This window comes from Massilia sp. Soil_C_3 (genome assembly GCF_057657035.1).
Map to the genome: position 1 here is coordinate 1 of NZ_JBDGJG010000002.1, position 57,671 is coordinate 57,671.

43 protein-coding genes and 1 pseudogene (1 of these 44 running past the window's edge) are annotated in these 57,671 nt (G+C 65.8%); 32 read left to right on the forward strand and 12 right to left on the reverse strand.

Annotated features, from left to right (window positions below; translation table 11 throughout):
• Positions 1-294: 294 nt before the first annotated feature.
• Positions 295-978 (reverse strand): hypothetical protein, encoded by a 684-nt coding sequence (locus AC3A6F_RS02940; RefSeq protein ID WP_487678484.1) that lies wholly within the window; start codon positions 976-978, stop codon positions 295-297.
• A 256-nt stretch (positions 979-1,234) separates the two neighbouring features.
• Here AC3A6F_RS02940 and AC3A6F_RS02945 point away from each other — a divergent pair, with 256 nt between their 5' ends.
• Positions 1,235-2,665 carry a diguanylate cyclase domain-containing protein gene (locus AC3A6F_RS02945; protein ID WP_487678485.1) on the forward strand — a complete coding sequence of 477 codons (1,431 nt, stop codon included), beginning with the start codon at positions 1,235-1,237 and terminating at the stop codon, positions 2,663-2,665.
• On the opposite strand, the gene AC3A6F_RS02950 is transcribed toward AC3A6F_RS02945, so the two are convergent.
• On the reverse strand, positions 2,666-3,199 hold the full coding sequence (locus AC3A6F_RS02950; protein ID WP_487678486.1) for a DinB family protein: 534 nt from the start codon (positions 3,197-3,199) through the stop codon (positions 2,666-2,668).
• A 589-nt stretch (positions 3,200-3,788) separates the two neighbouring features.
• Between AC3A6F_RS02950 and AC3A6F_RS02955 the strand changes: the two genes are divergently transcribed.
• The gene (locus AC3A6F_RS02955; protein WP_487678487.1) at positions 3,789-4,544 is read left to right on the forward strand and encodes a PEP-CTERM sorting domain-containing protein; all 756 of its coding nucleotides are present in this window, start codon (positions 3,789-3,791) and stop codon (positions 4,542-4,544) included.
• A gap of 99 nt (positions 4,545-4,643) precedes the next feature.
• On the forward strand, positions 4,644-5,465 hold the full coding sequence (locus tag AC3A6F_RS02960; protein WP_487678488.1) for a sterol desaturase family protein: 822 nt from the start codon (positions 4,644-4,646) through the stop codon (positions 5,463-5,465).
• Between the two features lie 3 nt (positions 5,466-5,468).
• Here the strand turns inward: AC3A6F_RS02960 and AC3A6F_RS02965 are convergent, their stop codons facing one another.
• Entirely contained in the window at positions 5,469-6,815 is a 1,347-nt protein-coding gene (locus AC3A6F_RS02965; RefSeq protein WP_487678489.1) for an MFS transporter, read from the reverse strand.
• Positions 6,816-6,962: 147 nt separating this feature from the next.
• Between AC3A6F_RS02965 and AC3A6F_RS02970 the strand changes: the two genes are divergently transcribed.
• The 5 genes from AC3A6F_RS02970 to AC3A6F_RS02990 all read left to right on the forward strand — a co-directional run bounded on the left by AC3A6F_RS02970 (position 6,963) and on the right by AC3A6F_RS02990 (position 13,639).
• The gene (locus AC3A6F_RS02970) at positions 6,963-8,225 is read left to right on the forward strand and encodes a CaiB/BaiF CoA transferase family protein (RefSeq protein ID WP_487678490.1); all 1,263 of its coding nucleotides are present in this window, start codon (positions 6,963-6,965) and stop codon (positions 8,223-8,225) included.
• A gap of 46 nt (positions 8,226-8,271) precedes the next feature.
• Positions 8,272-9,624 carry an amidohydrolase family protein gene (locus tag AC3A6F_RS02975; RefSeq protein ID WP_487678491.1) on the forward strand — a complete coding sequence of 451 codons (1,353 nt, stop codon included), beginning with the start codon at positions 8,272-8,274 and terminating at the stop codon, positions 9,622-9,624.
• Positions 9,625-9,733: 109 nt separating this feature from the next.
• Positions 9,734-11,299, forward strand: a complete 1,566-nt coding sequence (locus AC3A6F_RS02980) for a TerC family protein (protein ID WP_487678492.1) — start codon at positions 9,734-9,736, stop codon at positions 11,297-11,299.
• A 66-nt stretch (positions 11,300-11,365) separates the two neighbouring features.
• Positions 11,366-12,697: a VWA domain-containing protein gene (locus AC3A6F_RS02985; protein WP_487678493.1), complete on the forward strand. Its 1,332-nt coding sequence runs from the start codon at positions 11,366-11,368 to the stop codon at positions 12,695-12,697.
• 135 nt (positions 12,698-12,832) lie between these two features.
• Positions 12,833-13,639: a fatty acid desaturase gene (locus AC3A6F_RS02990; RefSeq protein WP_487678494.1), complete on the forward strand. Its 807-nt coding sequence runs from the start codon at positions 12,833-12,835 to the stop codon at positions 13,637-13,639.
• Positions 13,640-13,652: 13 nt separating this feature from the next.
• On the opposite strand, the gene AC3A6F_RS02995 is transcribed toward AC3A6F_RS02990, so the two are convergent.
• From AC3A6F_RS02995 to AC3A6F_RS03005, 3 genes are all read right to left on the reverse strand, one after another.
• Complete coding sequence (locus AC3A6F_RS02995) at positions 13,653-15,239, reverse strand: PepSY domain-containing protein (RefSeq protein WP_487678496.1); 1,587 nt, start codon at positions 15,237-15,239, stop codon at positions 13,653-13,655.
• 12 nt (positions 15,240-15,251) lie between these two features.
• Positions 15,252-17,402, reverse strand: coding sequence for a TonB-dependent receptor (locus tag AC3A6F_RS03000; RefSeq protein WP_487678497.1), 2,151 nt, complete (start codon positions 17,400-17,402; stop codon positions 15,252-15,254).
• Positions 17,403-17,502: 100 nt separating this feature from the next.
• The gene (locus AC3A6F_RS03005) at positions 17,503-17,904 is read right to left on the reverse strand and encodes a DUF2946 domain-containing protein (protein ID WP_487678498.1); all 402 of its coding nucleotides are present in this window, start codon (positions 17,902-17,904) and stop codon (positions 17,503-17,505) included.
• Positions 17,905-18,091: 187 nt separating this feature from the next.
• Between AC3A6F_RS03005 and AC3A6F_RS03010 the strand changes: the two genes are divergently transcribed.
• The 3 genes from AC3A6F_RS03010 to rfaD are packed head-to-tail and all read left to right on the forward strand — an operon-like array spanning position 18,092 to position 21,818.
• Positions 18,092-19,705, forward strand: a complete 1,614-nt coding sequence (locus AC3A6F_RS03010) for an ABC-F family ATP-binding cassette domain-containing protein (RefSeq protein WP_487678499.1) — start codon at positions 18,092-18,094, stop codon at positions 19,703-19,705.
• Between the two features lie 51 nt (positions 19,706-19,756).
• Entirely contained in the window at positions 19,757-20,779 is a 1,023-nt protein-coding gene (gene waaF / locus AC3A6F_RS03015; protein ID WP_487678500.1) for a lipopolysaccharide heptosyltransferase II, read from the forward strand.
• 28 nt (positions 20,780-20,807) lie between these two features.
• Positions 20,808-21,818 (forward strand): ADP-glyceromanno-heptose 6-epimerase, encoded by a 1,011-nt coding sequence (gene rfaD, locus AC3A6F_RS03020; protein WP_487678979.1) that lies wholly within the window; start codon positions 20,808-20,810, stop codon positions 21,816-21,818.
• A 40-nt stretch (positions 21,819-21,858) separates the two neighbouring features.
• Here rfaD and AC3A6F_RS03025 read toward each other — a convergent pair whose 3' ends face one another.
• Positions 21,859-24,237 carry a DUF4214 domain-containing protein gene (locus tag AC3A6F_RS03025; protein ID WP_487678501.1) on the reverse strand — a complete coding sequence of 793 codons (2,379 nt, stop codon included), beginning with the start codon at positions 24,235-24,237 and terminating at the stop codon, positions 21,859-21,861.
• 213 nt (positions 24,238-24,450) lie between these two features.
• On the opposite strand from AC3A6F_RS03025, the gene AC3A6F_RS03030 reads away from it, so the two are divergent.
• The 9 genes from AC3A6F_RS03030 to AC3A6F_RS03070 all read left to right on the forward strand — a co-directional run bounded on the left by AC3A6F_RS03030 (position 24,451) and on the right by AC3A6F_RS03070 (position 34,074).
• Positions 24,451-25,215, forward strand: a complete 765-nt coding sequence (locus tag AC3A6F_RS03030; protein WP_487678502.1) for a TorF family putative porin — start codon at positions 24,451-24,453, stop codon at positions 25,213-25,215.
• Between the two features lie 208 nt (positions 25,216-25,423).
• Positions 25,424-25,513: a K(+)-transporting ATPase subunit F gene (gene kdpF / locus AC3A6F_RS03035; protein WP_320473514.1), complete on the forward strand. Its 90-nt coding sequence runs from the start codon at positions 25,424-25,426 to the stop codon at positions 25,511-25,513.
• Entirely contained in the window at positions 25,513-27,267 is a 1,755-nt protein-coding gene (gene kdpA / locus AC3A6F_RS03040; RefSeq protein WP_487678503.1) for a potassium-transporting ATPase subunit KdpA, read from the forward strand. Before kdpF ends, kdpA begins: the two co-directional genes overlap by 1 nt.
• 13 nt (positions 27,268-27,280) lie before the next feature.
• Entirely contained in the window at positions 27,281-29,392 is a 2,112-nt protein-coding gene (gene kdpB, locus AC3A6F_RS03045; protein ID WP_487678504.1) for a potassium-transporting ATPase subunit KdpB, read from the forward strand.
• Between the two features lie 9 nt (positions 29,393-29,401).
• On the forward strand, positions 29,402-29,986 hold the full coding sequence (gene kdpC, locus AC3A6F_RS03050) for a potassium-transporting ATPase subunit KdpC (protein WP_487678505.1): 585 nt from the start codon (positions 29,402-29,404) through the stop codon (positions 29,984-29,986).
• Between the two features lie 3 nt (positions 29,987-29,989).
• The gene (locus AC3A6F_RS03055; RefSeq protein ID WP_487678506.1) at positions 29,990-32,698 is read left to right on the forward strand and encodes a DUF4118 domain-containing protein; all 2,709 of its coding nucleotides are present in this window, start codon (positions 29,990-29,992) and stop codon (positions 32,696-32,698) included.
• The gene (kdpE, locus tag AC3A6F_RS03060) at positions 32,691-33,383 is read left to right on the forward strand and encodes a two-component system response regulator KdpE (protein WP_487678507.1); all 693 of its coding nucleotides are present in this window, start codon (positions 32,691-32,693) and stop codon (positions 33,381-33,383) included. The genes AC3A6F_RS03055 and kdpE overlap by 8 nt, the downstream gene beginning before the upstream one ends.
• 121 nt (positions 33,384-33,504) lie before the next feature.
• Positions 33,505-33,783, forward strand: a complete 279-nt coding sequence (locus AC3A6F_RS03065; RefSeq protein WP_184234910.1) for a type II toxin-antitoxin system RelE/ParE family toxin — start codon at positions 33,505-33,507, stop codon at positions 33,781-33,783.
• An 18-nt stretch (positions 33,784-33,801) separates the two neighbouring features.
• Positions 33,802-34,074: a HigA family addiction module antitoxin gene (locus AC3A6F_RS03070; protein ID WP_487678508.1), complete on the forward strand. Its 273-nt coding sequence runs from the start codon at positions 33,802-33,804 to the stop codon at positions 34,072-34,074.
• Between the two features lie 27 nt (positions 34,075-34,101).
• On the opposite strand, the gene AC3A6F_RS03075 is transcribed toward AC3A6F_RS03070, so the two are convergent.
• Positions 34,102-34,500 (reverse strand): putative quinol monooxygenase, encoded by a 399-nt coding sequence (locus AC3A6F_RS03075; protein WP_487678509.1) that lies wholly within the window; start codon positions 34,498-34,500, stop codon positions 34,102-34,104.
• Between the two features lie 95 nt (positions 34,501-34,595).
• On the opposite strand from AC3A6F_RS03075, the gene AC3A6F_RS03080 reads away from it, so the two are divergent.
• Entirely contained in the window at positions 34,596-36,230 is a 1,635-nt protein-coding gene (locus tag AC3A6F_RS03080) for a M28 family peptidase (RefSeq protein ID WP_487678510.1), read from the forward strand.
• 14 nt (positions 36,231-36,244) lie between these two features.
• Here AC3A6F_RS03080 and AC3A6F_RS03085 read toward each other — a convergent pair whose 3' ends face one another.
• Together AC3A6F_RS03085 and AC3A6F_RS03090 are read right to left on the reverse strand one after the other, a co-directional pair.
• Entirely contained in the window at positions 36,245-38,842 is a 2,598-nt protein-coding gene (locus AC3A6F_RS03085) for a hybrid sensor histidine kinase/response regulator (protein WP_487678511.1), read from the reverse strand.
• A gap of 125 nt (positions 38,843-38,967) precedes the next feature.
• Positions 38,968-39,498, reverse strand: a complete 531-nt coding sequence (locus AC3A6F_RS03090; protein WP_487678512.1) for an N-acetyltransferase family protein — start codon at positions 39,496-39,498, stop codon at positions 38,968-38,970.
• A 261-nt stretch (positions 39,499-39,759) separates the two neighbouring features.
• Here AC3A6F_RS03090 and AC3A6F_RS03095 point away from each other — a divergent pair, with 261 nt between their 5' ends.
• Together AC3A6F_RS03095 and AC3A6F_RS03100 are read left to right on the forward strand one after the other, a co-directional pair.
• Positions 39,760-40,230 (forward strand): chemotaxis protein CheW, encoded by a 471-nt coding sequence (locus AC3A6F_RS03095; protein ID WP_183407589.1) that lies wholly within the window; start codon positions 39,760-39,762, stop codon positions 40,228-40,230.
• A 13-nt stretch (positions 40,231-40,243) separates the two neighbouring features.
• Positions 40,244-41,953, forward strand: a complete 1,710-nt coding sequence (locus AC3A6F_RS03100) for a methyl-accepting chemotaxis protein (protein ID WP_487678514.1) — start codon at positions 40,244-40,246, stop codon at positions 41,951-41,953.
• Between the two features lie 577 nt (positions 41,954-42,530).
• Here AC3A6F_RS03100 and AC3A6F_RS03105 read toward each other — a convergent pair.
• Positions 42,531-43,498: pseudogene (locus tag AC3A6F_RS03105) on the reverse strand (IS1595 family transposase).
• Between the two features lie 249 nt (positions 43,499-43,747).
• On the opposite strand from AC3A6F_RS03105, the gene AC3A6F_RS03110 reads away from it, so the two are divergent.
• Complete coding sequence (locus tag AC3A6F_RS03110; protein ID WP_487678515.1) at positions 43,748-45,388, forward strand: methyl-accepting chemotaxis protein; 1,641 nt, start codon at positions 43,748-43,750, stop codon at positions 45,386-45,388.
• A gap of 100 nt (positions 45,389-45,488) precedes the next feature.
• On the opposite strand, the gene AC3A6F_RS03115 is transcribed toward AC3A6F_RS03110, so the two are convergent.
• Positions 45,489-46,523 (reverse strand): porin, encoded by a 1,035-nt coding sequence (locus tag AC3A6F_RS03115; RefSeq protein ID WP_487678516.1) that lies wholly within the window; start codon positions 46,521-46,523, stop codon positions 45,489-45,491.
• Positions 46,524-47,137: 614 nt separating this feature from the next.
• Between AC3A6F_RS03115 and AC3A6F_RS03120 the strand changes: the two genes are divergently transcribed.
• The 8 genes from AC3A6F_RS03120 to AC3A6F_RS03155 form a co-directional block, all read left to right on the forward strand.
• Entirely contained in the window at positions 47,138-49,831 is a 2,694-nt protein-coding gene (locus AC3A6F_RS03120; RefSeq protein ID WP_487678517.1) for a TonB-dependent receptor, read from the forward strand.
• Between the two features lie 12 nt (positions 49,832-49,843).
• The gene (locus tag AC3A6F_RS03125; RefSeq protein WP_487678518.1) at positions 49,844-51,196 is read left to right on the forward strand and encodes an MFS transporter; all 1,353 of its coding nucleotides are present in this window, start codon (positions 49,844-49,846) and stop codon (positions 51,194-51,196) included.
• 21 nt (positions 51,197-51,217) lie between these two features.
• Positions 51,218-52,168: a glycoside hydrolase family 43 protein gene (locus AC3A6F_RS03130; protein WP_487678519.1), complete on the forward strand. Its 951-nt coding sequence runs from the start codon at positions 51,218-51,220 to the stop codon at positions 52,166-52,168.
• A 25-nt stretch (positions 52,169-52,193) separates the two neighbouring features.
• Positions 52,194-53,249 (forward strand): aldose epimerase family protein, encoded by a 1,056-nt coding sequence (locus tag AC3A6F_RS03135; RefSeq protein ID WP_487678520.1) that lies wholly within the window; start codon positions 52,194-52,196, stop codon positions 53,247-53,249.
• Positions 53,246-54,127, forward strand: a complete 882-nt coding sequence (locus AC3A6F_RS03140) for an SMP-30/gluconolactonase/LRE family protein (RefSeq protein ID WP_487678521.1) — start codon at positions 53,246-53,248, stop codon at positions 54,125-54,127. The genes AC3A6F_RS03135 and AC3A6F_RS03140 overlap by 4 nt, the downstream gene beginning before the upstream one ends.
• Before the next feature lie 194 nt (positions 54,128-54,321).
• Positions 54,322-56,064 carry an IlvD/Edd family dehydratase gene (locus tag AC3A6F_RS03145; RefSeq protein WP_487678522.1) on the forward strand — a complete coding sequence of 581 codons (1,743 nt, stop codon included), beginning with the start codon at positions 54,322-54,324 and terminating at the stop codon, positions 56,062-56,064.
• A 46-nt stretch (positions 56,065-56,110) separates the two neighbouring features.
• Complete coding sequence (gene araD1, locus AC3A6F_RS03150) at positions 56,111-57,103, forward strand: AraD1 family protein (RefSeq protein WP_487678523.1); 993 nt, start codon at positions 56,111-56,113, stop codon at positions 57,101-57,103.
• Positions 57,104-57,158: 55 nt separating this feature from the next.
• Positions 57,159-57,671, forward strand: the 5' portion of a protein-coding gene (locus AC3A6F_RS03155) for an SDR family NAD(P)-dependent oxidoreductase (protein WP_487678524.1). 243 nt of this gene lie beyond the right edge of the window; the window shows 513 of its 756 coding nt (coding positions 1-513); it begins with the start codon at positions 57,159-57,161; its stop codon lies beyond the right edge, outside the window.

The following is a 57,671-nucleotide window of genomic DNA, read 5'->3' on the forward strand; positions in this document are numbered from 1 at the left end:
GTTGCCTGGTCATGTAAACTCCTTCGAAGGTGAATTATCCACCTATCGAGGCGTCCGGAGACATTAGACCACTACAGAATATGGGAAATTGTGCGCGAGTTGCACTCTATCAATATTTCCAGGGCAGATCCGACATCTAGACATGTACTCAGCCTTAAACTAGTTCTGGCTGCGCAAGTTGCAGGTCTGGATTGACATGCTCGCCGTATAACGGTCCGTGCATAGGCTCGCTAATGTCGTCGAGTTCGTGTCTGAATGTCAGCCCTCAATCATGTGACTCGAAGAATCGCAAAATTAGGCGTTTTTGCTGAGAAAAATAGTGGCCGTACACTCTTCTTCTCTCCAGTACTTCTCGTGATCGCCGTTCTGTACCGGTTTCTCCGATACGGAGGTGACGACACCACTGACCTGATAGCCGTTGAAATGAGCTCGAAGGATACGTTGCCGCATCTCAGTGGCGGCGCACTTCCAGCCCACGGTACCACTTTCGCCAACGAAGCGGACGTCATAGATTAGGTTCTCTACGTATGTTTCGAGCGGTTTAAGTGGCATCGACATCGTCTCGCCGACGCGAAATTGCCGACCTTCGCGCGAACGGAGCTGAACACTTAACTCACGCTTGGCTGGCGAGTACGGCCTTGTTAGTAGTTGGTGCGTCTCCTCGCGAAGAACTTTTTTATAGGCGGCGGCGCGCTCAGCAATTACTTCTGGATCGTCTGCGGTAAGTTGAAACCTTAGGATGGTTCCCTTTTTGATCAGTGTAAGGTCGACCGACCAGCCAATGTCCAGCATTTCGACCAACTTTGGATTATCGCGCTTGCTGATAGTGACAACTTTTCCTTGTCCATTAGCGGTTCCATTTCGATAAGCATAGATCAGGTCGGCTTCTGGCTTAGTCCAGAGGGTAAAGGAGTCGCCTTCCTCGCACTCTTTTAGCTGGTCATGGAAGACCTCATGGATTGTGAAGTGATCAATCATTCTTGCGCTCGGAGCTGCCTTATTTATACACAATAACATTTTGCACAATTCATGTCCCTACTGCAAGATGAGACTTGCCACAGCGCTACTAATTTTCCCAGAAGAAAATTGTTACCGACTGACTTTAAGAGTTGTCAATTTGTATTTGAACAGACCCGACCGTGTTAATGTAGAAAGCATAAGCCCACCTCCCTAAACATATTTCACCCTGGTGATGCTCCATTGAAACATGTGAGCCGCTAGTGCCCATAGAGACATGAATCTATTCCCGAGAAAATCGCGCCTCACGATCGGTGATAATTCATTTGCCGCCCCCCACTTGCCGATCGCCGCAGCGAACCAGTCGACTAAATTGCTGCTCGTCGACGACGAGCCACGCATGCTCGCGTCGCTGCGGGAATTGCTCAACCAGCGCCATTTCGACATCGACACGGCAAGCTCCGGCGCCGGCGCATTGGCATGCCTGTCCGACACCCGCTATGACCTGGTCCTGCTGGACCTGCACCTGGAAGACATGGACGGCCACCATGTCATGGACTTCATCAACCACCATTGCATCGAAACCGACGTCATCGTCATCAGCGGAAACGTCCAGATCGACGCCGCGATCGGCGCAATGCGGCGTGGCGCACACGACTTTCTGCGTAAACCATTCAGCCAGCAGGATCTGTTCAAGACCATCGATCACGTCCTGACCCAGCGCCGTCTCAGGCAGAGCAACCGCGACATCGCCTATCAGCTCGAGCTGTCCGAACGCACCTACCGCTACCTGGTCGACACCTCGCCGGATCTCATCTATATGGTCGAGCCCGAGGGACGATTCACCTTCGTCAACGACCGGGCCTGCCAAATACTGGGCTACGATCGCCGTGAACTGATCGGCCAGCATTATTCGGTGCTCGTGCACCAGGAAGACTTCGCACGGGCGCGCTATGCATTCAACGAGCGGCGTTCCGGCGATCGGGCATCGCGCGACGTCGAACTACGCATGACATGCCGGTCCAATCCGCCCCATTCGGAAAACCTCGACAATGGATCGATCACCGTGTCGCTCAACGCGGTCGGCATGCACATGGACCATGCGCAGCCGGGCGGATCGACATACATGGGCACCTATGGGATCGCCCGCGATATCACCGCGCGCAAGCAGGCGGAAGCCATCATCCTTCACCAGGCCTACCACGACGTCCTGACCAATCTCCCGAACCGCCTGTTATTCAAGGATCGCCTCGGACAGGCAATCATTCAATCCAGGCGCAACCAGACCGAGCTGGCTGCGATGTTCATCGATCTCGACCGATTCAAGCTCGTCAACGACACACTGGGTCACGACAAGGGGGATGAATTATTGCGGCAGGTGACGGCGCGCCTGAAAGGCTGCCTGCGCAAGGGCGACACGCTCGCGCGCCAGGGTGGCGACGAATTCACCGTGGTCCTTCCCGACCTGCACGCCCGTGACGATGCGCGCGTAGTCGCTGACAAGTTCCTGGAATGCCTGAATCTGCCATTCGACCTCGGTGGGAAAGAGGTGACGATCTCGGCCTCGATCGGCATCGCGGTGTTTCCCCACGACGGCGAAACGATCGATGAATTGATGCGCCGCGCGGACGTCGCCATGTACCACATCAAGGGGCAGGGAAAGAACGGCCAGGCGTTCTATATCGATACGATGGAGCAAGGCGCCTGATCAGCACTCATCCGGGACCCATGCAACCAGGTCGGTCACGCCGATGTCCACGTTCGACTGCGATAACAGCGTACTGACCTGGCCGCGGTGATGCGTCTGGTGATTGAAGAAATGCAGCAGCAGGCTCCCGAATTTTTTCCGGAATGCGCCACGCGAATTCTTGTACAAGACGGGCTGCGCCAGGTCGTCGTCCGATAATTCCGCCGCCAGCGCCTCGATGATCGCATCGAGCCGGGCGCGATGCGCTTGCAGCACCGCGAGATCGTTGCTGTAGACGTGCGTCAGTCCGCCGGGCGTCGCGATATTCCGCATCGGCTCCAGCGCGCGGAAAGTGGTCGCATGCCCCTGGTAGCGCTGCAGCCAGATGGTGTCTCCGGCCACGATGTGATTCAGGGTGCCGAGAATCGAGCCGAAGAAGGCGCCCCGGTCGGTGCTCAGCGCGTCCGGCGGCAAGGTCGCTGCGGCGGCATACACCGTGGTATTCATCGAAGCGTTGTACGACGCTAATAGAACAATGTCTTCCCGTGTGGGCATGCTTCTCGGTGTCCTTTATCGGCAGGGGGGAAGTGGCGAGCGATCTCGGCCAGGCGCCCTGGCAGGCGAAAGCTCGATGCCGCTCCAGCAACAGCATGTCCCACCCTGCGGGAATTGCGAAACAAAACCTCGATTCCCGTCGGGGGTAGCTGCAGGGTAGCGACGGACTGTTGTTTTTTTGCAGCCATGCTATTCGTCCTGTGAGCTGTGCAATTCGTCTTCCTTAACAGCCTGACATTTGCCCCTGCGGTGCAGATGTCACCTTTTGCAGTGTTGGACTTGCCCCCTGATCGTGCCCACAGCCTGTATCTCCAGGCTTCCCCACAGAAAACCGTGGCCTCATCAATTCTTGCATTATGGAAATTGTAAAAATATTACCTTAAGGCAAGCATACTTGTGAATTGAATATTGAATTTCAACAATCGCGAATCTGATAAAATATTTTCAGTGCAATAATTCTTGATCGTTATCAATATTATACGCACCCAGCATATCGGCGTGGCGGGCTAATTCGTCCTGTCAGCCACCGTCCGGCCCAGAAAACGCCGGCGCTTACTCACCGCCATTCATCACTTTCTGGAGTCCGCGCATGCGCATCAAACCATTCCTGCTGGCCCTGCTGGCCGTCTCGGCACTGAGCACCAATGCCGCCCATGCGAACTTCATCAAAAACGGCAACTTCGAAGAGACCACCAACGGCGGCAACAAGCAGCTTGCCGGAGGCACGTCCACGTCGCGCGCCGATCGTACTACGTTGACACATTGGGAAAGCGGCTATGGCAGGGACGGTCGCTACAACTTCGTTCTGAATGGCGATATCGCCAACACCGACAAGTCCGCGATCTGGTTGAAAGACAAGTACCGCACGACTGGCCTGAGCAATGGCTACACTGCCTCTCCGACCGGCGGCAATTTCTTCGCCTCGGACTGGATGTATTTCCCTGGCCCGCTCAAGCAACAGGTCAATGGCCTGACGATCGGTGACAGCTATACGCTGACCTTCGATTTCGCGCTGGCCCAGCAGGTCATCGAGCGGGGCCCGAACAACAACAATTATTGGGAGGTCGATTTCGGCGGCGCCAAGCAGAATTCCGACTTGCTGAGCATCGTGGACAGCGGTTTCAGCGGCTGGAAGACCGCCACCATGACCTTCACGGCAACCAGCGCCAGCCAATGGCTGAGCTTCCTGGTCCACGGCAGCGGCGCCGGCGCTCCGCCGTTCATGCTGCTGGATAACGTCGCCCTGAATGCCGAAGTGCCGGAGCCGGCAACCCTGGGCATGCTGCTGGGCGGCCTTGGCATGATCGGCTTCACGGCCCGCCGCCGCCGCAACCTCCAGGCCTGATGCTCTGTCTCACCGGCTGCAGTCCTCTGCAGCCGGATGCCGCCGGCCCGGCGGCAACCTCCGCATCGCGACACCGCTCCCACCATCGCCGCATCCGCCATGAACGTCACCTTCGCCGAATTTGCCATGACCGCACTGCGGCTGGGCATCTGGCTCATGCTGCTGACGGCGCTGTTCGTGCCGCTCGAACGCTGGTTCGGCGTGCGCCACGAGCAGCCCAATCCCGAGCTGCGCCACAATCTGGCCTATTACTTCATCAGCAGCCTGGTGCCGGTCGTGGTGCTGACGGTACCGATGGCACTGCTGGCCTCCGCCGCCCTTTACCTGGTGCCGGCCGCGCTCAAGACGGCCGTTGCCGACCTGCCGCAGGCGCTGCGCATCGGGCTGGCCTTCGTGATCGCCGAAACGGGCTTTTATTGGGGCCATCGCCTCAGCCACGAGATTCCCTGGCTGTGGCGCTTCCACGCGCTGCATCACAGCACCGAGCGCATGCACTTCCTGGCCAATACCCGCAGCCACCCGGTCGATATGGTGATCACCCGGCTGTTCGGCCTGGTGCCCCTGTACGCCATCGGCCTGGCCAGCCCCGGCATGGCCGGCAGCGGCACGCCGGCACTGCTGATCGCGCTCGGCATCGTGTGGGGTTTCTTCATTCATGCCAATCTGCGCTGGCGCTTCGGGCCACTGGAATGGCTGGTGACGACGCCGGCCTTCCACCACTGGCACCACAGCCGCCACGACCACATCAACCGCAACTACGCATCCACCTTACCGTTCCTGGACCGCCTGTTCGGCAGCTACTACCTGCCGAAGCACTGGCCGGCCGAGGTCGGGACCGACACGCCATGCCCGCCCACGCTGAGCGGTCAGCTGCTCGAGCCGATGCTACCGGCGCGCAAGGCGGCGCCGGTCGCCGACTGAGATCTACGCCAGCCGCCTGCCTGCGCGTTCCGCTGCCAGCTTGACCAGCAGCGCCAGGGTGGCCGCCACTCCGGCCACGGCCACGATCCCGAAGATGCCCTCGATCCCGAAGCGCAGCCGCGCCAGTTCCGCCACCAGGAAGGAGCCCGCGATCCCGCCCAGCCGCCCGATGCCCATCATCCAGGCCACGCCGGTGGCGCGGCCGCGGGTGGGGTAGAAGGCCGCCGCCAGCGCCGGCAGCGACGCCTGCGCGGTGTTCATCGCCAGCCCGGCTCCGAGCACCACCGCCATCAGCAGCGCCAGGTCGTGGGCGCTTTGGCCGATGGCGAAGATGCTGGCCGCCGTGAGCGCGAAGCAGGCCGCGATGATGGCGTTGGCGTCGTAGCGGTCCATCAGCCAGCCGGCCAGCACCGCGCCCACGCCGCCCAGCGGGAACAGGGCCGAGACCAGGGTCGCGTCCTGGGCCGACAGGCCGGCGTCGCGCAGCAGCAGCGGCATCCAATTGATCAGCGCGTAGAAGATCACCAGTCCCATGAAGTAGGTCAGCCACAGCATCAGGGTGCCCACCAGGTAGGGCCGTGACAGGATCACCTTCACGCCGACGCCGGCGTCGGTCGTGGGCGCGGCCTCGCGCGTCACGAAGGCACGGGCTGCGTCGGCGCTTGGCGAGATGTGGCGCAGGATGGCGCGGATGCGTTCGTGGCCGGCGCCGCGCGCGACCAGGAAGCGCACCGATTCCGGCAACAGCAGGATGATCAACAGACCCGCCAGCAGCGGCGCCAGGCCGCCCAGCAGCAGCACGCTGCGCCAGCCCCACAGCGGGATCATCCAGGCCGCGAGAAAGCCGCCCAGGGCGGCGCCGAGCGGGAAGCCGCAGAACATCGCATTGGTGAGCAGGGCGCGCTTGCGGTCGGGGCAGAATTCGCTCATCAGGGTCACCGCGTTCGGCATCGCCGCGCCCAGTCCCAGGCCGGTGACGAAGCGCAGGATGGCCAGCTCGGTCAGGCCGCTCGCGAACGACGACCAGGCGCAGGCGGCGCCGAACAGCAGCACCGACGACGCCAGCACCAGCTTGCGGCCGACCCGGTCCGACAGCGGCCCGGCCGCCATGGCGCCGGCGGCCAGGCCGAACAGCGCGGCGCTGAGCACCGGCCCCAGGGCGGGGCGCGTCACGCCCCAGTCGTGCACCAGCGAAGGGGCGATGAAGCCGATCGCAGCGGTGTCGAAGCCGTCCAGCAGCACGATCAAAAAGCACAGGCCGAAGATCAGCCATTGGTAAGAAGAGAAGCGGTGTTCGTTCAGGAAGTCCTGGACGTTGACGGCGCCGTCGGCGCGGTCGTGCTGCTGCATGGTGGGTCTCCGTTATTGTTATCCATGATTGCCTGCGTGCCGGCTGGCCGGACTCTACACCGAATCGGCCGCCATGGCGATGATTCCCCGCGGTGCGCTAGACTGTCCGCACTCCACCTGCAGCACTTGCCGTGAAAGGGCGCCGACATGGAACACCAGCCGGATAATCCGGACACGCAGCCAGGCCCGCTCGCGGGCGTCACGGTGCTCGATCTCACCACCATGCTGGCCGGTCCCTACGCGACCCTGCTGCTGGCGGGGTTGGGCGCGCGGGTCATCAAGATCGAAAACCCGAACAGTCCCGACCCGGCGCGCGGCAACTCGCTGTTCCTGGGCCGCGACGGCGTCAAGGCCGCGCCGGAACACGACGACGACCTGTCAATCGCCATCCTCGACCGCGGCCGCAACAAGGAAGCCGTCACCCTCAACCTGAAGCATCCCGATGCGCACGCCATCTTCATGGACCTGGTGCACCGCGCCGACGTGGTGGTGGAGAACTTCAGCCCTGGCGTGACCGGCCGCCTGGGCATCGATTACGCGCGCTGCCGCGAAGTGAACCCGAGGATCGTCTACACCTCGATCAGCGGCTTCGGCCCGGATGCCGATCCGACCCGGAACAAGGCAGTGGACATCGTGATCCAGGCCATGAGCGGCCTGATGATGGCGTCTGGGGCCGAAGGCGAAGCGCCGGTGCGGGTCGGCATTCCCATCGGCGACCAGGCCGCACCGTTGTTCGCCACCATCGGCACCCTGGCCGCCGTGCTGCGCGCACGCGAGACAGGGCAGGGCCAGCAGGTCGACGTCTCGCTGCTGGGGACCATGAGCGCGCTGGTGGCGGCCGAGCCTTTCGAGATGGAGCGCCGGCTGGGGCATGCCACGCGCTCCGGCAATGTGCTGGCGCGGCTGGCGCCATCCGGCGTGTTCCCGACAACCGACGGCCATATCGCGATCAGCGCGCCGAAGGATGCCTTCGCCGCCGGGCTGTTTCGCGCCATGGGCCGTCCCGAGCTGATCCACGACGCGCGTTTCAGCAGCCGCGCGGCGCGGGTGAGCAACCACGCCGTCCTGCACGAGATGGTGAGCGCGTGGACGGGCGCCATGGACGCCGGCACGGCGGCAGCCCTGCTGACCGGCTGCGGGGTGCCCAATGGCCCGGTGCGCGATCCGGCCAACGCGATGCGCGACCCCGGCCTGCTCGCACGCGGCGAGACCGCAAGGCTCGAACACCCGGTGTACGGGGCGGTGGAAGACGTCGTGGCCGGGGGCCTGCCGATCCGCATGTCCGATGCGTTCACGGGCTTCGACAAGCCGGCGGTCACGCTCGGCGCCAGCAATGCCGACATCTACCGCGGCCTGCTCGGCTACGGCCAGGATGAACTTGAGCGCCTGGCGCGCGAGGGCGTAATTTAGGATGGGCTAACATTACCGGGTTCACCATATCGATGAAAGGACCCCGATGCGACTCCCGACCCTGTTGACCGCGATGGCCAGCGCCCTGTCTTTACTTGCTGGCGCCAGCGCCATGGCGCAGCCGGCCTCCCAGGCCACCGTCCTGCAGGGCGCCCGCATCATCGACGGCCAGGGCGGGGCGCCGATCGAGAACGGCAGCATCGTGATCCGCGACGGCCGCATCGAGGCGGTGCAGCCGGGGGGAGTAAAGGCGCCGGCCGGCGCGAAAGTCGTCGACCTGCGCGGCAAGACCGTGATGCCGGCCCTGATCGCCGGTCACGCCCACCTGGGCATCACCAACGGCGCCAAGTCGGGCGCGGGCGAGATCAACGAAGCCAACGTCACGCGCCAGCTGCAGAAGTATGCGCGCTACGGCGTCGGCACGGTGGCGGTGTTCGGCACCGACCACGACTTCATCTACAAGATGCGCGCCGACCAGCGCGCCCGCAAGCTGGCGCTGCCCACCATCGTCACCGCCGGCCACGGCTTCGGCGTCCCGCACGGCGCGCCGCCGATCGCGATGGGCATGGACCAGGTCTACCGCCCGACCACGATCGAGGCGGTGCGCAAGGACTTCGAGAAGCTGGCCGCGCAGAAGCCCGACCTGGTCAAGATCTGGGTCGACGACTTCGGCGACAGCAAGACGAAAAAGATGGATCCGGCCCTGTACCGTGAGGTCATCCAGCAGGCGCACAAGCGCGGCCTGAAGGTGGTGGCCCACGTCTACTACCTGGAAGACGCCAAGCGCCTGGCGCGCGACGGCGTCGACCTGTTCGGCCACAGCGTGCGCGACAAGCCGGTCGACGCCGAACTGATCGCCCTGATGAAAGAGAAGAACATCGGCTACATCCCGACCCTGCAGCTCGACGAGGCGTTCTTCGTGTATGCCGACCGGCCGGACTGGATGCGCACGGCCTTCTTCAGGGATGCGCTCGACCCGGGCGTGGGCGAATGGCTGGCCAGCCCGGCCTACAAGGTCAAGCAGATCAGCAAGCAAGACCTGGCCAATGCGAAAGCGAATGCGCTGGCGCTGCACAAGGCCGGCATCAAGGTCGGCATGGGCACCGACTCGGGCGCCACGATCCCGCGCATCCAGGGCTTCGCCGAGCACCGCGAGCTCGAACTCCTGACCCAGGCCGGCCTCTCCCCGATGCAGGCGCTGCAGGCTGCGACTTCGGGCAATGCCGCCATCCTGGGCATCGCCAACGAGCGCGGCACGCTTGCCGCCGGCAAGCAGGCCGACGTCCTGGTGCTCGACGCCAATCCGCTGGACGACATCCGCAACACCCGCAAAATCCACGCGCTGTGGCTGCGCGGCGCGCCGGTGGCGGGCGCCGGCGAACAGGCGGCAGGGCGCTGAGCCGATGTTGTCGGAACGGCGTCGTTTTTCGGCGCCGTTCCATTGCCATTCTCGGTCGATGGCAGCACGATCGCGTACAATGCCCCTTCCTTAACTACAAAAATCCACAATGGAATGGCTCATGGACCCAAATATTTGGGTCGGCTTGCTCACCCTTGTCGTGCTCGAGATCGTCCTCGGCATCGACAACCTGATCTTCATCGCCATCCTGGCGGACAAACTTCCCCCGCACCAGCGTGACAAGGCTCGCCTGCTTGGCCTGTCGCTCGCCATGATCATGCGCCTTGGCCTGCTCACGATGATCTCGTGGCTGGTCACACTCACCGCCCCCCTGTTTTCCATCGCCACCCTGTCGTTCTCGGGCCGCGACCTGATCCTGCTGATCGGCGGTATCTTCCTGCTTGCCAAGGCGACCATCGAACTGCACGAACGCGTCGAAGGCAAATCGCACGTCCAGAGCGGCAAGCGCGAATACGCGAGCTTCGCCGCCGTGGTGGCGCAGATCATCGTGCTCGACGCCGTGTTCTCGCTCGACGCCGTGATCACCGCCGTCGGCATGGTCGAACAGCTGGGCGTCATGATGGCCGCCGTGATCATCTCGATGGGCGTCATGCTGTTCGCATCGAAGCCGCTGACGCGCTTCGTCAACGCCCATCCGACCGTCGTCGTGCTGTGCCTGTCCTTCCTGTTGATGATCGGCCTCTCCCTGATCGCCGAAGGCCTGGGCTTCCACATTCCTAAGGGCTACCTGTACGCCGCGATCGGCTTCTCGGTGGTGATCGAGTTCTTCAACCAGCTGGCGCGCCGCAACTTCATCAAGCAAGAGGCGCACATCCCGCTGCGCGACCGCACCGCCGACGCCGTGCTGCGCCTGCTGGGCAGCAAGCGCGGCGCCGACCACCACGACGAGCCGGAAGCCGAGACGAAAGCCGCCGAGGAACCGGCGTTCGAGGCCGAAGAGCGCCATATGGTCAGCGGCGTATTGAGCCTGTCGCAGCGCTCGGTGCGCTCGATCATGACCAACCGCTCGGAGATCTCGTGGATCAATATCGAGAATGACGCCGAGAGCATCCGCGCCCAGTTGCTGGCCACGCCGCACGGCTTCTTTCCAGTGTGCCGCGGCCAGCTCGACGAAGTGATCGGCGTGGCGCGCGCCAAGGACCTGATCGCCGACCTGACTCTGCACGGCGCGATCGACGCGGCCCATATCCGCACGCCGATCATCATGCCCGATGGCAGTGGCGTACTGAAGGTGATGGATCGCCTCAAGCGCTCGCACGGCCAGCTGGTGATCATTGCCGACGAATACGGCACCCTGCAGGGGCTGGTGACGCCGATCGACATCCTGGAAGCGATCGCCGGCGAGTTCCCGGACGAGGACGAGCAGCCGGTGGTCCATGCGCTGGCGCCGGGCCGCTGGCGCGTCGACGGCACCGCCGACCTGCACTACCTCGAGCAGGTGCTCGAGGTGGACGCGCTGGTGGGCGACACCGACGACTACACCTCGCTGGCCGGCCTGATGCTGGAACGCTTCGGCACCCTGCCGAAGGTGGGCGACGCGGTCGAGATCGAAGGCTTCCGGTTCGAGGTGGCGCAAGTGCTGGAGCGCCGCATCGCGACCGTGATCGTGACCCGGATCGACAACGGGTACGACCAGCCGCCCGAAAAGAGCTGAACGAACGGTAATATCGTAGGGTGGACGGATTTTCCGTCCACGCGTTCAACTTGACTGGAGGCTGACATGAAACAGCTGGAACGCGGCGAGCGCCTGCCCCTGGCGCAATCGGCTCCCGACGGCGTCCTGCAGGCCGGCCTGTCGGCCCAGGGCCTGGCGCTGGACTTCGCCTGCTTCGCGCTCGACGCCGGCGGCAAGCTGGCCGACGAGCGCTACATGACCTTCTTCAACCAGCCGGCGACGCCTTGTGGCGCCGTTGCCGTCGACGCCGCGGGCTTCCGGTTCCGGCTCGCCAGCCTGCCGGCCTGGGTCGAGCGGCTCAGCATCGTGGCCAGCACCGACGGCGGCGCGGTCTTGTCGCAACTGCAGGCGGGCAGCCTGCGCCTGGCCGGTGCGCAGGGCGAATTCGCGCGCTTCGACTTCAGCGGCCGCGATTTCGCCGGCGAGAAGGCTGTCATGCTGGGCGAGCTGTATCGCAAGGATGGCGGCTGGCGCTTCATGGCCGTCGGCCAGGGCTTCAACGGCGGGCTGGACGCGCTGGTGCGGCATTTCGGCGGCGCGGTCGCCGATGCGCCACCTTCGCCACCGTCGCCGCCTTCGCCGCCGGCCCCTGCCACACCGCGCGCCTCTGCGGTCGACCTCGAAAAGCGCGTCGCCCAAGCCGCGCCGCAGCTGGTCAACCTGGTCAAGTCGGCGGCGGTGTCGCTCGAAAAGGCCGGCCTGGGGCAGCACCGGGCCAAGGTCTGCCTGGTGCTGGACATCTCGGGTTCGATGAGCACCCTGTACCGCAAGGGCCTGGTGCAGCAGTTCGCCGAGCGCATCCTGGCGCTGGGCTGCCGCTTCGACGACGACGGCGAGATCGACGTCTTCCTGTTCGGCCGCAACGTGCACCGCGGCGCCCCGATGGGCCTTTCGAACTGGTCGAACTACATCAAGCGCATCATCGACAAGCATCCGCTCGAGGGCGATACCCGCTACGGCGCCGCGCTCGAGGCGGTGCGCCGGCATTACTTCCCGGACGGCGGGGGCGGCGAGCGCAAGGCGCCGGTCAAGGCCGAGGTGCCGGTGTACGTGATGTTCGTGACCGACGGTTCGACCTCGGACAAGCCGCTGACCGAGCGTCAGCTGCGTTGGGCCAGCCACGAACCGATCTTCTGGCAGTTCATGGGCATCGGCAAGGGCCGCAAGTCGAAAGCCAAGGCCCTGGCCAACTTCGCCGACTCGGATTTTCCCTTCCTGGAGAAGCTGGACGAGCTTGATGGCCGCCTGATCGACAACGCCGACTTCTTCTCGGTGGCCTCGCCCGACGAGCATTCCGACGGCGCGCTGTACGACCTCCTGATGAACGAATACCCGCAATGGGTAAGACAAGCGCGGCAGCGTGGCCTGATCGTTTGATGGTCGAGGCAAAGAAGGTAAATACAGGGTAAATACCGTTCTTCTCATCGATTTGAACCCGTCCGGGGCACGTTAATCTCTCTGCAACATCAGGACAGCCACTGTCCTGATCAACACAACAACAGGGAGAATGCCGTGTTCGAAGGATTCATCCAGCTCAGCCCCATGGGCGTCGCGCTGACCATGGCGGGGTCATACATCATGACCGTCTTCGCCAGCGAGCTGTATCTGCACCGCTCGCGCAGCCACCGCGCCGTCACCTTCCATCCGGTCCTGTGCCAGCTGTTTCGCATGTGGATCTGGCTGACCACCTACGGCGTCACGGCCAAGGCCTGGGTCGCGGTGCACCGCAAGCACCACGCCAAGTGCGATACCGAGGAAGATCCGCACAGCCCGCGCATCCACGGCCTGTGGACCATCCTGGGCAAGGGCACCCTTCTGTACCGCAAGGCGGCGCGCGACGCCGACCTGGTGAAAGCCTATGGCATCGGCATCAAGGAAGACTGGATGGACGAGCACCTGTACACCAGGCACCGCTTCCGTGGCGCGCTGTTCTTCCTTGCGGTGGAACTGCTGGTGTTCGGCCCGGCGCACGGTGTCCTGGTCTGGCTGTTCCAGCTGTCGATCCTGCCGTTCTGGGCATCGGGCTTCATCAACGGCATCTTCCACGTGGTCGGCTACCGCAATTTCGAGACCAAGGAAGATTCGCGCAACTTCTTCCCGATCGGGATCGTCTTCGGCGGCGCCGAGCTGCACAACAACCACCACGCCAACCCGGCGTCGGCCAAGCTGTCGATGAAGTGGTGGGAATTCGACTCGGGCTACCTGGTGCTGCGCGTGCTGGCCTTCCTGCGCCTGGCGAAGATCAACCACGTCGACCGCCTGCCGGCCGGCGACGAGCCGCGCATGCGCCGCCACGCGGCGGGCGCCGCCGGCCAGTAAGCGCCATCCTGAGCTAGCCGGTCGGCTCCCCGCGAGGCGCGCCCACGATTGTTGCGGGGCGCGCCTCGCGCAGTTTACGTCCCAGCCGGCGCCAGCCGATTACCACCCCCGTCACGCTGAGCAGGGTCCCGCCCAGGCTCAGCGCGATCAGCACCAGGTCCCACAGCGGACGACGCTCCAGCAGCGGCAGCCAGTCCCAGGAATGCAGCATCGCGAACAGCCAGCGGCTGGTGCGCTTGCCGCTGTCCAGGCGGCCGAGCACCGCGCCGGTATGCGGGTCGAGGTGGACCCAGGTGGCATGCGGATCGTCGAACACGATGCGCAGGATCGGCAGCGGTTTCACGCCGCCGCCCGTCATCGTGTGCGCATCGCGTGCGTAGTAATAGAGGTCATAGTCGCGCAACTGCTCGACCCGCGCCACCGGCGCCGGCAGCAGGCTGGCCGCTGCATCGCGCAGCGTGTCCGCATCGAGGGCAATCGCGCGCCCGTCGTGGCTGCCGATCACCTGGGGCGCGCCGGCGGCGGCCTGGGCCAGCACCCGGTTCTCTCCCAGCACCCGCGTCCAGCGCAGCTCGCGCACGTTGCCGTTCGACGCCCCCAGCAGCGCCTGCGGCGTGGCGTCGTCGTTCGTCAGCACCAGCGGTCCGCCCTGCAGCGCCGCCATGCGCAGCGGCGGTGCGCCGGTGTCGAAGATGCGCCACGGGTTCATCGACATCAGGCCGCTGAAGATCCAGGTGATCGTCACCAGCGCGAACAGCAGGCCGGTGATGTGATGCCAGCGCATCATGGCTTGCGGATAGGGCGTACGCGCGCCGCTGCGATAGGGCTTGCGGAAGCGCCAGCGCATGATGCCGACCACGGTTCCGGTGAGCGCCATCGCGATGCCCAGGATGGACAGCCAGTTGACGATGTCGGTCCAGTAGGGCTCGAAGGCATTACCGCGCAAGGGATACAGCCAGTGGATCCAGGCGCCCGCATAGTTCCACAGCTGCTCGCTGCGGGTCGCGTCGCGCACCACCTCTCCGCTGCGGCTCGAGATATAGAGCAGGGTGCGTTCGACGTCGCCCAGCTCCACCTTGTGCAGCGGACGATGCGGGTCGAGCGCGCGCGAATGGGTGAACGCGTCCTCGTCGATCGTGCCCAGGTAATCGCGTTTCACGTCCGGGGTTGCCATGGAAGCGGCGAAGGCGGCGGCGGTGGCCATGACATGCGCCTCGTCCACCGCCCCCAGGCGCTGTCCGCTCACCGCATCGATCACGACCGCGCCGCTGCCCTTGGGCGGCGGCTTGCGGCCGGCCGGGACGTCGCCGCGCGCCGGCGTCGCGACGTACACCGGGCGGCCGGCGCTGGACGCGGCCAGGCGCAGCTCGTCCAGCGGGCCGGCGATGCCGGCCGCCGCCAACGCCCGGGCCGGGGCCAGCAGGCGCTCGTCCGCTTGCAGCCGCGGCAGGTGCTCCAGGCGCTCCTCCTCGGTCAGCTTGGGATAGCCGACATACATCATGACGATGCCCGAGACGAACCACATCGCGAACAGCAGGCAGATGCCGATGCCCAGCCAGCGGTGGACCAGGAACAGCCAGCGTTTCAATCGTGCTCCCATGATGCTCTCCCGTCAGAAGGCCATGCGCAGCGACACGTCGGCCGTGCGCGGCGCGCCGAGATAGGCCATCGTGCTGCTGACGTTGGCCGCATACAGCCGGTCGGTGAGGTTGCGCACGCGCGCGTCCAGCACCAGCCTGCGGTCGATTCGCCAGGAGAGGCCCAGGTCGACGAAGGTATACGACGGCCAGTACAGGGTATTGGCCGCATCGGCATACACCTTGCCGACCCGGCGTGCGCCGAGGTGCGCTTGCACGGATGGGGTAACGGCATACGAGAGCCAGACATTGGCCACTGTCTTCGGCGTATTGGTCGGCGTCTTCCCGGCCAGCGAGACGCCGCCCTGGTTGTAGTGCTCGTACTCGGCATCGGCATAGGTGAAGTTGCCCTGCACCGCCAGGCGTTTGGTCGGCTGCAGGCCCAGCGCCAGCTCGACACCCTGCGAGGACTGTTCGCCGACCAGGATCGTCAGGTTGCTGTTGACCGGATCCGGGGTCGCGATGTTCTTGCGCGTGATGTGGTAGGCGGCCAGGGTTGCCGTTCCCTTGCCCTGCCAGAAATCGAGTTTCGTGCCGACTTCGGCCTGGCGGCCGGTGGTCAGGTCGCTGTTGTTGATCACGTCGGCGAACGAGGCGGTGGACAGCGTTCCCGACGGCGGGTCGGCGGCCGTCGCATATTGGGCGTACAGGTTCATGCCGGGTGTGACGTCCCACACGAGGCCCAGGCGTCCGGTGGTCGGGTGGTAGTCGCGCGAGAAGCGGGCCGGCGCCGTATTGCTCACTGCGCGCCGGTTGACCAGGTCCAGTTCGATGCGCTCGTGGCGCAGGGCGGTGACCAGGTTCAGGGTCGGCAGCAGCGCGGTGCGGTTCTCGAGGTACAGCGCCGTGGTCTTGACCTCGTTGTCGCGGTCGGGGCGGAACCCCGGCGTCATGTTCGGCACGTCGAAGAAGCGCTCGGTGACGAAATCGTAGGGATCGACGCTGCTGACCGTGGCCGATTGGCTGTTCGGAAAGCGGGTCTGGCGGTTGATGCTGAAGTCCAGCCCGAACGCCCAGTCGCTGCGCCGTTCGCCGATGCGGCCGCGGTAGACGCCGTCGATGCGGTCGCCCATCAGGGTCTGGTCGTGGCGCTGGAGCAGGGCGGCCGAGCGGATGACCTGGGTGTTCGATGGATTGAAGCGGTAGTTCTCGACGTTGCGGTAGTCGCGCAGCGCGTCGTAGACATAGAAGGTATTGGTCAGCTGCAGGGCGTCGCTGACCTTCCAGGCGCCGATCGAGCGCAGCCACTGTACGCGCTGGTCGTAGACGCCATCGCTGCTGTTGTAGTTCTTGAAGCGGGCGGCCTCGTTCACGCGCAGTTCGCCTTTGATCGGATTCAGTAGCGGTGTTCCCCAATAAGGCCGGTCGACGTCTTCCTGCTGGAACTCATAGGCCAGCGTATGCGTGAAGCCGCGCCCGAAATCGGAACGCAGCGACGCGGCCAGCTGGGTCGCGCGGCGGTCGACGCCGTCGACCCAGCTGCCGCTGTCGCGGTGGTTGACGTCGATGCGCGCGTAATGGCCTTCGCCCACGCGGCGGTTCAGGCCGACCGAGGCTTCCTTCAGCTCGTCGGAACCCAGGCGCAGCCGGCCTTCGGCGAACTCGCGCGTCTCGGCCAGCTTGGTGATGACGTTGATCGAGCCGCCGACGGCGCCGGAACCGAACAGGAAGCTCGAAGGCCCGCCAATGGCCTCGACGCGGTCGACGATCCAGCTGTCGACCGGCCGCGCGGCGATGGAATACTGCACATTGATGCCGTTGTACAGCTGGCTGACCGAGCCGCTGCCGAAGCCGCGGTAGCTGACCCCGATATTGCCGGGCGCGTCGTGGGCGGTGACGCCGGGGATGGCGCGCAGGATCTCTTGCGTGTCCTGGGCGCCGCGCACTTCGATCAGGGCGCGGTCGACAACGGTGACGCTGGCAGGCGTCTCGCGCGGGCTCAGGCCCAGGCGGCTGCCGGTGGTGCTTGGGGTATCGAGCTTGAGCAGGCCGTTGGCGCGTGGGGCCCCGGCGGTGACTTCGACGGTGGGGATAGGTTGGAACTGGTCCTCTGCCTGGGCCTGCCAGGCGGCCAGGGCGCAGCCGATGGCGAGCGCCATCCTGCGAACGTGTAAGCGTGTCTTCATTGCGAATCCTGTTCGCGCAATGCCGCATCCTCGCGGCGCCGCGCATGGTCTGCCCGCGACGCATCGGATGCGTCGCGGGAATCGTCTAGTTAAAGGCGAATCAGGAAAGCGAAGACGGCGGCCCGCGCGACTGCGTGGGCGTCCAGGCATGCTGCGGACGCGGCGCGTGGTAGAACAGGGGAGGGTAGGGATCGCGCTCGCGGTCAAGGGCAAGCACGGGCACGCTCTGCATTGGCGGGGCCAGTTGCGGGAGCTGGTGCGAGCAGCACAGCTCGCAGTGCGACATGTCCGGCACGGCCGGCACGTCGGTTTGCGCCGCATCGTCGATCACCATCATGTGGCGGGTGCCGCTGGCGCTGCAGATCTCGGCCATCCAGGCCGCCGCTGGCTGCTGGGTGGCGTGGGCCACCGCATGGGAGATGGCAGGCGCAAACAGGCCGAACAGGAACGCCAGGAGGACGGTCCAGCCATACAGCGTTCGGGTTGTTCGGAGCCTGTGCATGTGAAAATTATAGTCCTGCTGGCGCGGCGGCGCGCACGGGTGGTCAATTTGTCCTGCCGTACCAATCCTGCTACTATTGGTCGTCAATCCTAGGGAGCGCGCACGTGTAATACCTCATCGATGCCATTTTTTCGGTCTTCCCAGCCAGGCTGTGGAAGTGTCCAGGCATCCTTGGAGTCTTGCATATATGACGCATACCATTCTAGCGCTCGACGGCGTTTCCCTGTATCTGCCCGACGGCAGAGTCCTGTTTTCAAACCTGCATCATCAATTCGACCTGCGCCGCACCGGCCTGGTGGGACGCAATGGCGTGGGCAAGTCGATGCTGGCGCGCCTGCTGGCCGGCGAGCTGGCGCCCACGTCCGGCCAGTGCCTCCTTAGCGGGCGCGTGTCCTATCTGTCGCAGCAGGCCGGCAGCGGCGGGGCGGACTCAGTGGCCGGGCTGGCCGGCATCGAAGCGATCGTCACCGCCCTCGCGCGCATCGAGGCCGGCAGCGTCGATCCGCGCGATTTCGATGCCGTGGGCGAGCACTGGGACATCGCCGCCCGCCTGCGCCAGGCCTGCCAGGCGCATGGCTTGCCGCACGTCGACCTCGACACGCCGGTGGCCGCGCTCAGCGGCGGCGAGTCGATGCGGGTGGCGCTGATCGGCGCCACCCTGTTCGATCCGGATTTTTTGATCCTCGACGAGCCGAGCAACCATCTCGATGGCGCCAGCCGCGAGGCCTTGCTGCGCCAATTGCAGGCCTGGCCGAAAGGCCTGCTGGTGATCAGCCACGACCGCGAACTGCTGGGCGCCATGGAGCGCATCGTCGAGCTCTCCGGCGACGGCCTGCGCAGCTATGGTGGAGATTACGCGTTCTATGAGGAGGCGCGCCGGCAGGAGCAAGCGGCGGCGCAGGGCGCGCTCGAGCACGCGCGCCGGGAGCTCAGGCGCGACGACGAGGCGCGGCGCACGCAGCGCGAACGCCAGGAGCGGCGCCAGGCGCGCGGCAACCGCGATGCGAAAGAGGCCAACCAGGCCGCCATCCTGCTCGGTCGCGGCAAGGACCGCAGCGAAGGCAGCGCCGGTCGCTTGCGCCAGCAGCACGATACCGCGCGCGCCGGGCAGATCGAGCGCATGCGCGATGCCGCGCAGCGGGTCGTGGGCGACGCCGCCGTGCGCATCCACGCTGCCGGCGTCGAAGGTGCGGCTCAGCGCCGTGTTGCGCAGCTCGAGGCGGTCGTCCTGCCCTGGGTCGCGCCGCCTTTGGCCCGCATCGATTTGATCCTGACGGGCCGCCAGCGGGTGGGCCTGGTCGGCCCGAACGGCAGCGGCAAGTCGACCTTGCTCAAGGTGCTGGCAGGACGGCTCGATCCGGTCGCGGGCGAGCGCAGCCTGCCGGCGCAGGTGGCCTACCTGGACCAGCAGCTGGGCAGCCTCGATCCGCGCCGCCCGACCCTCGACCAGCTGCTGGACGTGAACCGCAGCGCCGGGCAGGACATGCTGCGCACCTGGCTGGTCCAGCTGGGCCTGGACGCGCGCACGATCGCCCAGCCGGCCGGCCTGCTGAGCGGCGGCGAGCGCCTGAAGGCGGCCCTGGCCTGCGCGCTGTATGCCGACACGCCGCCGGCGCTGCTATTGCTGGATGAGCCGGGCAACCACCTCGACCTGGCCTCGCTGGCGGCGCTGGAGGCGATGCTGGGCGATTATCGCGGGGCGCTGGTGGTGGTGTCGCACGACCGGGTATTCCTGGATCGCATCGGGCTGACCCACCGCCTGGCCGCGCTGGACACCGGCTGGCGCCTCGAGGAATGCTGAATCGGCCGTGATTGCTATAATCGTGGGTTGGCACACCACCTGAAGAACACCATGTTGCGCACCCTTGTGATTTCCCCGAACTGGATCGGCGACGCCGTGATGGCCCAGCCGCTGCTGCGCCGGCTCAAGGAGCTTGCGCCGGGGCGGCCGATCGACGTGCTGGCCCCGACCTGGGTGGCGCCGGTCTGGCGCGCGATGGCGGAAGTCGACACTGTGATCGAGTCGCCGTTCAAGCACGGTGCGCTGCAGTGGAAGGAGCGCAAGGCCTTCGCGAAGATGCTCAAGGCGCGCGGCTATGCCGACTCCTACGTGCTACCGAACACGCTGAAGTTCGCGCTCATCCCCTGGCTGGCCGGGATTCCGAAACGGGTCGGCTACAAGGGCGAGATGCGCTATGGCCTGGTCAACGTGATGCACCACGACGACAAGGCGGCGCCACGCCCGATGGCCCAGTTCTACCAGGCGCTGGCCAACGCGCCGGTGCGGCACTTGCCGCGCCCGGAACGCTTGCCGGAACCGGTCATGACGGTCGCCGCGGGCGAGGCCGAGGCCGCGATCGCGCGCCTGCAGCTGCCGGACGGCGTCCTGGTTGCCTTCGCGCCGGGCGCCGAATTCGGTCCGGCCAAGCGCTGGCCATCGTCGTATTTCGCCGAGCTGGCCCGGACCATCCTGGCCAATCGGCCGGACGCGCAGATCCTGCTGCTCGGCTCTCCCAAGGACCGCGCGGTGTGCGACGAGATCACGGCCACCGTACCGCAGGCGCACAACCTGGCCGGCTCGACGTCGCTCTCCGAAGCGATCGCACTGATCGCGCGCGCCGCCGCCGTGGTTACCAACGATTCGGGCCTGATGCACATCGGCGCCGCCCTGGGGCGGCCGGTGGTGGCGATCTATGGACCGACCGACCCGCGCCACACGCCGCCGCTGTCGCAACTGGCGCAGATCCTGTGGCTGCACATCGAATGCTCGCCGTGCCAGCAGCGCGAATGCCCGCTGGGACACCAGAACTGCATGAAGCAGATTCTTCCGGCTGACGTGTGGCAGCCCTTGCAACCCATGCTTGCCGGCGCCTGAGGGCGCGGGCTCAATTGAAGAGGACTTAATTATGATTCTGGTTACCGGCGCAGCAGGCTTCATCGGCGCGAACCTCGTGCACGCGCTGTCGCAGCGCGAGCCGTTCAGCGTCTTCGCCGTCGACAATATGTCGCGTCCCGAGAAGTTCCACAACATCGTCGACGCCGAGATCGCCGACTATGCCGACAAAGAAGATTTTCTGGTGCGCCTGAAGGCGGGCGAATTCGACAACAAGTTCACCGCCGTGCTGCACCAGGGCGCCTGCTCCAACACGATGGAGACCGACGGCCGCTACATGATGAAGAACAACTACGACTACACGGTCGCCCTGTTCGAATTCTGCCAGCGCCAGGGCATTCCCTTCATCTATGCCTCGTCGGCCGCCGTCTACGGCGCCGGCACCGTGTTCCGCGAAGAGCGTCCGCTCGAACGCCCGCTCAACGTCTACGGCTACTCGAAATTCCTGTTCGACCAGTACCTGCGCCGCTACTGGCAGGCCAAGGGCCAGGACGCCGGCAGCCAGGTGGTTGGCCTGCGCTATTTCAACGTCTACGGTCCGCTCGAAGGGCACAAGGGCACGATGGCCTCGGTGCCGTTCCACCAGTACCACCAGTTCCTCAAGGACGGCAAGGTCAGGCTGTTCGGCGCCAACGAAGGCTACGAGGCCGGCGCCCAGATGCGCGACTTCATCTACGTGGAAGACGTGGTCAAGGTCAACCTGTTCTTCCTCGATCACCCAGACAAGCGCGGCATCTTCAACCTCGGCACCGGCCGCGCCCAGCCGTTCAACGACCTGGCCGTCGCCACCGTCAACGCGCTGGCCAACGAAGGCAAGCCGGCGCTGTCGCTGCAGCAGATCATCGATGGCGGCCTGCTGGAATACCTGCCGTTCCCCGACAAGCTGAAAGGCAAGTACCAGAGCTTCACCCAGGCCGACATCTCGGCGCTGCGCGCGGCCGGCTACGTCGAACCGTTCACCGACGTGGCCAGCGGCGTGGCGAAGTATATGGACTGGCTGCGCGCCCAGCCGGCGCGCTGATCCCCTGTCGGCGGCAGCGCCCGGCTGCCGCCTGCCAGTGTCATTGGCGCGGGTACGCGATCCCGAGCGCGATCTCGGCTTCCACCTGCTTCTTGTTCTCGGGGCTTTCGCTGAACTCGACCAGCAGGCGCTCGATCGACATGCCATTGCCCAGATGCTGCAGCCAGTAGGCCGCGCCGGCTTCATCCGGCGGGCGTTGCAGCACGTTGCGGTAGATCGCGGTGATGATCTGGGAATGCGTGGGCGCCGCGCCGTACAGAGTGATGAATTCGTCCGAGCGCGAGAAATCGCGGGCCATGTTTTCCAGCGTCAGGCCGCCATCCATCGAACGGATCCAGTAGGCGATCCCGCCGGTGTCCGGCGTGCGGTTGAAGGCGGCGCGATACAGGCGATAGGTCTGGCCGGCGTTGCCGTCCACGTCGAACGCCAGCGTCACGTCGGTGAAGTCTAGGCGGAACGGTTCGCGCACGGTCTGGGTGCCGTCGCGTCCCGAGTTGTCGACGATGGTGAGCAGGCCGCCCGGACGCGTGATCGTATAGGCCGCGCGTGGGCCGCTCAGGACGGCGCCGTCCACGTTGACGAAGACCGGCTTGCCTGCATCGGTGTCGTACAGGCCGTGCAGCTCGGCGCGCGGCAGCAGCAGGTAGTTGCCGGCGCGGGTAGCCGTCAGCGTGAACTCGCCGCTGGCGCTGCGCAGCTCGCGACCCTGTCCAAGTTCATCCACGCCTTCGAAGCCGACTTCGCTGACGGTCCAGCCGGTGTCGGCGCCGACGTAGGCCGGCCCGGACGCATCGGCGACGAGGCGCAGCTTGACGATCTTTCCGGAATAGTCGCCGAGCGCTACAGACAACTTGCCCGTCAGGGGGCCGCGCACATCGCGGCCGGTCTCGCGGTAGAGGTCGCGCCAGTTCGCGCCGTCGTCGCTCGAGGCCTGCACCCGGAACGCCTGATCCTTCGTCGCCAGTCCCATGGACCTGGTGACCAGGACCTTGGCGGCGCTGGAGGCGACGTACAGCGTCTTGTTCAGCGTGGCGCTCTGGGGCTCCCAGTTGCCATCGACGTAGAAGCGCAGCGCGCCGCCGTCGATGATGGCCTGGTGCCCGCCGTTAGCGGTGGTCCAGGTGCCAGCGTCGATCGGCGCTGCCCGCGTCGCCGCGAGTGGCGTGCGCAGGTACTCGGTCAGGCTGTAGGCGCTTGCGCCAGGCAGCGCATCGACCCGCGCCGTATAGGGCTGTCCGGCCCGGACCAGCGCCGGCGCGGACGCCACTGGCAGTTCCCTGCCGGGCGTAGCGATGGCCGGATCGAATACCGTCACCTCGTAGTCGAAGCTGCGCGCGCGCTGCGCTACCAGGACGTTGGAAATGCTGACCCGGTAACGCACGTCGGCCGTCGGGCGCGGGTGCTTGCGGGTGCCGTCGATTACCGGCATCTTCCAGACGATCGTGTTTTCGCCGACATCCGGAATGATCGTCTCGATGGCGAGGCCGACCGGGATGCCGTCACGCGTGATCGATATCTTTGCCTGGCTGAAGTCGGCATTCGGATAGGACAGCGACCAGCGTTCGTATACGGTGGAATAAGGCACGTAGCCGCTCGACGGCCAGGCGACGAAGTCGTCGCGCACCGGGGTGCGCGGGCCCCAGTAATCGGTATCGGTCACCCACAGCGCGTTCGACGCGGCGACCTGCCGGCCGTCGATGGCGCCCGACGGGACGTCGCCGGTGCCCATGACAAGGGTGTTCGGGTGGAAAATCCAGCGGCGGTGGCCGACCGAGGCATTATTGTCGCCGTCATCCTGGATGTATCCATCGACCGTGTCCGGCCCGTGGATGCCGAGCGCCAGGTTGGAAGCGTTGGCCGCCTGGGCGCCTTCCGGCGTGTAGAACTTCCAGCTGGGGGGAGGCGTATGCGAGAGTTGACCGGCGACGCTCATCATGAGCGCGGCGTGTTGCGCCTTGGCGCTGTATGCGTCCGACAGCCGTACCGTCGCCCGCAGTCCCGCCATCGCGCGGAACCAGTTCACGCGCTGGATGACGGCAGCCTTGAACGCCGGACTGGTCGTGCCGGGAATGCCGGCGGCGTGGCTGCCGGTCCAGGCAATGGCCGGCGCCGGCTCCCGGTAGATATTGTTGAAGACGAGGCGAACCTGTTCGCGGTCACGGGTATCGATGACCAGCGGAGTACCTTCGGCCAGTACTCGCGCGGCCTCCTGGCGTTCGTGGACGACGCCGGGCCGGTAGCCTTGCGCCGCCCGCGCCTGTTCGTTGGTGAGCGGTGTGCCCAGCCTCAACTGCGAAGGCGCGACCGATTCGGCGGCGCCGGACATGGTCTGGAGGGCGGGGGCGTCGGCCTGGCCTCCACAGCCAGTAAGGGCGAGGAACGCGAGGGCGAGGGTCGTGCGAAGGATACGTTGCGTCATGCGTGAGTGTCGATGGAGAGTAAGCAGGAATTATCGAACAAGCCATGGAAATTGCCTACCTGAAATTTCATGTGAGATGCATGAAATGTCTTGACCAGCGGCTAGCAAGGAGGGCGTTTACGGCGCGTTGATATCCGGTGCCGGCCTTTATATCCGGTTTTTACGCCCTGGCCGCTAACCTGCACGGGTTCCATCAACCATGAGCAGGGAAACATGAAAGCATCGATTCAAGCGCTGGCCGCCGTCCTGGCGCTGGCGGGCGGCGCCGCCCAGGCCCAGGCCACCGAAGCAATCCAGGACGCGGCTGCGGCATCCACCATTAGCTGGAATGCCGCCGTCACCTCCGACTACCGCTACCGCGCCATCTCCCAGACCCGCCTGCGCCCGGCGCTGCAGGGCGGCGTCGACTACGTCCATGCGTCCGGCTGGTATGCCGGCGCCTGGGCCTCGACCATCAAGTGGGTCGAGGACGCAGGCGGCGACGGTGACGTTGAGATCGACGTCTATGGCGGCAAGCGCGGCGAGCTCTCGGCCGGACTGTCGTACGACGTCGGCGTGCTGCGCTATTTTTATCCGGACAACGGCATGGGCCGGCTCCCGGGCTGGGTCAATGCCCACACCACCGAAGTCTATGCCCAGTTGGGCTATGGCCCGGCCTACCTGAAGTATTCGCACGCGACGACCAACCTGTTCGGCTTCGTCGACAGCGAGAACAGCGGCTATCTGGACGTCGGCGCCAATCTCGACGTCGGCAACGGCTTCACCCTGCAGCTGCACGCCGGGCGCCAGGAAGTGAAGAACAACCCGGCTTCCGACTATACCGACTGGAAGATCGGCGTGAGCCGCTCGTTCGATTGGGCCACCGTCAGCGCCGCCTACATCGGCACCAATGCGAGCAAGTCGGCCTATGCCTCGCCGGTCAACGGCAAGTTCACCGGTCGCGACGCCCTGCAACTGACCGTCAGCCGCACCTTCTGACGGCCCGTTCTACATCGCGTTTACATCTCGTTTACACGGCGCCGCCGTCTTTTTATCCCGTTTTTAGGGCGGCGCCACTACGCTCGACCATACAACAACAACGCTGAAAGCGAACGTCCATGGACCTCATCTACCTCGGCGCGCTCCTGATCTTCGTCCGCCTGACCTGCCTGCTGGTGGCCGGTTGCGCACAAGCGGGAGGCAAGCCATGAATCTCTCCTACGTGATCGGCGGCCTGGCCGCCGCCGCGCTGCTGGTCTACCTGCTGGTGGCCCTGTTCAAGCCGGAGGACTTGTGATGACCACCGAATTCGTCGTCCTCCTTGCTGCCTTCCTGCTGGTGCTGCTCCTGCTCGCCTGGCCGCTCGGCCGTTTCATCGCGCGCGTCGCCGCGGAGGGCACGGTGCCCGGCCTGGGCTGGGCCGCCGGCATCGAGCGCGCCCTGTACCGCGTGGCCGGCCCGGCCGCCAGCGCCGCCCAGGACTGGAAGGCCTACGCGCTGGCGCTGATCGCCTTCAACGCCGTCGGCGCGATCTTCGTCTACGGCCTGCAGCGCGTGCAGGCCTGGCTGCCGCTCAATCCCGAGGGCATGGCCAACGTCAGCCCGGACTCCAGCTTCAACACCGCCATCAGCTTCGTCGCCAATACCAACTGGCAGGGTTATAGCGGCGAGCAGACCATGAGCCTCCTGACCCAGATGGTGGGCCTGGCCGGCCAGAACTTCTTCTCGGCCGCCACCGGCATCGCCGTCGTGTTCGCGCTGATACGTGGCTTCGCCGCGCGATCGAGCAGCGCGATCGGCAACTTCTGGGTCGACCTGACCCGCTCGACCCTGTACGTGCTGCTGCCGCTGTCGGTGATCCTGGCCGTGTTCCTGGCCGGGCAGGGCGTGGTGCAAAACCTGTCCGCCCACGTCGATGCGCGCCTGCTCGAGCCGGTGACCTATACGGTCGAGGCGACCGAGGCGCGTGCCGATACCCAGGTCATCCCGATGGGCCCCGTCGCTTCGCAGGAAGCGATCAAGATGCTGGGCACGAACGGCGGCGGCTACTTCAACGCCAATTCCGCGCACCCGTTCGAGAACCCGAATGCGCTCACCAACTTCGCGCAGATGATCGCCATCCTGCTGATCCCGACGGCCCTGTGCTTCGCCTTCGGCCACATGGTGGGCGACATCCGCCAGGGCTGGGCCGTGCTGGGGACGATGACGCTGTTGTTCGTCATCGCCGCCATTGCCGCCGGCGCCGCCGAGCAGCAGGCCAATCCGCTATTGACTCCGCTGGGTGTCGACCAGGTCGCCAGCAGCCTGCAGGCGGGCGGCAATATGGAAGGCAAGGAGACCCGCTTCGGCATCGCCGCCTCGAGCCTGTTCGCGGTGGTGACCACGGCCGCATCGTGCGGCGCGGTCAACGCCATGCACGACTCCTTCATGCCACTGGGCGGCATGGTGCCGATGGTGCTGATGCAGTTCGGCGAGGTGATCTTCGGCGGCGTCGGTTCGGGCCTGTACGGCATGCTGGTGTTCGCGATCCTGGCGGTGTTCATCGCCGGCCTGATGATCGGCCGCACGCCGGAATACCTGGGCAAGAAGATCCAGGCCTACGAGATGAAGATGGCCGCGCTGGTCATCCTGGTCACGCCCTGCCTGGTCTTGCTGGGCACCGCGCTGGCGGTGACGTCGGCATCGGGCACGGTCGGTGTGGCCAATCCGGGCGCGCACGGCTTCTCGGAGATCCTCTATGCGCTCACGTCCGCCGCCAACAACAATGGCAGCGCGTTTGCGGGCCTGTCCGCCAACACGCCTTTCTACAACACGCTGCTGGGCGTGGCGATGTGGTTCGGACGCTTCGCGGTGATCGTGCCGGTGCTGGCGATCGCCGGTTCGCTGGCCGCACGCCAGCGCCTGCCCGCCACCCCCGGCACCCTGCCTACCCACGGCCTCATGTTCGTCGGCATGCTGTCCGCTGTCGTCGTGCTGGTCGGTGTCCTCAACTACGTCCCGGCCCTGGCGCTCGGACCGGTGGTCGAGCACCTCCAGCTGTTCGGAGAATGACATGGAAAACTCGATGGAAAATTCGATATCCCAAAACCCCACCCAGGCGCCACGTGGCTCGCTGAGCCTGTTCGATTCCACGCTGGTGTGGCCGGCAATGGTCGACGCGCTGCGCAAGCTCCACCCGCGCACCCAGTTGCGCAGCCCGGTGATGTTCGTGGTCTACATCGGCAGCATCATCACGACCCTGCTCTGGTTGCAGGCGCTGGCCGGGCAGGGCGAAGCGCCTGCCGGCTTTATCCTGGCCACCGCCGTCTGGCTGTGGTTCACGGTGCTGTTCGCGAACTTCGCCGAAGCGCTGGCCGAAGGCCGCAGCAAGGCGCAAGCCGCCTCGCTGCGCAGCCTGCGCCAGACCGTGACGGCCAAGAAGCTGGCCGATCCCAAACATGGCGCGCCGTGGCATGCCTGCGCCTCCAGCGAGCTGCGCAAGGAGATGTTCTTCCTGGTCGAGGCGGGCGATGTGATCCCGGTGGACGGCGAAGTGGTCGATGGCGTGGCCTCGGTCGACGAGAGCGCCATCACCGGCGAGTCGGCGCCCGTGATCCGCGAATCGGGCGGCGACTTCTGCGCCGTCACCGGCGGCACCCGCGTGCTGTCCGACTGGCTGGTGGTGCGCGTCTCGGCCAACCCGGGCGAGACCTTCCTCGACCGCATGATCGGCATGGTCGAAGGCGCGGCGCGCAAGAAGACGCCGAACGAGATCGCCCTGACGATCCTGCTGGTGGCCTTGACGATCGTGTTCCTGGTGGTGACCGTGACCCTGCTGCCGTTCTCGATCTTCGCAGTGCAGGCGCAGGGCAGCGGTCAGGCGGTGACCATCACCGCGCTGGTGGCGCTGCTGGTATGCCTGATCCCGACCACCATCGGCGGTTTGCTGTCGGCCATCGGCGTGGCCGGCATGAGCCGCATGTTGCAGGCCAATGTGATCGCGACCTCGGGCCGCGCGGTGGAAGCGGCGGGCGACGTCGACGTGCTCCTGCTCGACAAGACCGGCACCATCACCTTCGGCAACCGTCAGGCTGCCGCCTTCCTGCCGGCGCCGGGCGTGACCGAGGAGGAACTGGCCGATGTGGCGCAACTGGCCTCGCTGGCCGACGAGACGCCGGAAGGCCGCAGCATCGTGGTGCTGGCCAAGAACCGCTTCAATATCCGCGAGCGGGCGATGGAGGCGATGGGCGCGGTGTTCGTGCCGTTCACGGCGCAGACCCGCATGAGCGGCGTCGACCTGGGGGAGGGCGGCAACCCGCGCCAGATCCGCAAGGGCGCCGCCTCGGCCATTCGTCGTCACATGGAGGTCATGGGCGCCGCCTGGCCCGGCGACGTCGAGCGCAGCGTCGACGAGGCCTCGCGCCGCGGCAGCACGCCGCTGGTGGTGGCCGACGGCGCGCGCGTGATGGGCGTGGTCGAACTCAAGGACGTGGTCAAGGGCGGCATCCGCGAGCGCTTCGCCGAGCTGCGCCGCATGGGCGTCAAGACCGTGATGGTCACCGGCGACAATAAACTGACGGCGGCGGCCATCGCAGCCGAGGCGGGTGTCGACGACTTCATCGCCGAAGCCACGCCCGAAGAGAAACTGGCCCTGATCCGGCGCTACCAGGCGGAAGGAAAACTGGTGGCGATGACGGGCGACGGCACCAACGACGCCCCGGCGCTGGCCCAGGCCGACGTGGCGGTGGCGATGAACTCGGGCACCCAGGCGGCGAAGGAGGCCGGCAATATGGTCGACCTGGATTCGAACCCGACCAAGCTGCTCGAGATCGTCGAGATCGGCAAGCAGATGCTGATGACGCGCGGCGCGCTCACCACGTTCTCGATCTCGAACGACATCGCCAAGTATTTCGCGATCGTGCCGGCCATGTTCGTGGCCACCTATCCGAGCCTGGGCGCGCTGAACGTCATGGGGCTGGCCAGCCCGGCTTCGGCCATCATGTCGGCCGTGATCTTCAATGCCCTGATCATCGTGTTCCTGATTCCGCTGGCGCTGCGCGGTGTGCGCTACCGCGCGATCGGCGCGGCCGCGCTGCTGCGCCGGAACATGCTGGTGTATGGCCTGGGCGGCCTGCTGCTGCCGTTCGCCGGCATCAAGCTGATCGACCTGGCGCTCGCCGCCTTCAACCTGACGTAAGGAGTTGTCATGCAATCGATTCTTCGCCCCGCGCTGGTGCTGTTCGCGGCGCTCACCCTGGCCTGCGGCGTGCTGTATCCGCTGCTGGTCACCGGCGTGGCCCAGGCCGCGTTTCCGGCCCAGGCCAATGGCAGCCTGGTCGAGAAGGACGGCCAGGTGGTCGGCTCGCGCCTGATCGGCCAGTCGTTCAGCGCCCCCGGCTACTTCTGGGGCCGTCCTTCGGCCACCGCGCCGATGGCCAATAACGGCGGTGGCTCCGGCGGCTCCAACCAGGGGCCGCTCAATCCGGCCCTGCAAGAAGCCGTCAAGGGCCGCATGGCGGCGCTGCGCGCGCTTGATGCGGGCAACACGGCGCCGGTGCCGGTCGACCTGGTCACCAGCTCGGCCAGCGGCCTCGATCCCGAGATCAGCGTGGCCGCGGCGCGCTATCAGGCGGCGCGGGTGGCGCGTGCGCGCCAGCTGCCGGCGCAGCGGGTCGGCGCCCTGGTCGAGGAGCACAGCGAGCGTCCTTTCCTGGGCTTGTTCGGCCAGGCGCGCGTGAACGTGCTGGCCCTGAACATGGCCTTGGACGCCGAAAGCGGGCATACTCGCTGAACCATGCCGCACGACCAACAGCGACCCGATCCCGACGCCTTGCTCGCCCAGATGCGCGAGGACGAGCGGCGCGCCGCGCGCGGGCGCCTCTGCATCTATTTCGGCGCCTCGGCCGGCGTCGGCAAGACCTACGCCATGCTGCAGGAAGCGAGAAAACTGCAGGCGGAAGGCAAGGCGCCGCTGGTCGGCGTGATCGAGACCCACGGCCGCGTGGAGACGGCGCGCCTGCTCGCCGGCCTCGAACTGCTGCCGCGGCGCCGCATCGACTACCGCGGCCGGCAGCTCGATGAATTCGACCTCGACGCCGCGATCGAACGCGCACCCGCCATCATCCTGGTCGACGAGCTGGCGCATTCCAACGCGGCCGGCTCGCGCCATCCCAAGCGCTGGCAAGACGTCGAGGAACTGCTCGATGCCGGCATCGACGTGCTCACCACGGTCAACGTCCAGCACCTGGAAAGCCTGAACGACGTGGTCGGCGGCATTGCCGGCATCCGCGTCGCCGAGACGGTGCCGGACCGGGTGTTCGACGCGGCCGACGAGGTGATCATGGTCGACCTGCCGGCCGACGCGCTGCTGGCGCGCCTGAAGGAGGGCAAGGTCTACCAGCCGCAGCAGGCCGAACGCGCGGCCGGCAATTTTTTCAGGAAGGGCAACCTGATCGCGCTGCGCGAACTGGCGCTGCGCCGCACGGCCGACCGGGTCGAGGGCGACGTGCGCGCCTGGCGCGAGCAGCAGTCGATCGACGCGATCTGGAAGACTGGCGCCGGCCTTCTGGTGTGCGTCGGCCCGGGACCGCTTGCCGAGCATGTGGTGAGGAGCGGCGCGCGCATGGCGTCCCAGCTCGGCGCCGGCTGGCATGCGGTGTATGTGGAAACGCCGCGCCTGGCCAGGATGCCGGATGCGGCGCGCCAGGGCGTGCTCGACACGCTCGCGCTGGCCGACAGCCTGGGCGCCACGACGGCGGTGCTGTCGGGTGACGACGTCGCGGTCATCACGCTCGAGTATGCGCGCGACCACAACCTGTCGCGCATCGCGCTGGGCCGTGCCGGGTCGCCGTGGCGCGCGCGTACGGCACGGCGCCTGGCGCGCAAGGCGCCCGGCATCGACCTGATCGAGATCGGCCAGCCGGCGGTGCCGCCAGCGCCGACGCCTGTGGCTACGCAGGATGCAGCCGTGCGGCCACGCCCGCCGTTGTTTCCCCACTTTCTTGCGGCCGGCGCCAGCATCCTGACGGCGATCCTGGCCACCCCACTGCGGCCCTGGCTCGACCCGGTCAATATCGTCATGCTGTTCCTGCTGGTGGTGCTGTTGACGGCGATCCGCTTCGGGCGCGCGCCGTCGGTCACCGCCACCTGCGTCGGCGTGGCCGCCTTCGACTTCTTCTTCGTGCCGCCGCGCTTCGATTTCGCCGTCACCGACGTCCAGTACCTGGTCACCTTCGGCGTGATGCTGGCGGTGGGCCTGATCAGCGGCCACCTGGCTGCCGGCCTGCGCTTCCAGGCGCGCGCCGCCAGCGAGCGCGAACGGCGGGTGCGCGCGCTGTACGAGTTCGCGCGCGAACTGTCAGGCGTGCTGGCGGCCTCGCAGGTGTTCGAATCGGGCCGCGCCGTGATCCAGAACGCCTTCGGCGCCCAGGCCACCCTGCTGCTGCCGGATGCGGAAGGTCGGCTCGGCATGCCGCCGGCGGACGATGGCGGGCCAGCCGCACCGCTGCCAGCCAACGTCGATCCGGGCGTGGCGCAGTGGGCCTTCGACCATGCGCAGTCGGGCGGTCTCGGCACCGACACCTTGCCGGCCAGCCCCTTGTTCTACCTGCCGCTGGTGGCGCCGATGGGCACCCGCGGCGTGCTGGCGATCGCGCCGGAAGGCGGACGCTGGGTGCTGGCGCCCGAGCAGCGCCGCCAGCTCGATGCGCTGGCGGCGCTGGCCGCGATCGCGCTCGAGCGCGTGCACTACGTGGAGGTGGCCCAGGCCGCGCTGGTGAACATGGAATCCGAGCGCCTGCGCAATTCGCTGCTGGCGGCGCTGTCGCACGACCTGCGCACGCCGTTGACGGCCCTGGTCGGCCTGTCGGAATCGCTGCTGCGGGGCGAGGACTTGCCAGAGTCGCCACGGGCGCTGGCGCAATCGCTGCACGACGAGGCGGTGCGCATGGGCACCCTGGTTGCCAACCTGCTCGACATGGCGCGCATCGAGAGCGGGGAAGTGCGCTTCAACCTGGAATGGCAGGCGCTGGAAGAGGTGGTCGGCAGCGCGCTGCGCGCCTGCGGCGCCGCCTTGCGCAATCACACGGTCGCGGTGCGACTGCAGCAAGATCTGCCCCTGGTCCGCTTCGACGCGGTGCTGATCGAGCGGGTGCTGTGCAACCTGGTCGAGAATGCCGCAAAATACACGCCGGGCGGCGCGCGCATCGAGATCGCGGCCAGCCGGCGCGGCGCCTGGATCGACGTCACGGTCTACGACGACGGTCCTGGCCTGCGCCCCGGCAGCGAAGAAGCGATCTTCGAGAAATTCACGCGCGGCGAACGCGAATCGGCCTTGCCCGGCGTGGGCCTTGGCCTGGCGATTTGCCGCGCGATCGTCGAGGCGCACGGCGGCACGATCCGGGCCTGCGACTCGCCGCTGGGCGGCGCCGGCTTCCTGTTCTCGCTGCCGGCCGGCACGCCGCCCGCGTTTGACATGCCTTCGATGGAAAGAGACGATGACTGATGCCCCCTGCGCCTTGCTGGTCGAGGACGAACCGCACATCCGCCGCTTCGTGCGCGCCGCCCTGGAGCAGGAAGGCTGGCAGGTGCACGAGTCGGTGAGCATGGGGCGCGGCCTGATCGACGCCGGCACGCGCCGCCCCGACCTGGTGGTGCTCGACCTGGGCCTGCCCGACGGCGACGGCATCGACTTCATCCAGGACGTGCGCAAGTGGTCGTCGGTGCCGATCATCGTGCTGTCTGCGCGCGTGGCCGAGGGAGAGAAGATCCGCGCGCTCGACGCCGGCGCCGACGACTATCTGACCAAGCCCTTCGGCACCGGCGAACTGCTGGCGCGCGTGCGCGCGACCTTGCGCCGCCAGCGCCAGGGCAGCGCGGGCGGCGACGGCACGGTCCATTTCGGTGACGTGACCGTCGACCCGCAGGCGCGCGCGGTCACCCGCAACGGTGAGCACGTACACCTGACGCCGACCGAGTACCGCCTGCTGTCGGTGCTGGCCGCCAATGCCGGCCGGGTGATGACCAATCCCCAACTGCTGCGCGCGGTATGGGGGCCCGGTCACGCCGAGAGCGGCCACTACCTGCGCATCTACATGGGCCACCTGCGCCACAAGCTCGAAGCCGACCCTGCCCAACCGCGACATTTGCTGACCGAGACGGGCGTTGGTTACCGGCTGTGGCTCGGCTAGGTGCATCGATGTCGTGATTTTCTTGATCTTAATCAACGTCGAGTCGTGTGCCGATGCCAAGGACGCGTGAAGCCTTCAAACCGTATTGTATCTAGTGGCGATACAAGATACAATTAAGCTCATGATAAAGGATTTCAGGCACAAGGGGCTGCAACGTTTCTTTGAAACGGGGAGTAAGGCCGGCATCCAGGCAGCGCATGCAATTAAGCTGCAATTGCAACTTGCAGCCTTGCACAATGCGACGAAGCCCGAGGACATGGGGGCGCCAGCGTGGGCATTGCACCCGCTACAGGGGAGCCTGAAAGGCCATTGGGCAATCAAGGTCAACGGTAACTGGCGAATGACCTTCAAGTTCGAAGGTACGGACGCGATTGTGGTTGACTACCAGGACTATCATTAAGGATCAAGGAGGATAAAAATGCGTATGTTTAATCCGCCGCATCCCGGCGAGGTGATCAGGGAGTACCTCGGTGATGTCACCGTGACCGAGGCGGCAGCCAGGATGGGTGTGAGTCGTGTCACGCTCCAGCGCGTCGTGAGCGGTTCGGCTGGAGTTTCGCCGGACATGGCCTTTCGTCTTGGCGCAGCGTTCGGAACGAGCGCCGAAATGTGGTATGGCATGCAGGCGCAATATGACCTTGACGTTGCCAGCAAGGTCGAGCGTCCACATATCGAGCGCATTGCAGCCTGAAAAATTCTGGCGCCCCGGTAGGTATTCTTACTCCTTCAACAGGCCGTGGCCGCCGACTGGTTCGGTTTCAAAACGCTCGCCGAAGCCGGCGATCAGGGGGCGGCCTTTTGCGATGGCGGCTTGCACCGATGGCAGCGACAGCGAGGCCTTATGGCTGGCCTGGTCTTTCCAGGTCTCGGTGATCCAGATGGCGTGGGCATCCTGCGCGTCCTTTGCGATCACGTAGGCCAGGCAGCCGGGCATGTTGGTGGTGCCGTCCAGCAGGATGGCGATGAGTGCGTCGCGCTGGCCAGCTTGGGCGCGCATTTTTCCGATCAATCCGTACATCCGGGGTTTCTCCGTGGTGGTCGTGGTGGGGGCGGCATGTGCGCCGGCCAGGGGCATGGCGGAAAGAAAGCCGATGGCGGTGCGTCGTGATATGGGCATGCCTGCTCCCTTCGGGCGTCATTCCTGCGTGACTGACAGTATAAGGCTGTGTTGGTTTAAGATGGCCTTTTTCACCACACCGTCACGGAACATCGATGCGACTTCATCCCCTTGCCCTGGCCGCCAGCGCCGTCGTCCTCACCCTGTCACAGGCAGCGCACGCCCAGCAGCCGTCCGCCATCTCGGAAACCGCGCTGCGCGCACACCTGTCGTTCCTGGCCGACGACCTGCTCGAAGGCCGCGGCACCGGCCAGCGTGGCGGCGACCTGACGGTGCGCTACCTCGAAACCCAGGCCGCGCTGATCGGCCTGCAGCAGATTCCCGGCGGCGGCTATCGCCAGAAGGTCGAGATCGAAGGCAGCAAGCTGGTCGAGGGCAGCGCCACCTTCACTGCCGGCGGCAAGACCATCAAGCCGGAACTCGGCAAGGGCATCGTGATGGGCACCAGGAGCGGCAAGGCGAACGTGGCTTTCGATGCGCCACTGGTCTTCGTCGGCTACGGCGCCGCCGCGCCGGAAGAAAACTGGGACGACTACAAGGGACTGGACGCCAAGGGCAAGATCCTGGTCATGATGGTCGACGATCCGCAGCCTACCGCCGAGGAACCGAACCGCTTCGCCGGCAAGGCCTACACCTGGTATGGCCGCTGGGTCTATAAATTCGAGGAAGCCGCGCGCCGTGGCGCCGCCGGCGTGCTGCTGATCCACACCACGCCGTCCGCCTCGTACCCGTGGAGCGTGCCGGCCAATGGCTTCGGCAACGAGCGCTTCGGCCTCAAGGGCAACGGCAATCCGATGGAAGGCTGGCTGCACGAAGACACCGCGCGCGAACTGTTCGCCGCCGGCGGTCATGACCTGGACAAGCTGCGCGCCCAGGCCGAGCGGCGCGATTTCCGCCCGGTCGACCTGAAGGTGGCAGGCAAGGTCGCGCTGCGCTCGACCATCCGTCCGGTCGAACAGTTCAACGTGGTCGGCATCGTGCCCGGCAGCGACCCGAAGCTCAAGGAGCAGGCCGTGGTCTATTCCTCGCACTGGGATCACATGGGCGTGATCGACGCCAGGCCCGGCGACGACCCGAAGGCCGACCGCATCTACAACGGCGCGATCGACAACGCCTCGGGCACCGCCGCGCTGCTGGCGATGGCGGCCGAAGCCGTCAAGAAGCCGGCCAAGCGCACCCAGATCTTCCTGTGGCCGGCGGCCGAAGAGCAGGGGCTGCTGGGCGCCGCCGCCTACGTCGCCAAGCCGGTGTGGCCGCTGGCGCAGACCGCGGCCGACCTGAACCTGGATAGCCTGAATTTCGTGGGCCGCACCAGGGACATCGGCGTGGCCGGCGCCGAGCGCAGCTCGCTGTACGAGACCTCGCAGCAGGTGGCCAAATCGATGGGCCTGAAGATCGCGCCGGCCGTTCCCGACCTGTCGGGCGCCTACTTCCGCGCCGACCACTTCGCCTTCGCCAAGGCGGGCGTCCCGGCCTTCAACGTCGGCTCGGCCGTGTTCTCGGGCGATGGCCACTTCGAATTCGAGCACCACCAGCACGAATCGAGCACCAACATCAAGGGCTTCAAGGAGCACTACCACCAGGTCAGCGACGAATACCGTCCGGAATGGGACCTGTCGGGCATGGTGCAGCAGGCCCAGTTCACGCTCAACCTCGGCTACGCCGTCGCCAATGCGCCGGCCATGCCGACCTGGAAGAAGGGCGAAGCCTTCGGCAGCGTGAAGCGCTGAGGTGAAGCGCTGATCTAGGTCACTGCGCCGCCGCTGGCGGCGTTGGCGGCGTCGGCCGCCGCCAGGATGCGTTCCAGCTCGCCCATGTCGACCGGCTTGACCAGGTGGTGGTCGAAGCCGGCGTTGCGGCTGGCCTCCCGGTCCTGGGCCTGGCCGTAGCCGGTGACCGCCACCAGCAGCGCCCGGGCGGTGGCCGGTTGTGCGCGCAGCCGGCGCGCCAGTTCATGGCCGTCCATGCCGGGCAGGCCGATGTCGAGCAGGCAGGCGTCGGGCACGAAGGCCTCGGCGCGCGCCAGCGCCGCGAACGGGTCGTGCTCGACCGCGACTTCATGGCCGGCGGCGCCGACGTACATCGCCAGCACCTGGGCCGCGTCGATGTTGTCGTCCACCACCATCACCTTCAGGGCGCGCGCCGCTGTCGCCGGCGCCGTATCGAACCCGGCGCCGGGCGCGCCCACGCTGCGTTCGGCGCAGCGCGGCAAGGTCACCGTGAAGGTGCTGCCCTGGCCCTGGCCGGGGCTCTCCACCGCCACGCTGCCGCCGTGCAGCAGGACCAGGCTGCGTACCAGCGCCAGCCCGATGCCCAGGCCGCCCTGGGTGCGGTCCGGCGTACGTTCGCCCTGTACGAACATCTCGAAGGCGCGTTCCAGTTCGTGCGGCAGCATGCCGATGCCGTTGTCGGCCACCACGATGCGCAAGGTTTTCTCGCCGAGTTCGAGCGCGACCTTCACCTCGCCGGAAGCCGGGGTAAACTTGACCGCGTTGTGCAGCAGGTTGCCGACCACCTGCACCAGGCGCTTGCGGTCGCCCATCACCCAGGCCGGGGCCGGGAGCAGTCCGGTCTGCAGGTGGTGGCGCTTCTGGCGCAGCGGTTCGCCCACCTGTTCCAGCGCTTCCAGCACCACCTCGTTGATGTCGATGCGGTCCTTGGACAAGGCCACCAGGCCGCGCGTCACGCGCGATACGTCCAGCAGGTCGTCGACCAGGCCGGCCATGTGGCGCGCCTGGCGCGCGATGATGGCGCTGATCTGGCGCGTGCGCGCCGGATCGAGATTGTCCTGGCCCAGCAGCTGAGCGCCGGAGGCGATCGGCGCCAGGGGATTGCGCAGCTCGTGCGCCAGCATGGCCAGGAATTCGTTCTTGCGGCGGTCGGCTTCGCGCAAGCCTTCCTCGGCGTTGACGCGGTCGGTGACGTCCTGGATGGTGCCGCGCACCGCCGTCACCCGCCCCTCGGCATCGTGCACCGCTTCGCAGTGCATGTCGATCCAGATGCGGTGGCCGTCGCCGTGCAGCACCTGCAGCTGCAGGCGGCCATTGCCGCCGTCGCGCGCCAGTTCGCGCAGCAGGGCGTCGACCTTTTCCCACGATTCATCGGGCAGCACGGTGCCGCGCTGCTGCGCGTAGCCCGGCAGTTCGCGCCCATAGATATAGGGCACCGATTCGGAGGTCTCGACCGCGCCGGTCGCCAGCGTCAGATGCCAGGTGCCGAAGCGCGCCATGCGGTGCGCGTCGCGCAGCTCGGCTTCCTTGACCGCCAGCGCCTGGGCGCGCTCGCCCAGCAGGCGCGATGCGGCGCCGATCGCCTCGGCCACTTCGGCGGTCTCCCTGACGTAGGTCTGGGTGAAGCGCGGGGGATCCTCGCCCTTGCCCAGCGCCACCGCCGGCGCCGTCAGGCCCTGGACCGAACTGGCCAGCCGGCCGCCGATCTGCCAGGCCAGCCACAGGCCGATCGCGAACAGCAGGGTGACGCCGGTCAGGAGGGCCGCCAGCGGCTCGAACAGGGTCTGGTTCAGGTTCGCGCGCGGCACGCCGATCGCCACGTGCCAGCCGGTGGTGCGCGAGCGCGAATAGAAGGTCAGCAGGGTCGTGCCTTCCTGCGAGACCGAGGGCACGATGCCCTCTCGCGCGCGCAGCAGGGCGCGGTACAGCGGATCGGTGACGCGTTTGCCGACGAACAGTTCGGGGCTGATGTTGCGCGCGAAGATGATGCCGGCGGCGTCGACCACCGAGGCGCGCGCACCGTCCGCCACCGACTTCGGCGTGAGCATGTCGTCGAAGTAGCCGGGCCGCACGCCGACGCTCAGCACGTAGGCGACGCGGCCATCGACCATCACCGGGACGTCGAGGCTGACCGTGGGACGCTTGAGCACCGCGCTGGTGAAGACGTTCGACACCGAGGGTTTGCCGCTGGCGAATACGGATTCCAGCTGCCCGGTGGGCTCGATCGGGAGGTTGGCGCCATAAGGGCGGCTGGTGTTGAAGATCTGCTGTCCGCCGCGGTCGCGCAGGACCGCGCTCATGTCAGGGCCGGCCAGTTGCAGGGCTTGGCGCGCCTGGCGGTGCGCGCGCTCGAAATCGGCGCTTTGCAGCGCATCGAAGGTGGACAGGGTCTGGGCGATCGCCTGCGCCTGCAGCAGCTTGCTGTCGACCGTGTGCACCAGCGCGCGCACGGTCTGCATGGTGTTGCGTTCGTATTGGGCGCGGCTCTTGCGGTATTGGTCGATGAACAATAGCGATGCGCCGACCACGCCCGGCAACAGGGTCGCCAGGACGAGCCAGAGCAGGTAGGCCCGCAGCGGCCTGCGGGTCATGGTGGAGGAGGCGCCAGTCACATTGCTTTCCAGAACGTTTGAACCGGCGATTCTACGCGCAATCGTGCCGATGCACACCCGGCTGCGCGGTAGCGTGTGGCGGGCGCCACGGCAGGTGGAGACGGATTCTCGGCGCCCCTCGCGAATCAGGGGCGGCTGCGGGTAAACAGCGTCTTGTAATAGATCGCCGTCGCATGCCAGCGCCCGTTCGGGGTGCAGGCGTATTCGGGCAGTTCGCCGACCCGCTGGTAGCCGCTCTTGCGGTACAGCTGCTCGGCCTCGGAGCCGGCCGCCGTGTCGAGGAACAGCAGGCCGCGGCGCAGCGCCAGCGCCTCGATTTCGAGCGCCTGCATCAGGGCGGTGCCGATGCCCTGGCGGCGCTCGGTGCAGTGGACCAGCAGCTTCTGCACCTCGGCGCGGTTGTTCCCGTTCGGTTTCAGGCACAGGTCGAGCTGGGCGCTGCCGACCAGCTGGCCATCGCGCTCGGCGGCCAGCAGTACGCGCCGCCCGGCGCCGACTTCGTCCGCCACGCCCTGCCAGTAGGCGTCCAGCTGATCCTGGTCGAGCCCGTTGAGAAAGCCCAGCGAATGGCCATCGGCGACGGCGTCGAGCAACAGCGTGGCCAGTTGCGGCCGGCATTCGGCGATGGCGCGCGGGTCGAGTCGGCGGATGATCATGAAGGGCTCCTGATGGGGTGACGGGGCGCCGGCTGCGGGCGCGGCAAGTTGATATTTCCTAAGCACAATGTATGCCAGCCGCCGGCCGAGGATCTCGTATGATCGGGTCAAATCCGTTGCAGCTACACCATAGTTAAATCAGGAAGTCGACGAAATTTTACAGTTGTTAACACTTGTCCATCGACAGCCGAAAGCGAAAGCGGTAACGTTTTTCCCTTGGGAAATTCAGTAAAACCAGCCAACCGGATCATGGACGACGATATGGAAACGAGCAACGACAACGAAGTGCTGTCTTTCCGCCTCGGAAAGGAAGAATACGCGATCAGCATCCTGAAGGTGCAGGAGATCCGCGGCTACGAAGCCCCGACCCGCCTGGCCAGCGCGCCGGACTACCTGAAGGGCATCATCAACCTGCGCGGCGCCATCGTTCCGATCGTCGACATGCGCCTGAAGTTCGGCATCGGGGAGGCGGTGTACGACGCCTTCACCGTGGTGATCATCCTGAACATCGAGCATCACGTGATCGGCATGGTGGTCGACAGCGTCTCGGATGTGGTGACCCTGACCCCGGACCAGGTCCGGCCCGCCCCCGAGATGCAGGCCACGCTGGACGGCAACTGCCTGCTCGGCCTGGGCACCGTGGACGAGCGGATGCTGATCCTGCTCGATATCGACAAACTGATGCAGTCCGACGAACTCGGACTGGTGGCGGCGCTGCCGCGCGCGGCTTGAGAGAGAAACCGACATGAAACTCGCAAACCTGAATATCGGAAAACGGCTCGCCCTGGGCTATGGCGTGATCTGCGCCATGCTGGTGGTGATGATCGTGATGAGCAATGCGATGCTGGGCCGGATCAATGCCGGCACCGACGAGATCGTCCACGGCCGCATGCCGCGCATCGCGCTGACCAACCAGATGCAGGCCGAGGTCAACGACATCGCGATCGCACTGCGCAATATGCTGTTGAGCCGCGACGCGGCCGACCATGCGCGCCAGGTGGACGCCCTCATGACGTCGCGTAAGGCGATCGACGACATCCTGGTCCAGATGAACGATGCGCTGGCCAACCCGAAAGCGGTCGAACTGCTCGCACAGATGAGCAAGGAAGCGACGCTGTACAAGACGGGCCAGGATGCGATGATCAAGCACATCGCCGCCGGCGACGTGGAGGCGGCGCACGCGCTGCTGTCGGACGACCTGCGTCCGCTGTTGCGGCGGCTCAAGCAAGCGACGGGCGAACAGATCGCGCTGCAGAACGAGATCGCCAACCAGGCGGCGCTCGAGGCCGAAGCCACCTACCGCAGCACCAGCCTGCTGATGTGGGGGCTGGGCGGTGGCGCCCTGGTGCTGGCGGCCCTGGTGGCCTGGTGGATTACCCGCTCGATCACACAGCCCCTGGGCCGTGCGCTGGACGTGGCCAATACCGTCGCCGCCGGCGACCTCACCAGCCGCATCGAGGTCACCAGCCGCGACGAGACGGGCCAGCTGCTGCAGGCCCTCAAGACCATGAACGAGAGCCTGGCGCGCACCGTCGGCACCGTGCGCGTGGGCACCGATACCATCGCCGTGGCCGCCGGCCAGGTGGCGGTGGGCAGCCAGGACTTGTCGAGCCGCACCGAACAGCAGGCCTCTGCACTGGAAGAAGCGGCGTCCTCGATGGAAGAGCTGACCTCGACCGTGCGCCAGAACGCCGACAATGCGCGCCAGGCCAATGTGCTGGCCGACGTCGCATCGAACGTGGCGGCGCGCGGCGGCGCTGTGATTGCGCAGGTGGTGGGCACGATGGACGCGATCAATGCTTCGTCGAGCAAGATCACCGACATTATCGGCGTCATCGACGGCATCGCCTTCCAGACCAATATCCTGGCGCTGAACGCGGCGGTGGAAGCGGCGCGGGCCGGCGAGCAGGGCAGGGGCTTTGCCGTGGTGGCGAGCGAGGTGCGCAACCTGGCCCAGCGTTCGGCGGCGGCGGCCAAGGAAATCAAGGGTCTGATCGGCGACTCGAGCGGCAAGGTGGCCGATGGCAGCCGCCTGGTGGCCGAAGCCGGCGCCACCATGGTGGAGATCGTCGACAGCGTGCGCCGCGTGACGGACATCATGGGCGAGATCAGCTCGGCCAGCCTGGAGCAGACCGAGGGCATCGAGCAGATCAACGTGGCGGTGGCGCAGATGGACGAAGGCACGCAGCAGAATGCGGCCCTGGTCGAGGAAGCGGCGGCCGCTGCGGCGGCGCTGCGCGAGCAGTCGACCAGGCTGGCACAGGCGGTGTCGGTGTTCCGGATCGACGGCGAGCAGATGCTGGCGGCGTCGACCGCTTCGGTGGACGTGGTGCGGGCCGCGGTTCCGGCCCCAGTGCGCCCGGTGCTGGTGGCGAGCAGCTCCAAACCTGCCACGCGCCCGGCTGCGGCACGATCGAAAGTCACGGCGGCTGCGGGCGACTGGGAAGAGTTTTAATTTTCAGAGCGTAATCACCTCGGCAGGCTGCGGCCTGCCTTTTTCGATCGTGGGCTTCGATCCATCAAAAGCTCGCTTTCCGTTTACAACAACCGAATCTGCAGGCGCATCACCCGCAGGGACGCCAGATGGCGGAACTCCAGCCCTATCACCGGTGTCTGATGCTAAGTATAGTGGCAATGACGCACGCCATCGGATGACTCATCTTTACCGCGAAAACCAAGCAACAGAGCTCGGAGATGTTGGGTGCATGGTATGCGATCAGTGCCGAGTTGGTATATGCAACAAGGCCCGCCACCGACGCTCTTGCAGCGACAACGGCGCTACCCGTGGCGAGTCTGGCGGTAACGTCAGACACTGCTGCCGATATTTGTCGGCAGGAGGCGGGAAATTTACGCCTGTCAGATACGAACACGGTCAACAGGACGGTTCGGGGCAGGAAGGGACGCTGAGCATATGCTCACATCCGTGATAGCAGAATGGGAAGAGTTCTGAACTCGAGGAACTGAGCGTCTGACGGCAAGCTTAGCTTGCCGTCTTTTTTTTATCTTTGACATTATCTATGGCGCTGTCATCGTTACCTGTTGATGACCCCGAATGCAAGACGCAGAAATTGTTCGACAGAAGTGACTCGGCCGCCATCGAGCGCCCAATGCCAGCCCAGATAGTTGGGGAGCCAGCGTGACGCCACACCATGAAAGCGTGCCAGCCATTCCTTGAAGCGCCGATGGTAGGCGTTCACGTTCTGCACATGGATGGCGCTTCGACGCCATTGCGGACGCGTTCGCCGGCGCTGAGATTGACGGCCTGGTGCGCAATGCCATGAGCACGGGCAAAGGCGGGATAGGCCGCGTTGGCGTCGGTGACCAATAGCGCCTGGGGATCGAGTTTCGGCAGCAAGTGCCTGACCAGTTGGGCCACCTTCAGGGCGCCGCGTCCGGTGACGGCGTCGACGGTCTGGCCGCTGCGGTCGCGCGCTACCAGGATGCAGTCGAGGTGATGCGAAATCCCACGCAGGGCCGCCCTGGCGCCATGCTTGCGGGGCTTGCGATCGAGCTTGCGTGAACCCTTCTGCGATTCGAGCAGGAACATTTCGTCGGCCTCGACGATGCCGACCAGGCGCTCGGGCCGGTCGTCCTTGACCCGGTCGAGAAAGCGATGGCGCCAGCGAAACGTGGTGTTGGGGTGCACGCCGACATGCTTGGCCGCAGAGCGGACTGTGCGTGAATCGAGCACCGTGTCGAGATAATCGAGCCACTTGCCCTTGTGCCTGATGCGCGCCAGCGGCGTGCCGGTGAGGTCGTTGAAGGTGCGGCCGCACGCGCAGCAGCGAAAGCGTTGCAGGTCGTTGGCCTGGCCATGGCGGTGGCAACGCTCGCAGGCGCAATCCGGGCAACAGCGCCCCTTTGACCGGATTTCGCCAATGAGGGCGACCACCCGGTCGAGTCCGGCTGCCGGATGCAGGGCGGCAAGCATCTGTTGACGCTGCGGCTGGTTCAGTAGCGGTAGTTGGGCGACCAGCTTGGCGAACCTCGGCGCTTTCATGGCGCGCTCCCGATCGATGGCGACCGGGATTGGACCGCAGATCAGCTCAGTAGTTCAATGCTCATCCATATCTAACGATGACAGCGCCTTATCTATTGTCAAAACCTTGCATATCGTCCAAAAAACATGACGCTCAGGCCAATACTCCCGTTTTGTTAGCGTGCACACATCGTCATAGTTCGAACTAGAACTTACTCTCATTTCCGATTTGCAATATCTATTATCAGAACGGAAACGAGGAGAACGACCATGAAATTAGCAAACCTGAGTATCGGCAAGCGCCTGGCCCTGGGTTTCGGCGCCGTCAGCCTGATGCTGGTGCTGATCAGCGCCCTGAGCAACGCCTCCATCCTGCGCCTGAACAACGGCACCAGGGAGATCGTCGAACACCGCATCCCGGCCATCGAGATGAGCAACCGGGTCGAGGCCCAGATCAGCATCATCGCCATCGCCGTCCGCAATATGATGCTCAACGACGATCCCGCCGACCGCCAGCGTCAGGTCCAGGCGATCGAGGATGCGCGCAAGGTGATGACTGCGACCCTGGCCGAGATCGAGCCGACCCTGATGGCGCATGCCGAATCGATCGGCATCCTGCGCCGCATGGAAACGGCCAGCGCCAGCTACCTGGCCGGCGCCGACCAGCTGATCAAATTGATCCAGGCGGGCGAGGATGCGCAGGCCAGGGCCTATCTGCTCAATGAGCTGCGTCCGCGCCTGGGCATCCTGAAGGAAGCCACCGGCGCCGAGCTGGCGCTGCAAAAGCAGTTCAGCGCGGCGGCGGCGCAGGATGCGGCCGCGACCTACGGCAGCACCATCCGCCAGACCTGGGGCCTGGGCCTGTTCGCGCTGGCGCTGGCCGCAGGCATCGCCTTCTTGATCACGCGCTCGATCACGCGCCCGCTCGGGCGTGCGCTGGACGTGGCCAATACTGTTGCCGCTGGCGACCTCACCAGCCGCATCGACGTCACCACCCGCGACGAGACTGGCCAGCTGCTGCAGGCCCTGAAGACCATGAACGAAAGCCTGGCGCGCACCGTCGGCGCCGTGCGCGCCGGCACCGACACCATCGCGGTGGCGGCCGAGCAGGTCGCCGCCGGCAGCCTGGATCTGTCGAGCCGCACCGAGCAGCAGGCGGGCGCGCTGGAAGAAACCGCGTCGTCGATGGAAGAGCTGACCTCGACCGTGCGCCAGAACGCCGACAATGCCCGCCAGGCCAACAAGCTGGCCGAATCGGCGTCCGGCGTGGCCGCGCGTGGCGGTGAAGTCATCCACCAGGTGGTCGACACGATGGACGAGATCCAGGCGTCTTCCAGCAAGATCAGCGACATCATCGGCGTCATCGACGGCATCGCCTTCCAGACCAATATCCTGGCGCTGAACGCGGCCGTCGAAGCGGCCAGGGCCGGCGAGCAGGGACGCGGCTTCGCGGTGGTGGCGACCGAGGTGCGCAACCTGGCCCAGCGCTCGGCGGCGGCGGCCAAGGAAATCAAGGTGCTTATCGGCGACTCGAGCGACAAGGTGGCCAATGGCAGCCGGCTGGTGGCCCAGGCCGGCGCCACGATGGAGGAGATCGTCGAGAGCGTGCGCCGCGTGACGGACATCATGGCCGAGATCAGCGCGGCCAGCCTGGAGCAGACTGCCGGCATCGAACAGATCAACGGCGCGGTGGCGCAGATGGACGAAGGTACGCAGCAGAACGCGGCCCTGGTCGAGGAAACCGCGGCCGCATCGAATGCGATGCAGGAGCAGGCGGCCAGGCTGGCGCAGGCGGTGGCGGTATTCCGGATCGCCGCCGTCCAGGCCCCCGAGGCGCCAAGGGCCGTGGTCCGGGCGCCGGTATCCAGGCGCCCGGCGGTGGCGGGCCCTGCGGCGGCGCCGGCATTCTAGACAAATCGAACGGCCAAAGAAAAACGGCAAGCCGCAAGGCTTGCCGTTTTTCTTTGCGCTTCGTACCGGGTGACGAGCACCCGGCCAGATGCGGCGTTGCTTAGAACGAGTGACGCAGGCCGACGTTGTAGACCTGTGGGTCCGCGCCGAAGGCGGTTGCAGGCAGGGCGATTGCGTTGCCCGAACCGGCCAGCGTGAACACGCCGGTGCTGTTGTTGCGCAGCTTGGCGTACGAAGCGTACACGTTGGTGCGCTTCGACAGGGTGTAGGTGTAGGCCAGGGTGACTGCCTTGCCTTCAGCATCGCCCAGTTCCTGCTCTTGCTGCTGGTAGTTCAGGTAGACGCGGCTGGCGCCGAAGCCGTACGACACGCCGGCGTTCATCTGCTCGTACTTGTTGTCGATGCGGTTGACGAATTCAGGATCGGCTGCCATGTAGCCGCCGCGCACTTCGAAGTTGCCGAACTTGTAGCCCAGGCCCAGGTTGTATTCCTTGCTGTCGCCCGATGGCAGGTCTTCACGGTTCTGGTAACCAGCGCCGATGTAGAAGCCCGCGTTCGCGTATTCCAGCGCCACGCCGGTGATGTCGCCGGTGTCTTGCAGGTCGGTTTCGTTACGCTCGCCCGCGCCGTAGGCTGCGCGCAGGGTGAAGCCGTTCAGGGCGTTGCTCTGGTAGTTGACCGAGTTGTCCAGGCGGCGGGTCAGGCGGTTACCGCCGAAGGCTGCCAGGTTCGAACCGTAGAAGCCCTGGCCCAGGGTGTCCGAGGCGCTGGCGACGGCGGCGATCGGGCCGTATTCACGGCCGACGGTCACGGTGCCGAACGCGCCTTGCAGGCCGACGACGGCGCGGCGGTCGAACACGCGCGAGTTGGTCGCGCCGGTATCGGCGGCAACAGCTGCCTCGATGTTGAACAGTGCTTTCAGGCCATTGCCCAGGTCTTCGGTACCGCGGAAGCCGATGCGGCTTGCCGACTGGGTGCCCGACGACACGACGGTGCGGCTGCTTTCGCCAGGCGCGTCGGTGTTTTCGACGCCGATCGACGCGTCGATCAGGCCGTACATGGTGACGCTGGTTTGTGCTTGGGCGACCAGTGGCAGTGCCGACACGAGGGCGATGGCAAGAATTTTGTGCTTCATGGATGTCTCTCCAGTGTATGTTTGTGAAATAGCCTATTTATGATGACATGCCAGACGGACATTTGTCATCGGTCGACGTCCAATCGGAACGCGGTCGAAACTCCCAATTGACAAGCGCAAATCGCCTCTGTGTGACAGCGTTTTCATAGGAGAACCCTGTCCTGGCGGGGTTTCCGGGAGATGCGTAAAGGCGCAAACGGCACTCCTGAATTATTGCTTAAAGTTAACTTATTGCGTTGCAATAACGCCACATATTCGCTCTTGACATCTGTTGCAGTGCGCAATAACGGTGCGAGTCCATGCGTGATGGGCGAGCGCGGGAGCGGCCGGCGATGCGCGCCTGGACACACTCTTCGCTGTTGCCGGACATAAATCGATGGTCCCCATAGTCGGCATTGCACTATGCATATGCGTTTTTTGCACCGCAGCGGTGCATCGCCGCCAGGCACGCCGACGCGTTTTTACGCCCGGGACTTGACAGGCGCCTCGATACATAAATCGGTATCGGAGCGCCAGAAAAATTGATTGGAACGTTCTCGAGGCGCCGCCTACCATCATTGTCGAGCAGCACATAAATACAGCCGGATAACGGCATATAACGACAAAGGAGACATATGAAACGGTATGCACCGGGCTTCGTCACGCCCGTACTTTCCCCCGCCTCTCGCTCTTCCCGCCGCTGCTCCAGCGTGCACACGCTGCGCGCCACGGTTGCCGCCCTTGCGGGCGCCGGTCTGTTGAGCGCCGCCACTGCGGGCGCCCAGGAAACCGCCCCCGCCGACACCAGCGCGAGCGCGCCGTCGAACGCGGGCAACAACGCCTTGGACGATCGCAGCGCCGTGGTGACCGTCACCGGCACCCGCCAGGCCGCCCAGAGCGCCCAGGCCATCAAGCGCAATGCCGAGCAGCTGCTCGACTCCATCGTCGCCGACGACATCGGCAAATTCCCCGACAAGAACGTGGCCGAGATCCTGGGCCGGGTGCCTGGCGTTCAGGTGATCCGCCAGAACGGCGAAGCCGGCAACGTCGTCATTCGCGGCCTGGGCGGCATCGTCACCCTGTACAACGGCCGCGAGATGTTCACCGCCGCCGGCCGCAGCCTGTTTCTGGCCGACGTGCCGGTGGCGATGCTGCAGCGGGTGGATGTCTATAAATCGCAGGGCGCCGACATGGTCGAAGGCGGCACCTCGGGCGTGATCGACGTGCGCACCAACCGTCCGTTCGACTTCAAGGGTTCCCAGGCCGCCTTCAATGTGCGCGGCGAGCACCGCGACAAGGCCGACAAGGTCGACCCCAACGTCTCGGGCCTGCTGTCGAACCGCTGGAAGACCGGCATCGGCGAGATCGGGGTGCTGGGCGGCCTGTCCTACCAGCGCGGCCGCTACCACGACGAAACCGCCTTCGTCGGCGAGCCGCGCACCCTCGACAGCGGCGTGATCGGCGCGCCGTCGATGGGCCGGGTGATGACGGGCGGCGACCGCGAACGCCTGGCCGGCAACCTGTCGGTCCAGTGGCGGCCGACGAAAGACCTCGAGGTCTATGCCGAGAGCTTCTCGACCAGGATCGAGCACGATTCGCAGAGTATCTTCTTCGTGGGCGACCTGCCGATCAATAACCCGGGATCGACGGTCACCACCATGCCCGGCTCGAACTACCTGGGGTCGATCAGCCACCCGGACGTGAATACCTTCACCCTGAGTTCGACCCAGGCGCGGCGCGAGGTCGCCGAGACCCACCAGGCGGCGCTCGGCGCGATCTGGAAGGCGATGCCCGGCGTGCGCGTGAGCACCGAGCTGGTTCGCACGATCAGCAAGCACGGCATGAAGAACCCGATCCTGGACACCGTGATGGACCGCTCCAAGGCCATCCACGCCGAGGTACGCGACGGCGGCGGCTACCTCGACTACCCGGGCACCAATATGACGGACCCCGCCAACTGGACCATGTTCGCCCTGTTCGACAACCACAACCGCTCGCGCGGCGCCGCCAACGACTGGCGCGGCGATGTGGCCTGGACGCCGGAGAACGACGGCTTCTTCAGGGAACTGAGCGCCGGCCTGCGCTATGCCGAGCGCGACGCCACCTTCGTGCACGAGCTCAATGGCCACTCGCCGGCTCCCAACCTGTGGTCGCCGAATGCCGTCAAGGTGACCGACTTCCCGGGCCTGAACTGCACCAGTCCCAAGACCGGCGGCAACTACGGCATGAACCAGTTCTACGCGCCGTGCATGGATTACCTGCTGGATCACACCGGCGACATCCGCCAGGCGATCCGCGGCGATCGCGATCCGCGCCCGGACAATCCGCAGTCGTTCTATGCCGACCGCGAAAAGACCAGCGCCGTCTACCTGAAAGCCAATTTCGGATTCGACGCCTGGTCGCTGCCGATCGACGGCACCGCCGGCCTGCGCTACGTGAAGACGAAGCAGCGCATCAGTGGCTTCTCGGCGCTCGAGGGCGTGGTGTCGCCAACCACGGTCTCGTCCACCACCAGCGACGTGCTTCCGAGCCTGTCGATGCGGGCCCACTTTCGCCAGGACCTGATCGGCCGCCTGTCGGCCAGCAAGGCGATCGAGCGCGCACCGTTCGCCGACTTCAATCCGGGCCTGGCGCTATTCCCGTCGACCACGACGACCCTGGCCACCGGCACCGCCGGCAACCCGAACCTCAAGCCGCAAGAGGCGCGTAACGTCGACCTGGCCCTGGAATGGTATTTCGCGCCGGCCGGCTCGATCACCGGCACGCTGTTCCAGCACGACTACGACAACTACCTGCGCCGCAGCGCGAGGCCCGAGGTGCACGATGGCGACACCTATAACGTCAGCCGCCCGTATAACGCGGTCGAGGGCAAGCTGAAGGGCGCCGAGCTGGCCTACCAGCAGTTCTATACCCAGCTTCCGGGCTGGCTCGGCGGGCTGGGCATGCAGGCCAACGTGACCTGGATGGATGGCGGCCTGGCCGAGGCGGACGGCACCATCAATACCTTCGCCGGCATGTCGAAGCTGTCGGCCAATGTGGTCGCCCTGTACGAGTATGGCAAGTGGTCGGCGCGCCTGGCCTACAGCTGGCGCGACAAGTTCACCGCCGAGTACAACTACCGCGCGCTGCCCTACAACATCGTCGTCGATCCGCTCAAGACCCTGGACGCGTCGGTGTCGTACAAGCTGACCGACAGCCTGACCCTGACGCTGGACGGCAGCAACCTGCTGGACCAGGCCTACCACGACTACCACAGCGTGCCGCAGTTGCCGCGCGACGTGCGCCGCTATGACCGGGTGGTGGGGCTGGCGCTCAGGTGGCGTAACTAAAGGGCGATGAACGTGCACACGCAAAAGCTCTCGACCCTCGAAAAAGTCGGTTTCGGCGCCGGCGACATGGCGCTCAATGTGGTGATCTCGTCGATGATGTTGATCATCACCTTCTTCTATACCGACATCTACGGCCTGCGCACGGCCGACCTGGCGGCGCTGTTCATCGTGGTGAAAGTCGTGGGGGCGCTGGCCGACCTGGCGATGGGGCAGGTCAACGACGCGGTGCTGACGCGCTGGGGGCGCTACCGCCCCTGGCTGCTGCTGCTCGCGCTGCCCTATGGCCTGTCGGTGTTCCTGGTATTCAGTACACCGGATTGGGGCTATGACGCGAAACTGGTCTGGGCCTACGCCAGCTACATCCTGATGACCTTGATGACGGCCGGCGTGGGCATCCCCTATATCTCGCTGATCAGCGGCCTGACGTCCGACCCGCAGCAGCGCCTGTCGGCCAATGGCTACCGCCTGTTCTTTGCCAAGATCGGCGCCTTCATGGTGACGATCGTGGTGCCGCTCCTGGCCAATGAATGGGGCGGCGCCGATCCGGCGGCCGGCTACCAGGCCGCGATGGCGGTGATGGCGGCCGTCGGCGTACTTCTCTTTGCGTTCTGCTTCTTCACCACCACCGAGCGCGTGGTGCACAAGGTCGAGAAGCAGCCTTTGACGGAGCAGGTAAGGGTGCTGATGCAGAACGACCAGTGGCTGATCCTGTGCGCCGTGTGCGTGACCGGCACCATCGGCTACGTGATCCGCGGCTCGGTGGCGATCTACTACGCCAAGTACTATTTGCACGGCGATACCGCCACCGTGTCGGCATTTCTCTCGGCCGGCGTGGCGGCGGCGATCCTGGCCATGGTGGTGTCCACCTGGACCACCAAGTTCTATTGCAAGGTCAAGCTGTTTCGCAATTCGCAGATCATGGTCGCGGTGCTCAGCCTGATGCTCTACTTCCTGGTGCAGCCCGGCGACCTGGTGCTGGCCTTCGCGCTGTACTTCCTGCTGTCGCTGGTGGTCGACCTGCATGCGCCGGTGTTCTGGTCGGCGATTGCCGAGACCATCGACTATGGCCAGGTCAAGACCGGCAAGCGCGTCTCGGGCTTCGCCTTCGGCGGCATCTCGGTGTGCCAGAAGGCCGGCATGGCCATCGCCGGCGGCCTGGTCGGGGTGCTGCTCGACGTCTTCCAGTATCAGCCGAACCAGGAACAATCGGCGCTGGCGCTGCAGGGCATCGCGCTGATGCTGTCGGTGATCCCCGGCTTCTTCCACTTCCTGATGGGGCTCCTGATGTTCAAGTACCGGATCAGCGACGACTATTACAGCACCGTCAAGGAAGACATGCGCGCCCAGGGTTACGCCACCACCTGAACCAACAATCGAGAAACGACTATGCCAGAGACGATCCTGACACCCCTGATCGAGCAACGCGCCGATCCCCATATCTACAAGCACGGCGACGGCTATTACTATTTCACTGCCTCGGTCCCACTCTACGACCGCATCGAACTGCGCCGCGCCACCACCATCGATGGCCTGGCGAGCGCGCCGACGGTCGACGCCTGGATCAAACCCGACACCGGCCCGTACTCCGAACTGGTGTGGGCGCCCGAGCTGCACTTCAACGAGGGCGCCTGGTACGTCTACTTCGCCGCCGCCCCCAGCCGCGAGATCAGGCACCAGCTGTTCCAGCATCGCATGTACGCGATCCGCAACACCAATGCCAATCCACTGGAAGGGGAATGGGAATTCATGGGACAGGTCGATACCGGCATCGACAGCTTCTGCCTGGACGCCACCACCTTCACCCACAAGGGCCGGCTGTACTACCTGTGGGCGCAGAAGGACGTCGAGATCGAGGGCAATTCGAACCTGTACATCGCGCCGATGAAGACGCCGTGGCAGATCGAGGGGGAGCCGGTCCTGCTCAGCAAGCCGGAGCACGATTGGGAAACCATCGGCTTTTGGGTCAACGAGGGGCCGTCGGTGTTGCGCCGCAACGGCAAGATCTTCATCAGCTATTCGGCCAGCGCCACCGACCATAATTACGCGATGGGCCTGCTGTGGGCCGACGAGGATGCCGACCTGCTCGACCCAGGGTCGTGGACCAAGTCGGCGCAGCCTGTTTTGCGGTCGTGCTACGATCACGGCGTCTATGGCCCGGGCCACAACAGCTTCACCTATGCCGAAGACGACGACACCGTCATGCTGGTCTACCACGCGCGCACCTATACCGAGATCGTCGGCGATCCGCTCTGGAATCCGGACCGCCACACCTTCGTGAAACCGCTGCGCTGGGATGAGCAAGGCATGCCGGTGTTCGGCCGTCCTTCCACTTATTGATGTGTTGATTGAGGATTCGAACAACGTGCAAACCGGTATCACGCAAGCGCCATTCGGCCAGCTGCCCGACGGCAGGGCCATCACCCAGTTCACGCTGACCAATGCCAAAGGCATGGTGGCGAAGATCATCGACTATGGCGGCGTCATCACCGAGCTGCATGCGCCCGACCGCGACGGCAACTTCGCCGACGTGGTGCTGGGTTTCAATTCGCTTGAGCCCTACAGGACGGACAGCCCATATATTGGCGCGCTGATCGGCCGCTACGGCAACCGCATCCGGCACGGACGCTTAACGCTCGACGGAAACGAGGTGAAGCTGCCCGTCAATAACGGCAGCAACCATCTGCACGGCGGGCCGGATGGCTTCGACCGCGTCAAATGGGAGGCCACGGTCATCGGCGCCAGCCTGCGCCTGCAATATCGCAGCGTCGATGGCGAGATGGGCTATCCCGGCAATCTCGATGCGACCGTCACCTACACGCTCAACGACGATAACGAGCTGGTGGTGTCCTTCCACGCCGTCACCGACAAGGCGACGCCGGTCAACCTGACCCAGCACAGCTACTTCAACCTGGCCGGCGACGGCGACATCCTCGGCCATGTGCTGTGCATCGAGGCCGACAGTTTCGTGGCCATCGATGCCGAATCGATCCCTACCGGCGAACTGACGCCGGTGACGGGCACGCCGTTCGACTTCCGCCTGCCGCGCGCGATCGGCGAGCGCATCGGCCAGCCGGACAAGCAGTTGCGCCATGGCGGCGGCTACGACCACAACTTCGCGCTCAACAAGCCACAGGAGAAGGCACTGAGCCGCGCGGCGCGCGCGTACGATCCGGCATCGGGGCGCGTGCTGGAATTGTGGACCGAGGAGCCGGGCGTGCAGTTCTACAGCGGGAACTTCCTCGACGGCTCGCTCTCGGGCAAGGGCAAGACTTACCAGCACCGCAGCGGCTTCTGCCTGGAGCCGCAGCATTTCCCGGATTCGCCGAACCAGCCGCACTTCCCGAACGTGATCCTGCGTCCGGGCCAGGTGTACCAGACCGAGTCGCGCTGGCGCTTTATGGTGGAGCCGGGCGCATGATGGACGTGCTGCTCGACGCCGGGCACGAGCTCGGCGAATGCGTGCTGTGGTGCGAGCGCACGGGCCGGCTGCTGTGGACCGACATCCCGGCCGCCACCCTGTGGTCGCATTCGCCGTCCAGCGGGCGCACCGTCAGTTGGAAGATGCCCGAGCGCCTGTGCTGCTTCGCGCTCACCGGCAGCGACGATCGCCTGCTGCTGGGGCTTGCCTCCGGCCTGGCCTTCTTCACTTTCTCGAGCGGCAAGGTCACGCGCATCGTCGACGTCGAAGCGGATAATCCATCGACGCGCCTGAACGATGGACGCTGCGACCGCCAGGGACGCTTCGTGTTCGGCATGTTCAACCAGGACGAGAATCCGAAGCGCGCGGTGGGCGGCTTCTATCGCCTGAACCTCGACCTGTCGCTGGAGTCGCTGCCACTGCCGCATGCGGCAATCGCCAACAGCATCTGCTTCAGCCCCGACGGCCGGCGCATGTATTTCGCCGACTCGCAAGAGAGGGCCATCCTGTACGCCGACTACAACCCCTGCAGCGCAGAGGTCGGGCGCGTCCACACCTTCGTCGCGGCGGATGCCGCGCCGGGCGAGCCGGATGGCTCCACGGTCGATGCCGAGGGCTATCTGTGGAGCACGCGCTGGGGCGCGGGGCAGGTGATGCGCTTCGCACCAAGCGGCAGGCTCGATCGGGTGGTGTCGCTGGCCGCGCCGCAGCCGAGCTGCCCGGCATTCGGCGGGTCAGATCTATCGACCCTGTTCGTCACCAGCGCCCACGTGGGCATGACGGCGGGCGACCGGGATGCGGCGCCGCTGTCTGGCGCGGTATTCCAGCTGCCCCTGGAGGTGCGCGGCCTGCCCGAGGCGCGCTTTCTTCACCGTTGACCTGCACTTCGGGCGGCCTGCGCCGCCCCCTTCCTACCGATCCAATGCGCTTATCGATACCAAAAACGGTATCGATGTCGCCAAAAATGTGATTGGAAAGTTATCTGGCTGATCTTTACCATTACTCTCAGTAATCAGGAGACAAGGGCCAGGGCTCGACGCCTCGCCCAGTAAAGAATCGACAGGAGAACTGCATGTCCGGGGAAAAGAAAAAGACGCCGCTGCGCTCGGCGGCGTGGTTCGGCACGCAAGACAAGAACGGCTTCATGTACCGCAGCTGGATGAAGAACCAGGGCATTCCCGACCACGAATTCCAGGGTAAACCAATCATCGGCATCTGCAATACCTGGTCCGAACTCACTCCCTGCAACGCCCATTTCCGCAAGCTGGCCGAACACGTCAAGCGCGGCATCCTGGAAGCCGGCGGCTTCCCGGTCGAATTCCCCGTGTTCTCGAACGGCGAATCGAATCTGCGGCCGACCGCCATGCTGACCCGTAACCTGGCGTCGATGGACGTCGAGGAGTCCATCCGCGGCAATCCGATGGACGCCGTGGTGCTGCTGGTCGGCTGCGACAAGACCACGCCGGCCCTGCTCATGGGCGCGGCCAGCGTCGACCTGCCCACCATCGTCGTCACCGGCGGCCCGATGCTCAACGGTAAACTGAACGGCAAGGACATCGGGTCGGGCACCGCCGTCTGGCAGCTGCACGAGCAAGCCAAGGCCGGCGCCATCACGATGCACGAATTCCTGTCGGCCGAAGCGGGGCACTCGCGCTCGGCCGGCACCTGCAACACCATGGGCACGGCATCCACGATGGCCTGCATGGCCGAGGCGCTAGGCACGTCGCTGCCGCACAATGCAGCCATTCCCGCCGTGGACGCGCGGCGCTACGTGCTGGCCCATATGTCGGGCATCCGCATCGTCGAGATGGTGCACGAAGACCTGCGCATCTCGAAGATCCTCAAGCGCGAGAATTTCGAAAATGCGATTCGCGTGAACGCGGCGATCGGCGGTTCGACCAATGCCGTGATCCACCTGAAGGCGATCGCCGGCCGCGTCGGCGTGCCGCTCGAACTCGAGGACTGGACCCGGATCGGCAAGGGCACCCCGACCGTGGTCGACCTGCTGCCGTCGGGCCGCTACCTGATGGAAGAGTTCTACTACGCCGGCGGCCTGCCGGCGGTGATCCGGCGCCTGGGCGAGGGCGGCCTGATTCCGAACAAGGATGCATTGACGGTCAATGGCAAGTCGCTGTGGGAGAACTGCGTCGATGCGCCGATCTACAACGACGAGGTGGTCCGCCAGCTGGACAATCCGCTGATCGCGGACGGCGGCATCTGCATCTTGCGCGGCAACCTGGCGCCGCGCGGCGCGGTGCTGAAACCGTCGGCGGCATCGCCGCACCTGATGCGGCATCGCGGCCGCGCGGTAGTGTTCGAGGACTTCGACCACTACAAGGAGCGCATCCTCGATCCCGACCTGGACGTGGACGAGAACTGCGTGCTGCTGATGAAGAACTGCGGACCGAAGGGCTATCCCGGCATGGCCGAAGTGGGCAATATGGGCCTGCCGCCCAAGCTGCTGGCCAAGGGCATCACCGACATGGTGCGCATCTCGGATGCGCGCATGAGCGGCACGGCCTACGGCACCGTGGTGCTGCACGTGGCGCCGGAGGCGATGGACGGCGGTCCGCTGGGCATCGTGCAGGATGGCGACATGATCCAGCTCGACTGCCATGCGGGCCTGCTCAATGTGGAGTTGAGCGATGAGCAGATCCGCGCGCGGCTGGCGGATCGGGCCGAGAATGCCGCGCCCGTGCAGCATAGCGGTTACCAGCGGCTGTACCTGGACCATGTGATGCAGGCCGATGATGGGTGCGATTTCGATTTCCTGGTCGGGTGCCGCGGCTCGGCGGTGCCCAAGCATTCGCACTGAGTCGATGGGAAGCGTTCCATCACAAAAAATATAGGAGACCCGAACCATGCTGCTCGTCCAATTTCTGACCGAATCGAATGAACGCCGCGTCGGCATCCTGAACGACGCCACCATCCGCATCATCGACGGTTACGCCACCACCCTGGACCTGGCGCGCGCCGCGATCGCGCAAGGCCAGGGCCTGGCAGCACTCGCCGACGCGGCGGCCGGCGCCAGCCACGCCAACTACGACGACCTCGCCCGCGCCGGCCGCATCCTGCCCCCGGTCGACCATCCCGACCCCGCCCACTGCTACGTTACAGGCACCGGCCTGACCCACCTGGGCAGCGCCGACACGCGCGACAGCATGCACAAGAAGATTGGCGGCGACATGGAGGCCCTGAGCGACAGCATGAAGATGTTCCGCCTGGGCGTCGAAGGCGGCAAGCCGGCGCCCGGCACGCCCGGCGTGCAGCCGGAGTGGTTCTACAAGGGCGACGGCTCGATCCTGCGCGCCAGCGGCCAGGACCTCGACATGCCGGCCTTCTCGCTCGACGGCGGCGAAGAGCCGGAAATCGCCGGCCTGTACCTGATCGGCGACGACGGCCAGCCCTGGCGCCTGGGCTATGCGATCGGCAACGAGTTCTCGGACCACGTCACCGAACGCCAGAACTACCTCTACCTGGCGCACTCGAAGCTGCGCAACTGCGGTGTCGGCCCCGCGCTGCTGGTCGGCGAGCTGCCGGCCCATGTGGCGGGCGTGTCGCGCGTTATCGGCGTCGATGGCCAGGTGCGCTGGGAGAAGGCCTTCGTCAGTGGCGAGCAGAATATGTCGCACACGCTGGAAAACCTCGAGTATCACCACTTCAAGTATGGCCTGTTCAAGCGCCCCGGCGACGTGCACGTCCACTTCTTCGGCACCGCAACCCTGAGCTTCGCCGACGGCGTGCAGGTCAGGGCGGGGGAGATATTCGAGGTCGAATCGCCGGCCTTCGGCCCGGCCCTGCGCAACCGCCTGGCCGTGCATGACGCCCCGTACGTGAAGGTCAAGCGCCTTTGATGCCGCAAGCTGGCCCGCAGAGGCCTCGGCACGATAACAAGAGATGGAGACAAGCATGGAACAGATGGGGAACTACCCCAGCCTGCGGGGCAAGCGGGTGTTCGTGACGGGAGGCGGCACCGGCATCGGGGAGGCGATCGTGCAGGCCTTCGTCGAGCAGGGCGCCGTGGTTGCATTCGTCGACATCGCGCAGCAAGCCAGCGAGGCGCTGTGCGCGCGGCTGGCTGATGCCCCGGTTTACCGCTACTGCGACATCACCGACATCCCGGCGCTGCAGCGCACGATGGCGGAACTGGCCGCGCAGCTGGGCGACTTCGACGTCCTGGTCAACAATGCGGCGAACGACCAGCGCCACGACATCCAGGACGTCTCGCTCGACTACTGGAACGAACGCATCGCCATCAACCAGCGTCCGATGTTCTTCACCTGCCAGGCGGTCCTGCCGGGGATGAAGAAGAAGGGCGGCGGCTCCATCATCAATTTCAGCTCGATGTCGTGGCACGCCAAGGGCGCCGGGTACCCGGTCTACGCCACCACCAAGTCGGCCGTGATCGGCCTCACGCGCAGC

Excerpts from the sequence above, each read along its gene's own strand:
- AC3A6F_RS03055 (WP_487678506.1), top strand. The coding sequence starts at position 29,990 with ATGCCGCACGACCAACAGCGACCCGATCCCGACGCCTTGCTCGCCCAG.
- AC3A6F_RS02970 (WP_487678490.1), top strand. The coding sequence starts at position 6,963 with ATGGAACACCAGCCGGATAATCCGGACACGCAGCCAGGCCCGCTCGCG.
- kdpB (WP_487678504.1), top strand. The coding sequence starts at position 27,281 with ATGGAAAATTCGATATCCCAAAACCCCACCCAGGCGCCACGTGGCTCG.
- kdpE (WP_487678507.1), top strand. The coding sequence starts at position 32,691 with ATGACTGATGCCCCCTGCGCCTTGCTGGTCGAGGACGAACCGCACATC.
- AC3A6F_RS03115 (WP_487678516.1), bottom strand. The coding sequence starts at position 46,523 with ATGAAGCACAAAATTCTTGCCATCGCCCTCGTGTCGGCACTGCCACTG.
- AC3A6F_RS02985 (WP_487678493.1), top strand. The coding sequence starts at position 11,366 with ATGAAACAGCTGGAACGCGGCGAGCGCCTGCCCCTGGCGCAATCGGCT.
- kdpC (WP_487678505.1), top strand. The coding sequence starts at position 29,402 with ATGCAATCGATTCTTCGCCCCGCGCTGGTGCTGTTCGCGGCGCTCACC.
- AC3A6F_RS03120 (WP_487678517.1), top strand. The coding sequence starts at position 47,138 with ATGAAACGGTATGCACCGGGCTTCGTCACGCCCGTACTTTCCCCCGCC.
- AC3A6F_RS02980 (WP_487678492.1), top strand. The coding sequence starts at position 9,734 with ATGGAATGGCTCATGGACCCAAATATTTGGGTCGGCTTGCTCACCCTT.
- AC3A6F_RS02950 (WP_487678486.1), bottom strand. The coding sequence starts at position 3,199 with ATGCCCACACGGGAAGACATTGTTCTATTAGCGTCGTACAACGCTTCG.
- AC3A6F_RS03095 (WP_183407589.1), top strand. The coding sequence starts at position 39,760 with ATGGAAACGAGCAACGACAACGAAGTGCTGTCTTTCCGCCTCGGAAAG.
- araD1 (WP_487678523.1), top strand. The coding sequence starts at position 56,111 with ATGCTGCTCGTCCAATTTCTGACCGAATCGAATGAACGCCGCGTCGGC.
- AC3A6F_RS03000 (WP_487678497.1), bottom strand. The coding sequence starts at position 17,402 with ATGAAGACACGCTTACACGTTCGCAGGATGGCGCTCGCCATCGGCTGC.
- AC3A6F_RS03110 (WP_487678515.1), top strand. The coding sequence starts at position 43,748 with ATGAAATTAGCAAACCTGAGTATCGGCAAGCGCCTGGCCCTGGGTTTC.
- AC3A6F_RS02955 (WP_487678487.1), top strand. The coding sequence starts at position 3,789 with ATGCGCATCAAACCATTCCTGCTGGCCCTGCTGGCCGTCTCGGCACTG.
- AC3A6F_RS03005 (WP_487678498.1), bottom strand. The coding sequence starts at position 17,904 with ATGCACAGGCTCCGAACAACCCGAACGCTGTATGGCTGGACCGTCCTC.
- AC3A6F_RS03075 (WP_487678509.1), bottom strand. The coding sequence starts at position 34,500 with ATGCCCATATCACGACGCACCGCCATCGGCTTTCTTTCCGCCATGCCC.
- AC3A6F_RS02965 (WP_487678489.1), bottom strand. The coding sequence starts at position 6,815 with ATGCAGCAGCACGACCGCGCCGACGGCGCCGTCAACGTCCAGGACTTC.
- AC3A6F_RS03030 (WP_487678502.1), top strand. The coding sequence starts at position 24,451 with ATGAAAGCATCGATTCAAGCGCTGGCCGCCGTCCTGGCGCTGGCGGGC.
- AC3A6F_RS02975 (WP_487678491.1), top strand. The coding sequence starts at position 8,272 with ATGCGACTCCCGACCCTGTTGACCGCGATGGCCAGCGCCCTGTCTTTA.
- waaF (WP_487678500.1), top strand. The coding sequence starts at position 19,757 with ATGTTGCGCACCCTTGTGATTTCCCCGAACTGGATCGGCGACGCCGTG.
- AC3A6F_RS03090 (WP_487678512.1), bottom strand. The coding sequence starts at position 39,498 with ATGATCATCCGCCGACTCGACCCGCGCGCCATCGCCGAATGCCGGCCG.
- AC3A6F_RS03130 (WP_487678519.1), top strand. The coding sequence starts at position 51,218 with ATGCCAGAGACGATCCTGACACCCCTGATCGAGCAACGCGCCGATCCC.
- AC3A6F_RS03065 (WP_184234910.1), top strand. The coding sequence starts at position 33,505 with ATGATAAAGGATTTCAGGCACAAGGGGCTGCAACGTTTCTTTGAAACG.
- AC3A6F_RS03010 (WP_487678499.1), top strand. The coding sequence starts at position 18,092 with ATGACGCATACCATTCTAGCGCTCGACGGCGTTTCCCTGTATCTGCCC.
- AC3A6F_RS02945 (WP_487678485.1), top strand. The coding sequence starts at position 1,235 with ATGAATCTATTCCCGAGAAAATCGCGCCTCACGATCGGTGATAATTCA.
- AC3A6F_RS03145 (WP_487678522.1), top strand. The coding sequence starts at position 54,322 with ATGTCCGGGGAAAAGAAAAAGACGCCGCTGCGCTCGGCGGCGTGGTTC.
- AC3A6F_RS03100 (WP_487678514.1), top strand. The coding sequence starts at position 40,244 with ATGAAACTCGCAAACCTGAATATCGGAAAACGGCTCGCCCTGGGCTAT.
- AC3A6F_RS02960 (WP_487678488.1), top strand. The coding sequence starts at position 4,644 with ATGAACGTCACCTTCGCCGAATTTGCCATGACCGCACTGCGGCTGGGC.
- AC3A6F_RS03140 (WP_487678521.1), top strand. The coding sequence starts at position 53,246 with ATGATGGACGTGCTGCTCGACGCCGGGCACGAGCTCGGCGAATGCGTG.
- AC3A6F_RS02995 (WP_487678496.1), bottom strand. The coding sequence starts at position 15,239 with ATGGGAGCACGATTGAAACGCTGGCTGTTCCTGGTCCACCGCTGGCTG.
- kdpF (WP_320473514.1), top strand. The coding sequence starts at position 25,424 with ATGAATCTCTCCTACGTGATCGGCGGCCTGGCCGCCGCCGCGCTGCTG.
- kdpA (WP_487678503.1), top strand. The coding sequence starts at position 25,513 with ATGACCACCGAATTCGTCGTCCTCCTTGCTGCCTTCCTGCTGGTGCTG.
- AC3A6F_RS02940 (WP_487678484.1), bottom strand. The coding sequence starts at position 978 with ATGATTGATCACTTCACAATCCATGAGGTCTTCCATGACCAGCTAAAA.
- AC3A6F_RS03080 (WP_487678510.1), top strand. The coding sequence starts at position 34,596 with ATGCGACTTCATCCCCTTGCCCTGGCCGCCAGCGCCGTCGTCCTCACC.
- AC3A6F_RS03070 (WP_487678508.1), top strand. The coding sequence starts at position 33,802 with ATGCGTATGTTTAATCCGCCGCATCCCGGCGAGGTGATCAGGGAGTAC.
- AC3A6F_RS03025 (WP_487678501.1), bottom strand. The coding sequence starts at position 24,237 with ATGACGCAACGTATCCTTCGCACGACCCTCGCCCTCGCGTTCCTCGCC.